49 protein-coding genes and 1 pseudogene (1 of these 50 cut by a window edge) are annotated in these 57,000 nt (G+C 60.6%); 28 read left to right on the top strand and 22 right to left on the bottom strand.

What is annotated here, in order from left to right; genetic code table 11:
- Both livH and KKQ10_RS14615 read right to left on the bottom strand, forming a co-directional pair.
- Window positions 1–444 carry the 5' portion of a high-affinity branched-chain amino acid ABC transporter permease LivH gene (gene livH, locus KKQ10_RS14610; RefSeq protein ID WP_127649660.1) on the bottom strand. The gene continues 480 nt to the left of window position 1, outside the view, so the window shows 444 of its 924 coding nt (coding positions 1–444); the start codon lies at window positions 442–444; its stop codon lies off the left edge, out of view.
- 230 nt (window positions 445–674) lie between these two features.
- On the bottom strand, window positions 675–1,802 hold the full coding sequence (locus KKQ10_RS14615) for a branched-chain amino acid ABC transporter substrate-binding protein (RefSeq protein ID WP_215501498.1): 1,128 nt from the start codon (window positions 1,800–1,802) through the stop codon (window positions 675–677).
- Window positions 1,803–2,154: 352 nt separating this feature from the next.
- Between KKQ10_RS14615 and KKQ10_RS14620 the strand changes: the two genes are divergently transcribed.
- Window positions 2,155–2,460: a DUF2288 domain-containing protein gene (locus tag KKQ10_RS14620; RefSeq protein ID WP_127649662.1), complete on the top strand. Its 306-nt coding sequence runs from the start codon at window positions 2,155–2,157 to the stop codon at window positions 2,458–2,460.
- Between the two features lie 293 nt (window positions 2,461–2,753).
- Here the strand turns inward: KKQ10_RS14620 and KKQ10_RS14625 are convergent, their stop codons facing one another.
- Window positions 2,754–4,952, bottom strand: a complete 2,199-nt coding sequence (locus KKQ10_RS14625) for a hypothetical protein (RefSeq protein WP_215501499.1) — start codon at window positions 4,950–4,952, stop codon at window positions 2,754–2,756.
- A 197-nt stretch (window positions 4,953–5,149) separates the two neighbouring features.
- On the opposite strand from KKQ10_RS14625, the gene KKQ10_RS14630 reads away from it, so the two are divergent.
- Complete coding sequence (locus KKQ10_RS14630) at window positions 5,150–6,046, top strand: NAD(P)-dependent oxidoreductase (RefSeq protein ID WP_215501500.1); 897 nt, start codon at window positions 5,150–5,152, stop codon at window positions 6,044–6,046.
- On the opposite strand, the gene KKQ10_RS14635 is transcribed toward KKQ10_RS14630, so the two are convergent.
- A complete protein-coding gene (locus KKQ10_RS14635; protein ID WP_215501501.1) occupies window positions 5,937–8,219 on the bottom strand; it encodes a putative bifunctional diguanylate cyclase/phosphodiesterase in 2,283 nt (760 codons plus the stop codon). The genes KKQ10_RS14630 and KKQ10_RS14635 overlap by 110 nt on opposite strands.
- 148 nt (window positions 8,220–8,367) lie before the next feature.
- A complete protein-coding gene (locus tag KKQ10_RS14640) occupies window positions 8,368–8,736 on the bottom strand; it encodes a YkgJ family cysteine cluster protein (protein WP_215501502.1) in 369 nt (122 codons plus the stop codon).
- A gap of 301 nt (window positions 8,737–9,037) precedes the next feature.
- On the opposite strand from KKQ10_RS14640, the gene KKQ10_RS14645 reads away from it, so the two are divergent.
- On the top strand, window positions 9,038–10,387 hold the full coding sequence (locus tag KKQ10_RS14645; protein WP_215501503.1) for a spinster family MFS transporter: 1,350 nt from the start codon (window positions 9,038–9,040) through the stop codon (window positions 10,385–10,387).
- A gap of 149 nt (window positions 10,388–10,536) precedes the next feature.
- On the opposite strand, the gene rapA is transcribed toward KKQ10_RS14645, so the two are convergent.
- Entirely contained in the window at window positions 10,537–13,383 is a 2,847-nt protein-coding gene (gene rapA / locus KKQ10_RS14650) for an RNA polymerase-associated protein RapA (RefSeq protein WP_127649668.1), read from the bottom strand.
- A gap of 241 nt (window positions 13,384–13,624) precedes the next feature.
- On the opposite strand from rapA, the gene KKQ10_RS14655 reads away from it, so the two are divergent.
- From KKQ10_RS14655 to ccoM, 3 genes are all read left to right on the top strand, one after another.
- On the top strand, window positions 13,625–13,966 hold the full coding sequence (locus KKQ10_RS14655) for a hypothetical protein (RefSeq protein WP_003222394.1): 342 nt from the start codon (window positions 13,625–13,627) through the stop codon (window positions 13,964–13,966).
- Between the two features lie 126 nt (window positions 13,967–14,092).
- The gene (locus tag KKQ10_RS14660; protein WP_164747860.1) at window positions 14,093–14,254 is read left to right on the top strand and encodes a hypothetical protein; all 162 of its coding nucleotides are present in this window, start codon (window positions 14,093–14,095) and stop codon (window positions 14,252–14,254) included.
- A 148-nt stretch (window positions 14,255–14,402) separates the two neighbouring features.
- Window positions 14,403–14,516, top strand: coding sequence for a cytochrome c oxidase subunit CcoM (gene ccoM, locus KKQ10_RS28565; protein WP_003222396.1), 114 nt, complete (start codon window positions 14,403–14,405; stop codon window positions 14,514–14,516).
- 2,066 nt (window positions 14,517–16,582) lie between these two features.
- On the opposite strand, the gene KKQ10_RS14665 is transcribed toward ccoM, so the two are convergent.
- Both KKQ10_RS14665 and KKQ10_RS14670 read right to left on the bottom strand, forming a co-directional pair.
- Window positions 16,583–18,058 carry an inorganic phosphate transporter gene (locus KKQ10_RS14665; RefSeq protein WP_127649669.1) on the bottom strand — a complete coding sequence of 492 codons (1,476 nt, stop codon included), beginning with the start codon at window positions 18,056–18,058 and terminating at the stop codon, window positions 16,583–16,585.
- A gap of 374 nt (window positions 18,059–18,432) precedes the next feature.
- The gene (locus KKQ10_RS14670) at window positions 18,433–18,633 is read right to left on the bottom strand and encodes a hypothetical protein (protein ID WP_003222398.1); all 201 of its coding nucleotides are present in this window, start codon (window positions 18,631–18,633) and stop codon (window positions 18,433–18,435) included.
- 647 nt (window positions 18,634–19,280) lie between these two features.
- On the opposite strand from KKQ10_RS14670, the gene pcaR reads away from it, so the two are divergent.
- The 11 genes from pcaR (at window position 19,281) to pcaC (ending at window position 30,354) form a co-directional block, all read left to right on the top strand.
- Complete coding sequence (gene pcaR / locus KKQ10_RS14675) at window positions 19,281–20,123, top strand: pca regulon transcriptional regulator PcaR (RefSeq protein ID WP_127649670.1); 843 nt, start codon at window positions 19,281–19,283, stop codon at window positions 20,121–20,123.
- 294 nt (window positions 20,124–20,417) lie between these two features.
- Window positions 20,418–21,764: a 4-hydroxybenzoate transporter PcaK gene (gene pcaK / locus KKQ10_RS14680; protein WP_215501504.1), complete on the top strand. Its 1,347-nt coding sequence runs from the start codon at window positions 20,418–20,420 to the stop codon at window positions 21,762–21,764.
- A 262-nt stretch (window positions 21,765–22,026) separates the two neighbouring features.
- Window positions 22,027–22,884: a CoA transferase subunit A gene (locus KKQ10_RS14685; protein WP_003222404.1), complete on the top strand. Its 858-nt coding sequence runs from the start codon at window positions 22,027–22,029 to the stop codon at window positions 22,882–22,884.
- Window positions 22,884–23,663, top strand: coding sequence for a CoA-transferase subunit beta (locus KKQ10_RS14690; protein WP_215501505.1), 780 nt, complete (start codon window positions 22,884–22,886; stop codon window positions 23,661–23,663). The genes KKQ10_RS14685 and KKQ10_RS14690 overlap by 1 nt, the downstream gene beginning before the upstream one ends.
- Entirely contained in the window at window positions 23,660–24,865 is a 1,206-nt protein-coding gene (gene pcaF, locus KKQ10_RS14695; protein WP_215501506.1) for a 3-oxoadipyl-CoA thiolase, read from the top strand. Before KKQ10_RS14690 ends, pcaF begins: the two co-directional genes overlap by 4 nt.
- 37 nt (window positions 24,866–24,902) lie before the next feature.
- Complete coding sequence (pcaH, locus tag KKQ10_RS14700; RefSeq protein ID WP_215501507.1) at window positions 24,903–25,607, top strand: protocatechuate 3,4-dioxygenase subunit beta; 705 nt, start codon at window positions 24,903–24,905, stop codon at window positions 25,605–25,607.
- A gap of 1 nt (window position 25,608) precedes the next feature.
- Entirely contained in the window at window positions 25,609–26,175 is a 567-nt protein-coding gene (pcaG, locus tag KKQ10_RS14705) for a protocatechuate 3,4-dioxygenase subunit alpha (RefSeq protein ID WP_215501508.1), read from the top strand.
- A 265-nt stretch (window positions 26,176–26,440) separates the two neighbouring features.
- Window positions 26,441–27,736, top strand: a complete 1,296-nt coding sequence (locus tag KKQ10_RS14710) for an MFS family transporter (protein ID WP_127649675.1) — start codon at window positions 26,441–26,443, stop codon at window positions 27,734–27,736.
- 46 nt (window positions 27,737–27,782) lie between these two features.
- Window positions 27,783–29,147 carry a 3-carboxy-cis,cis-muconate cycloisomerase gene (locus KKQ10_RS14715; protein ID WP_215501509.1) on the top strand — a complete coding sequence of 455 codons (1,365 nt, stop codon included), beginning with the start codon at window positions 27,783–27,785 and terminating at the stop codon, window positions 29,145–29,147.
- 12 nt (window positions 29,148–29,159) lie between these two features.
- Window positions 29,160–29,951, top strand: coding sequence for a 3-oxoadipate enol-lactonase (pcaD, locus tag KKQ10_RS14720; RefSeq protein ID WP_215501510.1), 792 nt, complete (start codon window positions 29,160–29,162; stop codon window positions 29,949–29,951).
- Between the two features lie 10 nt (window positions 29,952–29,961).
- On the top strand, window positions 29,962–30,354 hold the full coding sequence (pcaC, locus tag KKQ10_RS14725) for a 4-carboxymuconolactone decarboxylase (RefSeq protein ID WP_127649678.1): 393 nt from the start codon (window positions 29,962–29,964) through the stop codon (window positions 30,352–30,354).
- A gap of 104 nt (window positions 30,355–30,458) precedes the next feature.
- Here the strand turns inward: pcaC and KKQ10_RS14730 are convergent, their stop codons facing one another.
- From KKQ10_RS14730 to emhA, 7 genes are all read right to left on the bottom strand, one after another.
- Window positions 30,459–31,277, bottom strand: coding sequence for a methyltransferase domain-containing protein (locus tag KKQ10_RS14730; protein WP_215501511.1), 819 nt, complete (start codon window positions 31,275–31,277; stop codon window positions 30,459–30,461).
- A gap of 21 nt (window positions 31,278–31,298) precedes the next feature.
- The gene (locus KKQ10_RS14735; RefSeq protein WP_215501512.1) at window positions 31,299–31,676 is read right to left on the bottom strand and encodes a DUF1641 domain-containing protein; all 378 of its coding nucleotides are present in this window, start codon (window positions 31,674–31,676) and stop codon (window positions 31,299–31,301) included.
- Between the two features lie 26 nt (window positions 31,677–31,702).
- Window positions 31,703–32,893: an NAD(P)/FAD-dependent oxidoreductase gene (locus tag KKQ10_RS14740; protein ID WP_127649681.1), complete on the bottom strand. Its 1,191-nt coding sequence runs from the start codon at window positions 32,891–32,893 to the stop codon at window positions 31,703–31,705.
- A gap of 188 nt (window positions 32,894–33,081) precedes the next feature.
- Window positions 33,082–34,341, bottom strand: coding sequence for an OprD family porin (locus KKQ10_RS14745; protein WP_127649682.1), 1,260 nt, complete (start codon window positions 34,339–34,341; stop codon window positions 33,082–33,084).
- A 369-nt stretch (window positions 34,342–34,710) separates the two neighbouring features.
- On the bottom strand, window positions 34,711–36,171 hold the full coding sequence (gene emhC, locus KKQ10_RS14750) for an efflux RND transporter outer membrane subunit EmhC (protein ID WP_215501513.1): 1,461 nt from the start codon (window positions 36,169–36,171) through the stop codon (window positions 34,711–34,713).
- Window positions 36,168–39,332: an efflux RND transporter permease subunit EmhB gene (gene emhB / locus KKQ10_RS14755; RefSeq protein WP_127649684.1), complete on the bottom strand. Its 3,165-nt coding sequence runs from the start codon at window positions 39,330–39,332 to the stop codon at window positions 36,168–36,170. The genes emhC and emhB overlap by 4 nt, the downstream gene beginning before the upstream one ends.
- A gap of 3 nt (window positions 39,333–39,335) precedes the next feature.
- Window positions 39,336–40,493 carry an efflux RND transporter periplasmic adaptor subunit EmhA gene (gene emhA, locus KKQ10_RS14760; protein ID WP_215501514.1) on the bottom strand — a complete coding sequence of 386 codons (1,158 nt, stop codon included), beginning with the start codon at window positions 40,491–40,493 and terminating at the stop codon, window positions 39,336–39,338.
- 267 nt (window positions 40,494–40,760) lie between these two features.
- Here emhA and emhR point away from each other — a divergent pair, with 267 nt between their 5' ends.
- Both emhR and KKQ10_RS14770 read left to right on the top strand, forming a co-directional pair.
- Window positions 40,761–41,393 carry an efflux system transcriptional repressor EmhR gene (gene emhR / locus KKQ10_RS14765; protein WP_127649686.1) on the top strand — a complete coding sequence of 211 codons (633 nt, stop codon included), beginning with the start codon at window positions 40,761–40,763 and terminating at the stop codon, window positions 41,391–41,393.
- A 307-nt stretch (window positions 41,394–41,700) separates the two neighbouring features.
- A pseudogene (locus KKQ10_RS14770) lies at window positions 41,701–42,173 on the top strand (DMT family transporter); the annotation flags it as partial.
- A gap of 7 nt (window positions 42,174–42,180) precedes the next feature.
- On the opposite strand, the gene KKQ10_RS14775 reads toward KKQ10_RS14770, so the two are convergent.
- The 4 genes from KKQ10_RS14775 to KKQ10_RS14790 all read right to left on the bottom strand — a co-directional run bounded on the left by KKQ10_RS14775 (window position 42,181) and on the right by KKQ10_RS14790 (window position 45,360).
- On the bottom strand, window positions 42,181–42,630 hold the full coding sequence (locus tag KKQ10_RS14775) for a hypothetical protein (protein ID WP_215501515.1): 450 nt from the start codon (window positions 42,628–42,630) through the stop codon (window positions 42,181–42,183).
- A gap of 159 nt (window positions 42,631–42,789) precedes the next feature.
- Window positions 42,790–43,839 (bottom strand): alkene reductase, encoded by a 1,050-nt coding sequence (locus KKQ10_RS14780; protein WP_215501516.1) that lies wholly within the window; start codon window positions 43,837–43,839, stop codon window positions 42,790–42,792.
- Window positions 43,840–43,867: 28 nt separating this feature from the next.
- On the bottom strand, window positions 43,868–45,034 hold the full coding sequence (locus KKQ10_RS14785) for an MFS transporter (protein WP_215501517.1): 1,167 nt from the start codon (window positions 45,032–45,034) through the stop codon (window positions 43,868–43,870).
- 5 nt (window positions 45,035–45,039) lie between these two features.
- Complete coding sequence (locus KKQ10_RS14790; RefSeq protein WP_025110729.1) at window positions 45,040–45,360, bottom strand: ArsR/SmtB family transcription factor; 321 nt, start codon at window positions 45,358–45,360, stop codon at window positions 45,040–45,042.
- A gap of 169 nt (window positions 45,361–45,529) precedes the next feature.
- Here KKQ10_RS14790 and KKQ10_RS14795 point away from each other — a divergent pair, with 169 nt between their 5' ends.
- On the top strand, window positions 45,530–46,102 hold the full coding sequence (locus KKQ10_RS14795) for an acyl carrier protein phosphodiesterase (RefSeq protein ID WP_215501518.1): 573 nt from the start codon (window positions 45,530–45,532) through the stop codon (window positions 46,100–46,102).
- A gap of 82 nt (window positions 46,103–46,184) precedes the next feature.
- Here the strand turns inward: KKQ10_RS14795 and KKQ10_RS14800 are convergent, their stop codons facing one another.
- Window positions 46,185–46,979, bottom strand: coding sequence for a lysophospholipid acyltransferase family protein (locus tag KKQ10_RS14800; RefSeq protein ID WP_215501519.1), 795 nt, complete (start codon window positions 46,977–46,979; stop codon window positions 46,185–46,187).
- Entirely contained in the window at window positions 46,979–47,734 is a 756-nt protein-coding gene (gene olsB, locus KKQ10_RS14805) for an L-ornithine N(alpha)-acyltransferase (protein ID WP_127649691.1), read from the bottom strand. Before olsB ends, KKQ10_RS14800 begins: the two co-directional genes overlap by 1 nt.
- A 153-nt stretch (window positions 47,735–47,887) precedes the next feature.
- Between olsB and KKQ10_RS14810 the strand changes: the two genes are divergently transcribed.
- From KKQ10_RS14810 to KKQ10_RS14830, 5 genes are all read left to right on the top strand, one after another.
- On the top strand, window positions 47,888–48,769 hold the full coding sequence (locus KKQ10_RS14810; protein WP_215501520.1) for an acyl-CoA dehydrogenase family protein: 882 nt from the start codon (window positions 47,888–47,890) through the stop codon (window positions 48,767–48,769).
- Between the two features lie 137 nt (window positions 48,770–48,906).
- The gene (locus KKQ10_RS14815; protein ID WP_215501521.1) at window positions 48,907–49,986 is read left to right on the top strand and encodes a serine hydrolase domain-containing protein; all 1,080 of its coding nucleotides are present in this window, start codon (window positions 48,907–48,909) and stop codon (window positions 49,984–49,986) included.
- Window positions 49,983–50,288, top strand: coding sequence for an amidase (locus KKQ10_RS14820; RefSeq protein ID WP_215501522.1), 306 nt, complete (start codon window positions 49,983–49,985; stop codon window positions 50,286–50,288). The genes KKQ10_RS14815 and KKQ10_RS14820 overlap by 4 nt, the downstream gene beginning before the upstream one ends.
- Window positions 50,289–50,440: 152 nt before the next feature.
- Window positions 50,441–51,031, top strand: coding sequence for a YceI family protein (locus tag KKQ10_RS14825; RefSeq protein ID WP_127649695.1), 591 nt, complete (start codon window positions 50,441–50,443; stop codon window positions 51,029–51,031).
- Window position 51,032: 1 nt separating this feature from the next.
- On the top strand, window positions 51,033–52,190 hold the full coding sequence (locus tag KKQ10_RS14830) for a phospholipase D-like domain-containing protein (RefSeq protein WP_127649696.1): 1,158 nt from the start codon (window positions 51,033–51,035) through the stop codon (window positions 52,188–52,190).
- A 103-nt stretch (window positions 52,191–52,293) separates the two neighbouring features.
- Here KKQ10_RS14830 and bglX read toward each other — a convergent pair whose 3' ends face one another.
- Entirely contained in the window at window positions 52,294–54,585 is a 2,292-nt protein-coding gene (gene bglX / locus KKQ10_RS14835; RefSeq protein WP_215501523.1) for a beta-glucosidase BglX, read from the bottom strand.
- 258 nt (window positions 54,586–54,843) lie between these two features.
- Here bglX and KKQ10_RS14840 point away from each other — a divergent pair, with 258 nt between their 5' ends.
- From KKQ10_RS14840 to KKQ10_RS14850, 3 genes are all read left to right on the top strand, one after another.
- Window positions 54,844–55,452 (top strand): LemA family protein, encoded by a 609-nt coding sequence (locus KKQ10_RS14840; protein WP_127649698.1) that lies wholly within the window; start codon window positions 54,844–54,846, stop codon window positions 55,450–55,452.
- 115 nt (window positions 55,453–55,567) lie between these two features.
- Entirely contained in the window at window positions 55,568–56,326 is a 759-nt protein-coding gene (locus KKQ10_RS14845; protein ID WP_215501524.1) for a TPM domain-containing protein, read from the top strand.
- Between the two features lie 33 nt (window positions 56,327–56,359).
- Entirely contained in the window at window positions 56,360–56,977 is a 618-nt protein-coding gene (locus tag KKQ10_RS14850; RefSeq protein WP_127649700.1) for a TPM domain-containing protein, read from the top strand.
- The last annotated feature ends 23 nt before the right edge of the window (window positions 56,978–57,000 follow it).

The following is a 57,000-nucleotide window of genomic DNA, read 5'->3' on the forward strand; positions in this document are numbered from 1 at the left end:
ATGTGCGCCACCTGGCCCGATGGAAATGTTCCCAGGGATCAGGTTGGGGATGGATTTGTCCTTGGAGTCTTGCGCCAGCAGAACCGTGTTCTGCAGGAAGATCGACATACCGATGGCGGAGATCAGCGGGATCAGACGGTTGCTGCCGCGCAGGGGGCGGTAGGCGATCCGTTCGATGCTGTAACCGTACGAACTTGTCACGACGATGCTCGCGATGAAGGCAGCGGTCATCAACAGCGGGACGTTGTCGATTCCCATCATGGCCAGCCCGGCGATGGCGATGAACGCCACGTAGGAACCGATCATGTACACCTCGCCGTGGGCGAAGTTGATCATTCCAATGATGCCGTAAACCATCGTATAGCCGATGGCGATCAGGGCATACGTGCTGCCAATGGTCAGGCCATTAACCAGCTGTTGGAAGAAGTGATAGAGGTCAGGCATTACAACGCTCCTAAAAACCTGATACGCATTTCACTGGTGGAGTCATTTTCCCGCCCGGCCCCGTGGATCTTTATCCACTTCGAATCCGGGTTTTGCCAGCGAACCGCTGATGACGGTTTTGAGATTTTCAGGTGGGGAGACTGGCGGATCACGCCAGCGCGGCCCATACATTCGTAAAACAAAGCCCACGGCACGCCGTGGGCTTTATTGGCAGTCAGTCAGGGCGCGCCTTACTGAGGCGAAACTTCAGTTTTTGGTTTGCCGAAGTGCCACTCGTAAACCACAAATTTGAAGTCCTTCAGGTCGCCCTTGGCGTCGAAGCTCAGGTCGCCAGTCGGGGTCTTGAAGGTGCCGGCGTGAATGGCTTCAGCCACTTTGGCAGTGTCTTCGGATTTGGCCGCGGCAATACCGCCGGCAATCACTTCAACCGCCGAGTAGGAAGGGAACACGAACGGGCCGCTCGGGTCTTCTTTCTTCGCCTTGAATGCATCTGCCAGGGCAACGTTGGCCGGATCCTGGTCAAAGGATTTCGGCAGGGTCACCAGCAGGCCTTCGGAGGCGTCTTTGGCGATCTGCGAAATGGAGTCGTTACCCACGCCTTCCGGACCCATGAACTTGGCTTTCAGGCCTTTTTCCTGGGATTGACGCAGGATCAGACCCAGCTCCGGGTGGTAGCCGCCGTAGTAAACGAAGTCGACGTTGGCTTGCTTGAGTTTGGCGATCATCGAGGAGAAGTCCTTGTCGCCGGCGTTGACGCCTTCGAACACGGCGACTTTCACGCCTTTCTTCTCCAGGGTGGCTTTGACAGCGGTGGCGATGCCTTCACCGTATTGCTGTTTGTCGTGCAGCACAGCAACGATTTTCGGCTTCACGTGGTCGGCGATGTAGTTACCGGCGGCAGGGCCCTGGGCGCTGTCCAGACCGATGGTGCGGAAGACCATTTTGTAACCACGGGTGGTGATGTCCGGGCTGGTGGCAGCCGGGGTGATCATGATCACGCCTTCGTCTTCGTAGATGTCCGAAGCAGGCTGGGTGGAGCTGGAGCACAGGTGACCGACCACGAACTTGACGCCGTCGTTGACGACCTTGTTCGCGACCGCTACGGCTTGTTTCGGATCGCACGCGTCATCGTATTCAACGGCTTCGAGTTTCTTGCCGTCGACGCCGCCCTTGGCGTTGATTTGCTCGATGGCCATTTTCGCGCCACTGAACTGCATGTCGCCGTATTGGGCTACAGGACCGGTTTTAGGGCCGGCGATACCGATCTTGATGGTGTCAGCTGCGAACGAATGGCTGGCAACCCCGGCCAGAACCATAGCGGCAAACAGTTTGGAAATCTGCTTAGTAGCCTTAGTCATAGTGCTCCACTCTTACTGTTGTATTTTTTTTGAGTTCTGGCGCCGTAGCAGCAGAACCGGGTCAGATATCTTTGCGATACCCTCCGGAAATGCCCCCGGCAACTGTACCGGTACAGTGTAGAGCGCCGGTTGTTGGCCTGGGAAGCTGGCGCCAGGGGGCAAAACTTGTGGGTGTCGCATTTTTGAATGAAAAAGACAGAATTGCGGCGGGGCTTTCGTGGGGCTTATGCCCCAAACAGCAGCATTCCTTGGCGTTCCTGCTCTTTTCGTTCGGTGAAGCCATTTGCAACCGGGTTTTGCTGCCGGACCACCGACGTTATCATTCGCGTCGATTTCTTTTCCGGACAGTCCCATGAATCAAGAACCTAGCACCCTCTATGCCAAGCTGCTTGGTGAAACCGCATCTATTACCTGGAAAGAGCTGGAGCCGTTCTTCGCCAAGGGTGCCCTATTGTGGGTCGACCCGGCCCTGGATTTGATCGCCGCCGCCGAAGCCGTGGCCTCGGATGATGGCGAGAAAGTCGCCGCCTGGCTGGCCGAAGACAAGGTCGCCAAGCTGTCTGAAACGCGGGCGCTGGATATTTTCGAACGCGATCCCGCGCTGTGGGCGGTGGTGGTCAGTCCGTGGATTCTGATCCAGGAAAGGGCGCAGGTCTGAGCGGTTGCACCTTGATGGTGCGTGCTTCGTCTGTAGGAAAGTGTGTAGCCGAGTAGCGTGATGGCACGTTGCCGTAGAGAAACGCCACAAGCGTGGGTGGCATAACGGTGACGTAAACGTAACGGGCACAGTTTATTGAGCAGCCTAACGGCTGCTTAATTGTTTCTGAATGCTGGATTGGTGGGATTTGCGCGGCCTGAAAGGGCCAATCGCGAGCAGGCTCACTCCTACAATGGAAATGCGTTCCCCTGTAGGCGTGAGCCTGCTCGCGATTGCCGCGACTCGGTCTGTGATCAGACCGAGTAAGTCTTGCCGGTATGGTTATTGAGGGAAATAACCTTGGTCTTGCCGATGCGGTGACGGTAGATCTCGCGCAGGTACTTGATCGCCTTCTTCACGCAATCACGCGACAGGCGAATGTCGTTGATCGAGACGAACTTGTCCTTGTCGTTGATCAGCTCGCGGTATTTCTTCTCGTACATCGGCTTGATCGCGTACCAGTTGGTGTCGAGGATTTTCGCCGGGTTCTCGAATTCGTTGAGCAGGTCGTCGATGCGCTCTTCGTCGAAGTCTTCATGAATGATGAAGTCGAGAATCGAATTGTCCAGGGTCTCGTCGAAACGGTACGGAGTCTTCGCAAAGCAGCGCTTGATGAACGCCACGATCAACGTCAGGAAGTCGTCCGACAGGCACGGGCTCTTGGCGATCAGGGTGGTCAGCGACAGGTTGGCCGACGCACCGATCACCAGCGCATAACGCTTGAGCGTGGTGTTGGGGAACAGGCTGTTGAGGTGGGTCTTCAACCGGTTCAGGTCCATGTACGACAGCTTGTAGTCTTTGGGCAGCGAGACGATCGACACCACCGACGAGCAGTTCTTGAAGAAGTGCAGGTCGTGCAGGGCGGCAGCGTCATAGCCGGAGTTCTTGTACTGCTCCAGCGACGCGCGATAGCGCTTGGATTCGATCGGCAGCAGGCTGATGCCTTCGATCGCCTGGGTGACCTTGTTGAAGTGCGGCAGGTCGATCGAGCGGAAGAACAGGTCGTCGATGTTCAGGCGCTGTGGTTCTTTGTCGAACACCTTGAACTTGTCGCTGCTCGGCGGCGGGGTTTCCGGCACCACCGATTCGGCGTAGGCGATCGCCACCGGGCCGGCCAGGCTCATGAACAGGTCGTTGGCATCCAGGCGAATGGTTTCGCCGATGTCGATGCCGGCGCGGCGGAAGTAGTTCTGGTCGTAATCGGTGGTCACCGCCTGCGCGGTCAGGATGTTGAAGATCTGCTGCGAGATGTACTGGTTGGCGTGCTTCTCCATCGCATTGACATCAATGTTCTGGATGTTGCCGTCATCGCTTTCTTCGGCGTAGCGCATGATGTCGTTGGAGATCAGCATCATCGCGTTCCATGGGCGGATGCGGCCCATGACGCTGGCTTCACTGCTGTCTTCATTGGCGAAGTTGTAGGAGAAATCCCATTCTTCCGACAGGTATTTGCACAGCAGGCGTCCGGCGTTGATGTGCAGCGCCTCGGACATTTCACTGCGGTGGTCGGAAATGTTCGGCAGCACGCAGATGCCGCTGGTGAAGATCGGCTCGAACACGAACGAATGCCCGCTCTTGCCGTCATGCTCGTCCATCGGCTTGGTGTCGAACGTCTTGTTCATGTACGAGTGCTGCTGGGCCAGACCGAATTCCGAGGCCATGCCCGAACCGGTACCACCGCCGGCACTGAAGATCGAGAAGTACAGGCGCGACTGGTTGGCCTTGATGCCGCAGCTGTCGATCAGGTACGAGTGGATCATTTTCCAGTCGGGGCTGGAAAAACGCTGGGTGTCCTTGTTGAGGATGATCTTGGCCAGGTACTGGCCGAGGATCGGCGCGTTACCGGCGCCACCGGCGTGGACTTCGGACAAGTCCATGATCTTCATTTTGCTGTAGTCGCGCAGAAAGCCGCTTTTCTCGCCCTTGCGCGAAAAACGGATGCGCCCGGCGATGTCCTTGTCGAGGTCGCCGAGCATCACCAGCGGTTCCACCAGGAACACGGGTTTGCTCGATTTGTTCGGGCCGATGCGCAGGTTGTGCTTGATCCACTGCGCCGGGCTGTAGCCCTTGTCGGCCAGACGCCGGTCCGTCGCACGGTCTTCGTTGTTGAATTCGTTGAGGTAGAACTTGCGGGCGTTGTACACCAGCTCCGCGACGTCGAGGGCGATGTTCGAACCGCAGCGACCGAGGCCGATCAGGCACACCGACGGAAACTCCTGATCGTTGTGCTGCTCGTTGTCACCTTCCAGGTGCGGCGGGCGCGGGAACACCAGATCACGCAGGCCGTCAAGGTTGTCGAGGATGCGGTCAGTGTTGGTTTCGGTGTAGTACAGATATTGGTGAGTGCCCAGCGGGCGCGAAGGAGGCAATGGCTTCATCGGAGCCGGGCTGTTCGCCGCAGGGCTCAGGGGCAGATCGGATACCGCGGTGGCCGGATTGTTTTTAGAAGTCATTGTGCGCCATATACCTGGACAGGGTTGGCTCGGCGACCGTTGTCATCGAGCCTCACGGAAAGAGAATCTCGCGTCTTTGACTGCGCGTATTTGGCCCGGGCGTCAGGGGCTTGGCCTGATCGTCGCGCGGGGGAATCCTTTCCTGATCGTTCATGAATCGGCCATCATTCGGTGATCTTTAATCGAAAAGAGGCAAAATGATGTCAACGCTACCTTCGTTGGGATTTGCCGGAATCGGCTTGATGGGACTGCCGATTTGCCGCCGTCTGCTGGCGGCGGGATACCCGCTGACCGTGTGGAATCGCAACCCGGACAAGTGCGCGCCACTGGTCGAAGCTGGCGCCCGGCAAGTAGCGACCCCGGCCCAATTGTGCGAACACGCGGAGGTGGTGATGCTCTGCCTGGCCGACACGGCGGTGGTGCGCGAGGTAGTGTTTGGCGCCGGCGGTGTCGCTGAAGGTGCGAAAAAAGGCCAGTTGCTGGTGGATTTCTCCAGCCTGGAACCGACCGCTACACGTGAAATGGCCGCCGAGCTGGCGCAGAACACCGGCATGAGCTGGCTCGATTCACCGGTGTCCGGCGGCGTGGTCGGCGCCGAGGCGGGCAGCCTGGCAATCATGGTTGGCGGTGAAACGGCGGATCTGGACCGGGTGCGCCCGGTGCTGCTCAACCTCGGTCAGCGTGTCACCCACATGGGCGGCATCGGCGCCGGACAAGTGACCAAGGCTTGTAATCAGATGATCGTCGCCTGCAATGCGCTGGTGATTGCCGAAGTGGTGGCGCTGGCCGAACAGGCCGGGGTCGATGCCAGCCTGATCGCTGAAGCGCTGGCCGGTGGTTTTGCCGATTCGAAACCGTTGCAGATCCTCGCCCCGCAAATGGCCGAGAGCCGTTTCGAACCGGTGAAATGGCATGTGCGCACGTTGCTCAAGGATCTCGATACGGCGGTTAAATTCTCTCGCGAACAGGGCTCGGCCACGCCGATCAGCGGATTGGCCGCACAACTGATGCGCCTGCATGGGGCGCAGGGCTTTTTGCAGAAGGATCCAGCGACACTGATACAAATGTACCGCGCGCCAGACTCAACGGATTGACCGCGTGGACGTGTTTGCGTTGGTTGATTTCTTCCAGCACGGGGCGTAATTCGTCCAGCGGCACCGGGCGGCTGAGCAGGTAACCCTGAATGAAGTCGCAGCCCGAGCGCTCAAGAAACTCGTACTGCTCCAGGCTTTCCACGCCTTCGGTCACCACCTGCAGATGCAGGGTGTGGGCCATGACGATGATCGCCTGGACGATCTCCATGTCGGCGGTTGCCGTGGGAATGTCGAGGATGAACGAACGGTCGATTTTCAACGTGTTCAGCGGCAGGCGCTTGAGGTAGGCAAGCGACGAATAGCCGGTGCCGAAGTCGTCGATCGACAACGACACACCGAGGGCGCGGATTTGCCGCAACAACACCAGGGTGTTGGCGATGTTGCCCATCAATGCGTTTTCGGTGACCTCCAGTTCCAGCCGTTCCGGCGCGACCCCGGCGCTGCGCAGCGCGCTTTCGATCTCATCGGCCAGCTCTTCCCGGGCGAGGTTGAGTGGCGAGCAGTTCCAGGCGATTTTCAGTTCGTCGCAGCCATGGCGCGTCAGTTCGCCAAGGTCCGCGCAGGCCCGGCGCAGCACCCAATTGTCCAGCTCGGCGATCAGGCCGTTGGTTTCGGCAATCGCAATGAAACGGTCCGGGGCCAGCAGGCCGTGCACCGGGTGCTGCCAGCGGATCAACGCTTCGAGTTTGGTCACCCGGCCGGTTTTCAGTTCGAAAATCGGTTGGTAATACAGGGTCAGCCCGTGTTCTTCGCGCAGGGCCTGGCGCAGTTCTTCTTCCAGTTGCAGTTCCAGGCTGGCGCGGGTCTTCATGTTTGAACTGAAAAAATGCAGGCCGTTACGTCCGGCCCCCTTGGACTGATACAACGCCAGATCCGCGTGCTTGAGCAGTTCTTCGCAAGTGGTGCCGTCGTCGGGAAACAGGCTGATGCCGATGCTGGTGGTCATCACCATGCGCCGTCCGGCCAGCTCGATCGGCTCCTTCATTTTCAGCATGATCCTTTGCGCCATGTTGCGCGCTTCCTCGCGCTCATGCAGGCCGATCAGGATGCAAAACTCGTCGCCACCGAACCGTGCGACCACGTCATCATGGCTGCGCACCGAGCTTTTGATGTGATTGGCGATGACTTTGAGCAGGGCGTCGCCGGCGTCATGGCCGAGACTGTCGTTGATTCGCTTGAAGTGATCGATATCGAGAAACATCACCGCGAGCATACCGCCTTCGCTGGTTTTCTGGTTGAGTTTCTCGGCGAAGATCTGGTTGAAACCGCGACGGTTGATCAGGTTGGTCAGGGCGTCATAGTTGGCCACTTGTTGCAGTGACATCCGCGCCTGATCAAGCTGGCTGAGCAGGGCATTGACCCGGCGCAGGTCGTGCTCCTTGCTCTGCAGTTTCTTGTCGGCCAGCGCCGCACTGATTGCGCTACCCAGAATCAGCAGGATGATCAGCGCGACCGTCAGGCCCAGTTGCAGGTGATTGGTTTCGGCACTCAGGGTCGGCGCGGCGCCTTCGGGCAACACCAGGCGCATTGCGGCCATGCCGGTGAAATGCATGCTGATGATGCCGGCGCCGAGGATCATCGCAGCGGTGTATTTGAGCAATTGATGAAAACGCCCGCTGCCTTCACGCAAGTAACCGGCGACCCACAGTGCGGCGAAGCTGGCACCGACCGCAATCACGATCGACAGGCAAAACAACAGTGGCTGGTAGTAGGCATTGGCCACCGAGTGCATCGCCGCCATGCCGACATAGTGCATGCCGGCGATGCCCAGACCGATGATGATGGCGGTTTTCAGGTAGTGCACCAGGCTGGGCTGCGGCCCACTCAAGGTGTGCATCGCCAGCCACGAGGCGAGCAGGGCGATCAGCAGGGAAAACAGGGTGATCGCCAGGTCGTAGTGGATTTCGATCGGCGCCTGGAACGCCAGCATGGCGATGAAGTGCATGGCCCAGATGCCGCTGGCCAGGCAGGTGGCGCCGATCCAGCGCCACACCCGTCGCGAACCCGGATCTTCGGCGTGACCGACCCGCTCGGCCATGTCGAGGGTGGCAAAACTCGCGGCGCAGGCGACCAGATAGGCCACCAGCACCAGCAAGGGATTATGTGTGCAATCGAGAATGACCTGCCCGCTCTCCGGCAGCTCGGTAACAAACTGCAAACCAAGCCACTCCATAGCATGCCCCGTCTCTGAAGTCGTCCCTACTGCGTCATCAACGCAGGCGAATGAAAGCAGTATAGAGGCGGTTTTTGCCGTGCAAGCGATAGTGGCATATTGCAGTCAACGATTTCGGCATGAGCCTAATAGCGATTGGTGCTAAGCGTCAGGCGCTCTGGTCGTAATGGATCTGGTTCCATTCCGGGTCGAGAGGTGGCAAGCCGAAGCGCGCCCGGGCGGCGTCGCAGTCGACGTTCTGTTCACCGTTCTCCCACGACGCCTCGAACTCGCGGCAGGGGCTGGAGCGCTGCTCATAAATCGAGCACTGCACGTTGCTGCCCACTTCACCGACCAACGCTGTACAACGCGGTGATTTGCAGTCGGTGCCGTTCATCGCCACCCGACTGGGGGTGATCTGTGTCACCAGTTCATCGGGCACCGTACCCCCGGAGGATGAGCATTCACCCCAGAAAAAAGACACACGAAAATGGGAACAGCAGGCACCGCAATTCAGACACGGACTGACTTCGGACATTAGGGAGGGTATCAAAGGGGTTGATCGGCGAATCCGGACGGATCCGGCGGCTATTCTAGACTTCGCCATGAACTTGGGAAGGGGGGCGCGAAAGTATTTTTTTGTAGCCGGGTTTTGCCGTGAAAGCCCCGGTTTATGGGGGATTTCAGTGTTATCAAGGGCTTACGTTTCGTTACAGTGCCATGGCCCGTCATCAGGCTGACGAATGATCACAGACAGCCCCGTCAGGCGTGTCTAGATTGCAGGTTCCGGGCTCGGATGCGACGGCAGTGAAGCCCTATAACAATAAAGAGACGGACCCATGCAGAACTCGACCCAAGCGGCGAATGCCTGGCGCATTCTGTTCCTGTTGTTCCTGGCCAACCTGTTCAACTTCTTCGACCGCACCATTCCGGCGATCATCATCGAGCCGATCCGCATGGAATGGCACCTCAGCGACTTTCAACTGGGGATCGTCGGCACCGCGTTCACCCTGGTGTATGCGATTGCCGGTCTGCCGTTGGGGCGCATGGCCGACACCGGTTCGCGCAGCAAACTGATGGGCTGGGGTCTGGCGACCTGGAGTGCGCTGACGGCGGTCAACGGACTGGTCGGCAGCTTCTGGAGTTTCCTGCTGGTGCGCATGGGCATCGGCATTGGCGAAGCCAGTTACGCACCGGCGGCCAACTCATTGATCGGCGACCTGTTCCCGGCGCACCGCCGGGCTCGGGCCATGGGCATTTTCATGCTCGGTCTGCCGCTGGGGCTGCTGCTGGCGTTTTTCACCATCGGCGCGATGGTCAAGGCGTTCGACAGCTGGCGCGCGCCGTTCTTTATTGCGGCGGTGCCGGGGCTGATCCTCGCGGTGTTCATGTTCTTCATCAAGGAGCCCAAACGCGGCGCGGCAGAAACCGTGCAGGTGTCCCAGGAGAAAGTCGACAAGCCGATCCGCCGCGTGCTCGCCGTGCCGACGTTCCTGTGGCTGGTGATGGCAGGTTTGTGCTTCAACTTCGCCACCTACGCCTGTAACTCGTTTCTGGTGCCGATGCTGCAGCGATATTTCCTGATGCCGTTGCAGGAGGCGGCGGTGGCGACCGGGGTGATTGTCGGTATCACCGGGTTGATCGGCCTGACCCTCGGCGGCTGGATCGCCGACAAGATCCATCAACGGATCGCCAACGGCCGGCTGCTGTTTGCCGGCTTCAGCCTGATCATTTCGACCCTGTGCACCGCGTGGGCACTGCATGCCGGGCGCGTCGAGATCGGCGTGTTCGTCGCGGTGTTCAGCGTCGGCTGGCTGTTTGCCTATAACTTCTACACCTGCGTGTACACGGCGATTCAGGACGTGGTCGAGCCGCGCCTGCGGGCCACGGCGATGGCGCTGTTCTTTGCCGGGCTGTACCTGCTTGGCGGCGGACTGGGGCCGGTGGTGGTGGGCGCCTTGTCCGATCACTTTGCCCAATCGGCAATGCTTTCGGCGGGAGCGGAACAGATGACCGAGGCGTTCAAGGCCGTGGGACTGCATGACGCCATGTACCTGATACCGGTGGCGCTGTTCTTTACCATGGTGTTTCTGTTTCTCGCGGCGCGGTGTTTTGTGCGCGATGCGCAGCGGATGAAGGAGGGACTGGTGGCGGTGGTTGAGCCTGATGTTGCAGCGGCGACTGCTTAAGATCAAAAGATCGCAGCCTTCGGCAGCTCCTACATTGGAATGCGATCCTCTGTAGGAGCTGCCGAAGGCTGCGATCTTTGTTTTTTGCCCTGAACAAAAAGGCCCGCATCACTGCGGGCCTTTTCATTTATAGCGGTGGAGCAGAGGGCTTAACCCGCCACCAACACCCGGATCGCTTCCAGGCGCAGCGCCGCTTTGTCCAGCATCGCCAGACCCTGTTCACGCTGCTTGCGCAACGCATCCAGTTCGCTGTCACGCACGGTCGGGTTGACCGCTTGCAACGCGGTCAGGCGTGCCAGTTCTTCGTCGGTGTCGGCGGCCAGACGACGACGGGCCTCGGCCACGCGTTCGGCGTGACGCGGGGTGATCTTGTCTTCACCGGCGTTGATCCGTGGCGTCAGCTGATCGCGCTGGGCCTGGATGAACTTGTTGGCGCTGGCACGCGGCACGCTTTCGAGTTGATCGTTCAGGGTTTCGAACGAGACCCGTGGCGACAGGTCGTTGCCGTTGGCGTCGAGCAGGCAGCGCAGGGCGGCCGGCGGCAGGTAGCGGCCCAGTTGCAGCGAACGCGGCGCGACCACTTCGCTGACGTAGAGCAGTTCCAGCAGCACGGTGCCCGGTTTCAGCGCCTTGTTCTTGATCAGCGCGACGGCGGTGTTGCCCATCGAGCCGGACAGAACGAGGTCCATGCCGCCTTGCACCATCGGGTGTTCCCAGGTGATGAACTGCATGTCTTCGCGCGACAGCGCCTGGTTGCGGTCGTAGGTGATGGTCACGCCTTCGTCGTCGCCCAGTGGGAAGCTGGCGTCGAGCATCTTCTCGCTCGGCTTGAGGATCAGGGCGTTTTCCGAATGGTCCTCGCTGTCGATGCCGAACGCGTCGAACAGGGTTTCCATGTAGATCGGCAGGGCGAACTGGTCGTCCTGCTCAAGGATCGCTTCGACCAGCGCGTCACCTTCGCCAGCGCCGCCGGAGTTGAGTTCCAGCAGACGGTCACGACCGGTGTGCAGCTCTTGTTCCAGGCGCTCGCGCTCGGTGCGTGCTTCGTCGATCAGCGCTTGCCACTCGCCATCATCCGCTTCTTCGAGCAGCGGCAGCAGGCGTGGGCCGAACTGATGCTGCAAGGCGTTGCCGGTCGGGCAGGTGTTGAGGAACGCGTTCAGCGCTTCGTGGTACCACTGGAACAGGCGCTCTTGCGGGCTGGTTTCCAGATACGGCACATGCAGCTCGATGATGTGCTTCTGGCCGATCCGGTCGAGACGACCGATGCGCTGCTCGAGCAGGTCCGGGTGCGACGGCAGATCGAACAGCACCAGGTGATGAGCGAACTGGAAGTTGCGACCTTCACTGCCGATTTCCGAGCAGATCAGCACCTGCGCGCCGAACTCTTCGTCGGCGAAGTAGGCGGCGGCGCGGTCACGCTCGAGGATGTTCATGCCTTCATGGAACACCGTGGCCGGGATGCCGGAACGTACGCGCAGAGCGTCTTCCAGATCCATCGCGGTTTCGGCGTGGGCGCAGATCACCAGCACTTTGGTGCGCTTGAGCATTTTCAGCTGATCGATCAGCCACTCGACGCGCGGGTCGAATTTCCACCAGCGCTCTTCTTCGCTGGCGTCCGGCTGGGCCTGGAAGCTGACTTCCGGGTACAGCTCGGCGTGATCGCCCAGCGGCAGTTCGAGGTATTCGTCCGGGCACGGTAGCGGGTACGGGTGCAGTTTGCGTTCCGGGAAACCCTGCACTGCGGCGCGGGTGTTACGGAACAGCACGCGGCCGGTGCCGTGACGGTCGAGCAGCTCACGCACCAGACGGGCGCTGGCTTCGGTATCGCCATCGTTGACCGCCGTCAGCAGGGCTTCGCCTTCGTTGCCGAGGAAACCGTGGATGGTCTTGTGCGCTTCCGGCGACAGGCGCCCCTTGTCGAGCAGTTCCTGAACGGCTTCGGCCACCGGGCGATAGTTGTCGCTCTCGGCGCGGAACGCGGCCAGGTCATGGAAACGGTTCGGGTCGAGCAAGCGCAGGCGGGCGAAGTGGCTGTCCTGACCGAGTTGTTCCGGGGTGGCGGTGAGCAGCAGCACGCCGGGAATCACTTCAGCCAGTTGCTCGACCAGCGAATACTCGGGGCTGGCTTTTTCTTCGTGCCAGACCAAGTGGTGTGCTTCGTCGACCACCAACAGATCCCAACCGGCGGCGAACAGCGCGTCCTGAGCCTTCTCGTCTTCGACCAGCCACTCCAGCGCGACCAGCGCCAACTGGGTGTCTTCGAACGGGTTGGTGGCATCGCTTTCGATGAAGCGTTCTTCGTCGAACAACGCCACTTGCAGGTTGAAGCGGCGGCGCATTTCCACCAGCCACTGGTGCTGCAGGTTTTCCGGAACCAGGATCAGCACGCGATTGGCGCGGCCCGACAGCAGTTGGCGATGGATCACCAGACCGGCTTCGATGGTTTTACCCAGACCCACTTCGTCCGCCAGCAGAACGCGCGGCGCGATGCGGTCGGCGACTTCACGGGCAATGTGCAGCTGGTGCGCGATCGGTTGCGCACGCACGCCGCCCAGGCCCCAGAGCGAGGACTGCAACTGGCGGCTGGTGTGTTCCAGGGTGTTGTAGCGCAGGGAGAACCACGCCAGCGGATCGATCTGCCCGGCGAACAGACGGTCGCTGGCCAGACGGAACTGGATGAAGTTCGACAGCTGGGTTTCCGGCAGGGTGACCGCTTCGTTCTGCCCGTTGAGGCCGTGATAGACCATCAGCCCGTCGACGTCGTCGACTTCGCGCACGGTCATCTTCCAGCCTTCGAAGTGAGTAATGGTGTCACCCGGCGAGAACCGCACGCGGGTGAGGGGCGCATTCCGTAGCGCGTACTGGCGGGTTTCGCCAGTGGCCGGGTAAAGCACGGTCAACAAGCGGCCGTCCTGTGCCAGAACGGTGCCTAAACCAAGCTCTGCTTCGCTGTCACTGATCCAGCGTTGCCCCGGTTGATACTGCTGCGCCATGCTGCCTGACTCCCACCTTGAAAAAGCGGGCTATCTTAACGGAATGAGGGCCCGAGGCCAAAGGATTAGGAGCAGTTGCGAGCTTTTAGCTGCAAGCTGCAAGTCGAGGCAGGTGGCGGTCATGCGTCGGTTTTTCGAAGGCGTGCGGCACCTGTGAGTGCCAACCCGGTCACAAGTTTGCGACCAGCGGCTCAAGCCAGCTTCGCCCAAGCCGATAGCCTGCTGACAGGAGACCCTTTATATGCTGCCACCGATGCTCCCCTTGAGCGCTGTGCCGATCACTTCCCAGCAGGATCCGATTCGCCAGCGGCCGGACATCCCTCCGGTGGTGCCGGTGCAGGAAAGCTCCAACGAAAGCACGATCGACCTGCAAAAACGCGATCCGGAAGAGGATCGACTGCTGGCGCGCGAAGAACAACGCCGCCAGCAGGAGCGTGATCGCCGCCGACGCGAAGCCGACGAAGACCCGGAAGAACACCTCGCCGTGCCTGGCACCGAACTCAATGCCGACAACACGGTGCCGGTGGTGCCGCTGATGGAAGATCAGCCGCGTCAGGGCTTGTGGGTCGATATCGAGATCTGAATCGGTTCATTTACATGAATTGTTGTAGAGCGGTGGCTGGTCAGCGCTGACGTCAGGCGGCATGATTGGCGCAGTCCTGCCGGCGATGCGGCAGTTGTGATTTCTTCAAGCGATGCGCCCAACGCCATGAGCCAAGATGACAAACTGATCGACCTCAGCACTGAACGCGCCAAGCGTGTGCATGACCTCAACGAGAAACGCCTGAACGAAGTGCGCAAGGCCTTCGAACAGGCCATGCCGCTGGGAAAAACCCAGAAAAAGCCGAAAAAGAAACCGAAAAAGCGTTGATCTCCCTCCGCATCCGTTGATGCAGGTCAGTTATTTTCCCGCCTTTACCTTCTGTGTTGACCGGACTTGATCCTGGTCAATTTCTGCGCCTGCGTGATTGGTTAACTTAGTTCCATCGCAGCAAAGCAGGGGCCGGGAGGCCACAGTCATGTTTTTCGATAACGTGGTGTTTGCCGGGGTTCTGACCGTGGGGCTCATGGTTCTGTTTTTTGCAGGGTTTGGATTTTTTATCTGGAAGGATGCGAATAAGCGCAAGAAGTAGGTCTTTCTGGATTTGATGAGCACGCAAGGCATTTTGGGCAACTTCGGTTGCCCTTTTTTTTGTCTTCTTGGCGGCCTTTGGGCCGACCAGGCTCTTGGGGTTCTGGGTGAATATCCGTTTTTGTGGGTGTTGCTGATTACGGTTCCGCCCTTACGGCGGGTCACCTTTTTCAAACGCCAAAAAGGTAACCGAAAAGGCTTGCTCCTGCGTTCGGCCCTCGCAGGCTCGGGTTCCTTCGCTGCGGGATCAATCCGGGCGCAGCGGCTCCGGTTTGCTTCGCTGCACCTCCTTCCGCTGTGTACGACTGCGTCGTACGGTCGCTGCGCTCCCACGCCCGGATCAATCCCTCCACTCAGCCTTCCGACGTCGCCTTACAGATCAAGAGCTGCAGCCGAGCTTGCGCTCATCCTGTTGAGTGGTGAAGAGCTTGCGTTCGGCTTTTGATCTTCTGTAGGAGTGAGCCTGCTCGCGATGGCGGCCTACGAGCCGACCAATTTCTTGGCGCTGAAAAATCTCCTGTAGGAGCTGCCGAAGGCTGCGATCTTTGGGTTTTGATCTCATGCCCCTTCGGCACACCGTAGCTCGGGAACCCCGAGCCCCAGCGAGCGGGTCGTACGCTGGGGCTTAAGATCAAGAGCTGCAGCCGAGCTAACGCTCATCCTGTTGAGTGGTGAAGAGCTTGCATTCGGCTTTTGATCTTCTGTAGGAGTGAGCCTGCTCGCGATGGCGGCCTACGAGCCGACCAATCTCTTGGCGCAGATAAATCTCCTGTAGGAGCTGCCGAAGGCTGCGATCTTTGGCTTTTGATCTCATGCCACTTCGGCACACCGTAGCTCGGGAACCCCGAGCCCCAGCGAGCGGGCCGTACGCTGGGGCTTAAGATCAAGAGCTGCAGCCGAGCTAACGCTCATCCTGTTGAGTGGTGAAGAGCTTGCATTCGGCTTTTGATCTTCTGTAGGAGTGAGCCTGCTCGCGATGGCGGCCTACGAGCCGACCAATTTCTTGGCGCTGAAAAATCTCCTGTTGGAGCTGCCGAAGGCTGCGATCTTTGGCTTTGGTTTTTGACCTTCAGCCCCTTCGGCACACCGTAGCTCGGGAACCCCGAGCCCCAGCGAGCGGGCCGTACGCTGGGGCCTTAAGATCAAGAGCTGCAGCCGAGCTAACGCTCATCCTGTTGAGTGGTGAAGAGCTTGCGTTCGGTTTTTGATCTTCTGTAGGAGTGAGCCTGCTCGCGATGGCGGCCTACGGGCCGACCAATTTCTTGGCGCTGAAAAATCTCCTGTAGGAGCTGCCGAAGGCTGCGATCTTTGGCTTTTGATCTCATGCCCCTTCGACACACCGTAGCTCGGGAACCCCGAGCCCCAGCGAGCGGGCCGTACGCTGGGGCCTTAAGATCAAGAGCTGCAGCCGAGCTAACGCTCATCCTGTTGAGAGGGGCGGCTGCGCCGCATGGGCTTACACAAATCAAAACTGTAGGAGCCAGCCTGCTGGCGATGGCGGCCTGACAGCCGACCAATTTCTGGCAGGAATGCTCAATCTTTGTGGGAGCTGGCTTGCCAGCGATGGCGGTCTACGCTCCGACCAAGCTCTAACTGAGCGGCCTCATTCCAACTGTGGGAGCTTGCTCGCGAAGGCGTCCAATCTGCCAATTAATCTCTAACTGAATACGTCCAATCCCATGTAGGAGCTGCCGAAGGCTGCGATCTTTTGATCTGCTTTGGCTTTGGCTTTTGATGTGGCTTTTGATCTTCAGCCCCTTCGGCAGGCCGAGCGAAGGTGTTCATCAGGGGAGAGGCGCGCAGCCGCATACATCGAGAGCAGGTGCAGCGAAGCAAACCGTAGGCGATGCCCCCTGATGGACACCGTAGCGAGGTGCCGAACGCCGGGGCAAAGCCTTTTGGGTTATTTTTTCGCTGGGCCGGCATTCCGGCGTTTGGAAAAAGTGACTCGCTGTAAGAGCAAAACCGCCAGCGGCAACACCCACAGCAACGGATATGCTCATAAATCCAAACCCAAAAAAAAGCGCGATCCTTAAGAATCGCGCCTTTCTCATGTGCTGCGGTTTATCAACTACCCAACGCCTTCGACGCCAGCCAGAACAAACCAGCCGACAGCGCCACAGTCGCCGGCAGGGTCAACACCCAAGCCAGCAAAATGGTGCGCACGGTGCCACCTTGCAGACCGCTCTTGTTAGCAACCATGGTGCCCGCCACGCCCGAGGACAGGACGTGGGTGGTCGACACCGGCAAGCTGAAGATGTTGGCCAGGCCGATCATGCTCGCGGCGGTGATCTGGGCCGACATGCCTTGGGCATAGGTCATGCCTTGCTTGCCGATCTTCTCGCCGATGGTCAGTACCACGCGTTTCCAGCCGATCATGGTACCCAGGCCCAGGGCCAGGGCGACCGCCAGAATCACCCAGAACGGGGCGTATTCGGTGGTGGTGGTCAGGTCTTTGCGCAGTTTGTCCAGGTCAGCCTTTTCACGGGCTTCAAGGCCTGGCAGCTTGGCGACTTTCTTCGCGGTGTCGTCCAGGCACAGCAGGTAGCGACGGACTTCGATGCGGCTGTCGGCCGGCAGCGAGTGGTAGTCCGAGACACCTTTAAGCGTGTGCAGCAGGGCGGAAATGGTCGGTTCGGTCTGCTGCGGGTTGCAGCGGAATTTCTCCGGCAGGTCGCCTTCTACGCTTTTGCCCAAGGCCAGGAACTCGCCGAGGGTGGAGGCGTTGCGCTGGTAGAACTGGCTCAGGTGCAGGGTCGCATCGCGAGTGCGTTCGATCTGGTAAGTGGTGCTGTTCAAGTCGAGGACGAACTGCGCCGGCACGATGCCGATCAGTACCAGCATGATCAGGCCGATGCCTTTCTGACCATCGTTGGAACCGTGCACGAAGCTCATGGCCATCGCCGACATCACCAATACCAGGCGATTCCAGAACGGCGGGTGCTTCTTGTCGTCGATCTTGCGGCGCTGTTCCGGCGTCTTGTGCATCTTCGACAGCGGGCGCCACCATTTCAGGCCGATCAGCACCAGGGCCGCGACCAGAAAACCGGCCATTGGCGAGAACACCAGCGAGGCGCCGATGTCGATCGCTTTCTGCCAGTTCACGCCGTCGGCCAGCGGAATGTCGTTGATCAGGGCGTTGGCCAGGCCGACACCGAGGATCGAGCCGATCAGGGTGTGCGAACTCGACGCCGGGATACCGAAGTACCAGGTGCCCAGGTTCCAGGCGATGGCTGCGGCGAGCAACGAGAACACCATCGCCAGGCCATGGCCGGTGTTCACATTGATCAGCAGTTCCACCGGCAGCAGGTGAACAATGGCATACGCCACGCCAACGCCGCCCAGCAACACGCCGAGGAAATTGAACACACCGGAGAAGAACACCGCCAGGTGAGGCGGCATGGCTTTGGTGTAGATAACAGTGGCTACCGCGTTAGCGGTGTCATGAAATCCATTGATGAACTCGAAGGCGAGGACAAACGTCAGGGCGAGCAAGAGGCTCACAAGCACCCAAGCATCCAGTCCGCTGAATAAATCGATCATGAAGGTTTTCTGACCCGGTCATAAGGGGGCGCGATTATGCCAGAAAAGACTGGAAATCGATCCCCTACCTGCTCATCGGTTGCCTACTTCAACGAATTAAATTGTTGCAAGGTGCAATGGCCGAGTGTTTTGCAGGGTTTTGCAAGTGACTGATTAGCTTATAAAAACAGCGATCGACCGAGGGTTTTGCCGAGGCCGGAGACGGCTCAAACGCTTGTGTGAAATATCTCTGAAACCTGTACGACACGCTCCATTACCGTGCAGGACGGGGAATTGGCCGCTGCCCGCGGGTAGCGGGCGCGCAAGGCATCGTCGCGTCACCGCGCTTGTAACCGGTGCCGACGCAGACCCTCGAAAAACTCAGGATCGCCCGTTCATGGCTCTTCGGTTTTGAGTTCTTCTTCCATCTTTTTCAGTTCTTGCTGGAAAACCTGATCCTGAACAGTGGGGCGTTTGCGCCATGCCTTGCGTTCCGGTTCGGGTTGAGCGGCGTAGGTGGTGACTTCCCCGCCGTAAACTTCCTTGTAACGTTGTTCCTGGCGCTCAAGTTCCGCGCGCAGTTCGTCTTTCGTCACAGTGCTACCTGTTTGAGTTGAGATAAATGTCTGGTGAAACGCACTGCAACGAATCGATTGAGCGAGTCCACCGACAGGCAATACCCGGACAGGCATTGGTGTTATCGGCAGGGCGATCAAGACTTCCATGTTGCAGGCGGCTACGGCACCAGATTAAAACTGACGCAGCATCAGTTTCCTGTTTCAGCGAGTGCTGGATTTGCATGAATCATGCGCGTCAGCGCTGGCCGGGGCTGTCGGCGATTGGCATCGCGTCGGCGGGTGGCGGTCTCGGCGAATAAACCGGGCGCCACTGAGATGCATTATAGCGGTCGATTCGGGAATGACTATCTTTGCCAAGTTAAAAACGGTTCCGGATGTGTGATTGTTTTGTGACTGACGTTTTTTATCGGTAGTTGCAGTCGGGCCAAACCGTTATTGGCCCGGTGTTGTGTTTTTGGCGTCATTAAGTCGAACAACTAAGGATCGATTCAGCGGCTCGACAAAGTTGAGAAAATATTTCCTGGAGGCCGAGCGCGGTCGCAGCAGGCGATTGCGATAATCGGTCGGCGGTTCGATAATCGCCCAATCTTGGCGCTCCGGCCCTTGTGCATCTGCCGGTGAGCCGCTTGTATAGCCATTGATCCGTGCCGGAAAAAGGACAAGAAATGAACGATCAAATGCGCAACTCCTTCACCTCCGTGGCGCCGCCGATCGTCGCTTCACCGGCCAAGCGTATTCAGGCGCTGACGGGCGACCCGGATTTCATGACCTCGCTGGCCCGTGGCCTGGCGGTGGTGCAGGCGTTTCAGGAGCGCAAGCGGCACCTGACCATCGCACAGATCAGCCACCGCACGGAAATTCCCCGCGCTGCCGTGCGCCGTTGCCTGCATACGTTGATCAAACTGGGTTACGCCACCACCGATGGCCGCACGTACTCGCTGCTGCCCAAAGTGCTGACCCTCGGCCACGCGTATCTGTCCTCGACGCCGCTGGCGGTTTCCGCCCAGCCGTACCTCGACCGCATGAGCGAGCAACTGCACGAGGCCTGTAACATGGCGACGCTTGAAGGCGACGACATTCTTTATATCGCCCGTTCGGCGACCACCCAACGGTTGATCTCGGTGGACCTGTCGGTGGGCGGGCGTCTGCCGGCCTATTGCACGTCGATGGGCCGCATCTTGCTGGCGGCGCTGGACGACACCTCGCTGCGCGAATACCTCGACCATGCCGAACTGGTGGCCAAAACCAGTCGCACGCTGCACACCCCGCAATCCTTGCTCGAATGCCTGCAGGAAGTGCGGCAGCAGGGCTGGTGCATCGTCGATCAGGAACTGGAACAGGGCCTGCGTTCGATTGCGGTGCCGGTCTACGACGCGTCGGGCCAGGTGGTCGCGGCGCTCAACGTCAGCACCCACGCCGGTCGCGTCAGCCGCACCGAGCTGGAACAACGCTTCCTGCCGGGCCTGCTCAGTGCCAGTCGCGACCTCAGCGCGCAGTTGTTTGCCTGAGGAAGCTGTTCGATAAACGCACAGTGTTGCGTTTATCGAATTGACGCTAAAACCCTCGGATCATTAATGTCGCGGCAGCGTCATCCGGCGCTGATGCGAATGAGCCTGCCGGATTGTCGACTCCCATAATAATGACAAGAGGCAACTCACCATGCGCATGCTCCCCGACTGTCTCAGCCCCATTCTCTGTTGCCGGATTCACCGCAACGCCTGATCCAGACCTTCTATTCTTGTGACCGTGCCGCTCGTTGGCCGGCCGCTGTTCGACTGCGTTTTTTGCGTGGAATAAAAATAATGAACCAGCCTCAGTCCGCTGTAGGTAACTGCCTCGACGTGCAGACCTTCATCAATGCCCAACCGATCTCGCGCTATCAGTGGCGGGTGGTGATCCTGTGTTTCCTGATTGTGTTTCTCGATGGCCTCGACACCGCGGCGATGGGGTTCATCGCCCCGGCGTTGTCTCAGGACTGGGGCATCGACCGCGCCAGCCTCGGCCCGGTGATGAGCGCCGCGTTGATCGGCATGGTTTTCGGCGCACTGGGTTCCGGCCCTCTGGCTGACCGCTTCGGGCGCAAAGTCGTGCTGGTTGGTGCCGTCCTATTGTTTGGCGCCTTCAGCCTGGCCTCGGCGTACAGCACCAACGTCGAACAACTGCTGGTGCTGCGTTTTCTCACCGGCATCGGGCTGGGCGCCGGCATGCCCAACGCCACCACGCTGCTCTCGGAATACACCCCGGAGCGCAAGAAGTCGTTGCTGGTGACCAGCATGTTCTGCGGCTTCAACCTCGGGATGGCCGGTGGCGGCTTCATTTCGGCGAAGCTGATCCCGGCGTTCGGCTGGCACAGCCTGTTGCTGATCGGCGGGATCCTGCCGTTGATCCTCGCCGTGGTGTTGCTGTTCTGGTTGCCGGAATCGGCGCGCTACCTGGTGGTGCGCAATCGCGGCACTGACAAAGTACGCAAGACCTTGTCACCGATCGATCCGGTTGCCGTGGCGCAGGCGTCGAGTTTCAGCGTGCCGGAGCAGAAAACCGTCAAGGCGCGCAACGTGTTCGCGGTGATTTTCTCCGGCACCTACAGTGCCGGCACCTTGTTGTTGTGGCTGACCTACTTCATGGGCCTGGTCATCGTGTACCTGCTGACCAGCTGGCTGCCGACCCTGATGCGCGACAGTGGCGCGAGCATGGAGCAGGCGGCGTTCATTGGCGCGCTGTTCCAGTTCGGCGGGGTGTTGAGCGCGGTCGCGGTGGGCTGGGCGATGGACCGCTTCAATCCGCACAAGGTCATCGGCACGTTCTACCTGCTGGCCGGGGTGTTTGCCTACGCGGTGGGGCAGAGCCTGGGCAACATCACCTTGCTCGCAACCTTGGTGCTGGTGGCCGGGATGTGCGTCAACGGCGCGCAATCGGCAATGCCGTCGCTGGCGGCGCGGTTTTATCCGACCCAGGGTCGGGCGACCGGTGTGTCGTGGATGCTCGGGATTGGTCGCTTCGGCGCGATTCTCGGGGCGTGGATGGGCGCGACGTTGCTGGGCCTGGGCTGGAATTTCGAGCAGGTGCTGACGGCGCTGGTGATTCCAGCGGCTTTGGCGACGACGGCGGTGGTGATCAAGGGCATGGTCAGTCATGCGGATGCCACCTGATATCGCGGTGTAAGCCGAAAAGATCGCAGCCTTCGGCAGCTCCTGCAAGGGACGAATTCCAAATGTAGGAGCTGCCGCAGGCTGCGATCTTTTGCTGACGATACGAAACGATAGGGAAGCAACAATCTGTTCGATAAACGAACACTCAGTCGATTATCGGATTGTTTGGCGATTTTCAGCGGCTTAATCTGCAGTGACTCCGGCGCTGAACCTCGCGCCTTTTTATCACTGGCGATTCACTACAAAAACGGGAGCCTGCTCCATGGCTGAGATCCTTTCGCTGCACGACGCGGTGAAGCAATTCGTCAACGACGGCGACACCGTCGCGCTCGAAGGCTTCACTCACCTGATCCCTACGGCGGCAGGTCATGAAATCATTCGTCAGGGCAAGAAAGATCTGACCCTGGTGCGGATGACGCCTGACCTGATCTACGACCAACTGATCGGTGCCGGTTGTGCACGCAAGCTGATCTTTTCCTGGGGCGGCAACCCGGGTGTGGGTTCGCTGCACCGTCTGCGCGATGCGGTCGAGAAGCAATGGCCGCATGCGCTGGAAATCGAAGAGCACAGCCACGCCGACCTGGCCAATGCCTACGTCGCCGGCGCTTCCGGCCTGCCATTCGCTGTGCTGCGGGCCTACGCCGGCTCCGATCTGCCGAAGGTCAATCCGCTGATCAAGTCCGTGACCTGCCCGTTCACCGGTGAAGTGCTGGCGGCAGTGCCGTCGGTGCGTCCGGACGTCACCGTGATCCACGCGCAGAAAGCCGACCGCCAAGGCAACGTGTTGCTGTGGGGCATTCTCGGGGTGCAGAAAGAAGCCGCGCTGGCGGCCAAGCGCTGCATCGTCACCGTCGAGGAAATCGTCGACAACCTCAACGCGCCGATGAACGCCTGCGTGCTGCCGACCTGGGCCCTGAGCGCGGTCTGCCACGTACCCGGCGGCGCGCATCCGTCCTACGCCCACGGTTACACCGAGCGCGACAATCGTTTCTATCAGGCGTGGGACCCGATCGCTCGCGACCGTGAGACGTTTACCGCGTGGATCAACGAATACATCCATGGCTGCGCTGACTTCAGCGAGTTCCAGGCCAAGTTGGCTGCTGCTTCGGAGGCCAAGTAATGACTTACACCACCAATGAAATGATGACCGTCGCCGCGGCCCGTCGCCTGAAGAATGGCTCGGTGTGCTTCGTCGGCATCGGCTTGCCGTCGAAAGCGGCGAACCTGGCGCGTCTGACCTCATCGCCGGACGTGGTGCTGATCTACGAATCCGGCCCGATTGGTGCCAAGCCGAGCGTGCTGCCGCTGTCCATTGGTGACGGCGAACTGGCGGAAACCGCAGATACCGTGGTGCCGACCGGTGAGATTTTTCGCTACTGGCTGCAGGGCGGGCGCATCGATGTCGGTTTCCTCGGCGCGGCTCAGGTCGACCGTTTTGGCAACATCAACACCACCGTGGTCGGCGACTATCACGCGCCGAAAGTGCGTCTGCCGGGTGCCGGTGGCGCGCCGGAAATCGCCGGTTCGGCGAAGAGCGTGCTGATCATTCTTAAACAGTCGGCGCGTTCGTTCGTCGACAAGCTCGACTTCATTACCTCGGTCGGACACGGCGAGGGCGGCGATTCGCGCAAGCGTCTGGGCCTGCCGGGTGCCGGTCCGGTCGGGATCATCACCGACCTGTGCATCATGGAGCCGGAAGCGGGCACCCATGAGTTCGTGGTCACTGCATTGCACCCCGGCGTGACCCGCGAGCAAGTGATCGCGGCCACCGGTTGGGCGATCCGTTTTGCTGACAATGTAGTCACCACCGCCGAGCCGACCGAGGTCGAGTTGACCGCGCTGCGCGATCTGGAAGCGCGCACCGCCGCGGCCCACGGCCAGGCACCGGGAGAAGCATGATGCGTGACGTGTATATCTGCGATGCGATTCGTACCCCCATCGGCCGTTTCGGCGGTGGACTGTCCGCCGTACGCGCTGACGATCTGGCCGCCGTGCCGATCAAGGCGCTGATGGAACGCAATCCCTCGGTGGACTGGAACGCGATCGACGAAGTATTCCTCGGCTGTGCCAACCAGGCCGGCGAAGACAACCGCAACGTGGCGCGCATGGCGCTGCTGCTGGCCGGCCTGCCGGACAGCGTGCCGGGCGTGACCCTCAACCGTCTCTGCGCTTCGGGCATGGACGCGATTGGCACGGCATTCCGCGCGATTGCCAGCGGCGAGATGGAGCTGGCGATTGCCGGCGGCGTCGAGTCGATGTCCCGCGCACCGTTTGTGATGGGCAAGGCTGATGCGGCGTTCTCGCGCAACATGAAACTGGAAGACACCACCATCGGCTGGCGTTTCATCAATCCGTTGATGAAGGCGCAGTACGGTGTCGATGCGATGCCACAAACCGGCGACAACGTCGCCGACGACTATAAAGTGTCGCGCGCCGATCAGGACGCTTTCGCCCTGCGCAGCCAGCAACGCACTGCCGCCGCGCAGGCGGCGGGCTACTTCGCCGAGGAAATCGTCGAAGTGCGGATCGCCCACAAGAAAGGCGAAACCGTGGTCAGCCAGGACGAACATCCACGCGCAGACACGACGATTGAAGCGCTGAGCAAACTGAAACCGGTCAACGGCCCGGACAAGACCGTCACCGCTGGCAACGCCTCCGGGGTCAACGACGGTGCGGCCGCGCTGATTCTCGCTTCTGCCGACGCGGTGAAGAAACACGGCCTGACCGCCCGCGCCAAAGTGCTCGGTATGGCCAGCGCCGGCGTCGCGCCACGCGTCATGGGCATCGGCCCGGTGCCGGCGGTGCGCAAACTGATCGAGCGTCTCGGCGTGGCGGTCAGCGATTTCGATGTGATCGAACTCAACGAAGCCTTTGCCAGCCAGGGTTTGGCGGTGCTGCGCGAACTGGGGCTGGCCGACGATGCGGCACAGGTCAACCCGAACGGTGGCGCGATTGCCTTGGGTCACCCGTTGGGCATGAGCGGCGCGCGGCTGGTGCTGACCGCGTTGCATCAGCTGGAAAAGACTGGCGGCAAGAAAGGTCTGGCGACGATGTGCGTCGGAGTAGGGCAGGGTCTGGCCCTGGCGATCGAACGCGTCTGACGCAACGCGTCGACTGATAAGAACAGAGGAAAGCGAAATGACTGACAAGCCTGGCTACCGTCGTCCGCAGGAAGGCACCCAGCCCGAGTACCTGCACCCGACGTATCAATCCACCAACCTGCGCTCGCCGTCCAAGCCGTTGGTGTTTCTGCCGCATTCGTTGTCGGAGATCACCGGCCCGACCATCGGTGCCGAACGCGTCGCCGACAAGGACAACGACCTGACCGCGCAGCACGACGGCGAACCGTTGGGCGAGCGGATCATCATTCACGGCCGTGTGCTCGACGAAAACGGCCTGCCGGTGCCGGGGATTCTGGTGGAGATCTGGCAGGCCAACGCCGCCGGCCGCTACAACCACAAGCGTGACCTGCACGACGCACCGTTGGACCCGAACTTCACCGGCACCGGCCGCACCGTGACCGACGCCGACGGCTGGTATCAGTTCCAGACCATCAAGCCCGGCGCCTATCCGTGGGGCAACCACCACAACGCGTGGCGCCCGGCGCACATCCATTTCTCGCTGTTCGGGCCGAGCGTCCTCACGCGTCTGGTGACGCAGATGTATTTCCCCGGCGACCCGTTGCTGGCCTACGACCCGATCTACAACTGCGTGCCGGACACCTGCGCCAAGGAACGTCTGATCGCCGCTTTCGATCTGGAAAAAACCATTCCGTCCTACGCCCTCGGCTATCGCTGGGACATCGTCTTGCGCGGCCGCGATGCCACGCCGATGGAGAAATAAGATGACGCTGACTGCCACCACGTCCCACACCGTCGGGCCGTATTACCACATCGGCCTGACCTGGCTGAACCGCGAAAACCTTGCGGTCGAACAAACCCTCGGCGAGCGCGTGGCGATCACCGGCCAAGTCGTTGACGGCAATGGCGATGTGGTCAACGATGCGATGCTCGAAGTCTGGCAGGCCAACGCCGCCGGCAAGTACGCGCACCCGGAAGACGAGCAGGACAAACCGCTGGACCCGCATTTCGAAGGGTTCGGCCGGGTGCCGGTGGACGCTGAAGGGCGTTTCCGTTTCACCACGATCAAACCGGGCACGGTCGAAGGCCTGAAGGGCTCGACCCAGGCGCCGCATCTGGTGGTGCTGGTGTTTGCCCGTGGGTTGGTCAAGCACTTGCTCACGCGGATCTACTTTGAAGGCGACCCGGCCAACGTCAATGATCCGCTGCTCGAATGCGTGCCGGCTGAACGTCGCAGCACGTTGCTGGCCAAGCAGGACGCCTCGGGTGTTTACCAGTGGAATGTGGTTCTGCAGGGGACTGATGCAGAGACGGTGTTCTTCGATTACTGATTCAGCACAAAATCCTGGATCAGGAATCAACTTGTGGCGAGGGGGCTTGCCCCCGTCGGCTTGCGAAGCGAGCCTGAAACCTGCAAACGCATGTTGTCAGATGAATTGAGTGTGCTGGTTCGGCGACTGCTGCGCAGCCGTACGGGGGCAAGCCCCCTCGCCACAGGTCTGCGGTCTACAAGGGAACTGTGTTGGATGTATTCGTGGAACGGGAGTGTTGCGAAGTGTGTCTAGACTCTCACCTGTCCCCTCAGAGTAAAAAACAATGACAACTACCACCGCTCATTACACCGGCGAAGAGCGCAGCAAGCGCATCTTCGCCATTGTCGGTGCTTCGTCCGGCAACCTCGTCGAATGGTTCGACTTTTATGTCTACGCCTTCTGCGCGATCTATTTCGCCCCGGCGTTCTTCCCCTCCGATAACCCCACGGTGCAACTGGTCAACACGGCCGGGGTGTTCGCTGCCGGGTTCCTGATGCGCCCGATTGGGGGCTGGATCTTCGGTCGGCTGGCGGACAAGAAGGGCCGCAAGACCTCGATGATGATTTCGGTGCTGATGATGTGCTTCGGCTCGTTGCTCATCGCTTGCCTGCCGACCTATTCCAGCATCGGTGTCTGGGCGCCGCTGCTGTTGCTGTTCGCGCGGCTGCTGCAAGGTTTGTCGGTGGGCGGCGAGTACGGCACCACCGCGACCTACATGAGTGAAGTCGCGCTCAAGGGCCAGCGCGGGTTCTTCGCCTCGTTCCAGTACGTGACCCTGATCGGTGGACAACTGCTGGCGGTGTCGCTGGTGGTGATCCTGCAACAGTTCCTCAGCGAAGACGAACTGCGCGCCTACGGTTGGCGGATTCCGTTTGTGGTCGGTGCGGTGGCGGCGGTGATTTCGCTGTTCCTGCGGCGTTCGCTGAAAGAAACCACCAGCAAGGAAATGCGCGAGAACAAGGACGCCGGCAGCATCCGCGCGCTGTTTCGCGATCACAAGGCCGCGTTCATCACCGTGCTCGGTTACACCGCCGGTGGCTCGCTGATTTTCTACACCTTCACCACGTACATGCAGAAGTACCTGGTGAACACCGCCGGCATGCACGCCAAGACCGCCAGCTACATCATGACCGGCGCGCTCTTCCTGTATATGTGCATGCAGCCACTGTTCGGCATGCTCGCCGACAAGATCGGCCGACGGAATTCGATGCTCTGGTTCGGCGCGCTCGGCACGCTGTTCACCGTACCGATCCTGTTGAGCCTGAAAAGCGTCAGCAGCCCGATTCTGGCCTTTGTGCTGATCACCGTGGCGCTGGCGATCGTCAGTTTCTACACCTCGATCAGCGGCCTGGTGAAAGCCGAAATGTTCCCGCCGGAAGTTCGCGCCCTTGGCGTGGGTCTGGCCTACGCGGTGGCGAATGCGATCTTCGGCGGTTCGGCCGAATACGTGGCCCTGAGCCTGAAAGCCGGGGGCATGGAAAACGCCTTCTACTGGTACGTCACGGTGATGATGGCGGTGGCGTTCCTGTTCAGCCTGCGCTTGCCGAAACAGGCGGCGTACTTGCATCACGATCTCTAAAGCGATGTGCGCGGGCCGTGCAGGCCCGCGCCGGCAAGGACTGTTTATGACTCAGCGACCGGGCAATCAATTGTTCGATGCCTACTTCACTGCCCGCGATATGCGCGAAGTGTTCTGTGATCAGGGCCGGGTGCAGGCGATGCTCGACGTCGAAGCGGCGCTGGCCCGGGCCGAGGCGCGGGTCGGGGTGATTCCGGCGTCCGCCGTTGCACCGATTGCCGCTGCATGCAACGCCGGTCTGTATGACTTCGCCGCGCTCGGTGAAGCCATCGCCACGGCAGGCAATTCGGCGATTCCACTGGTCAAGGCGTTGGGCAAACAGATTGCCGCGACCGACGCTGAGGCCGAGCGTTATGTGCACCTGGGGGCCACCAGTCAGGACGTGATGGATTCCGGGCTGGTCCTGCAATTGCGTCAGGCGCTGGCGTTGATTGAGAGCGCTCTGGCAGCTCTGGCCGATTCGCTCGCCACTCAAGCCAAGCGTCATGCGGCGACGCCATTGGCCGGGCGCACCTGGCTGCAACACGCGACACCGGTGACCCTCGGGATGAAGATCGCCGGTTGGCTCGGTGCGGTGACCCGCAGTCGTCAGCGTCTGCGCGAACTCAAGCCACGTCTGCTGGTGCTGCAGTTTGGCGGTGCGTCCGGCACGCTCGCGGCGCTCGGCGAACAAGCATTGCCGATCGCCCAGGCTTTGGCCGAAGAGCTGCAACTGACGCTGCCCGAGCAACCGTGGCACACCCAGCGTGATCGCATCGTCGAGTTCGGCGCCGTCCTCGGTTTGATCGCCGGCAGCCTCGGCAAACTCGGTCGCGACGTCAGCCTGTTGATGCAGACCGAAGCGGCGGAAGTGTTCGAACCGTCGGCACCGGGCAAGGGCGGTTCGTCGACCATGCCGCACAAGCGCAACCCGGTGGGCGCGGCGGTATTGATCGGAGCGGCGACCCGGGTGCCGGGCCTGGTGTCGACGTTGTTCAGCGCCATGCCCCAGGAGCACGAACGCAGCCTCGGTCTGTGGCATGCCGAATGGGAAACCCTGCCGGAGATCTGCTGCCTGGTGTCCGGCGCATTGCAGCAGGCGCAATTGCTCGCCGATGGCCTGGAAGTCGACGCCACGCGCATGGCGCGCAATCTCGAATTGACCCAAGGGCTGGTGCTGGCCGAAGCGGTGAGCATCGTCCTGGCCCAGCGCGTCGGCCGCGACACCGCGCATCATTTGCTCGAACAATGCTGCAAACGTGCGGTGGCCGAACAACGCCATCTGCGCGCGGTGCTCGGCGACGAGCCGCAAGTGACTGCCGAATTGAGCAGCGCTGAACTGGATCATCTGCTCGACCCCGCGCATTACCTCGGCCAGGCACAAGCCTGGGTCGAGCGCGCAGTGGCCGAACACAACGCATTGTCTGTCTGAAAGGAGAGGGCTGTGGCTTTCGTTCAACTCGCCGATGGCGAACTGCATTACGTTATTGAAGGCCCGGTCGATGCGCCGGTGCTGGTGCTGTCCAACTCGCTGGGCACCGATCTGCACATGTGGGACGCGCAGATGCCGGCGTTCACCGAGCACTTTCGCGTGCTGCGTTTCGACACGCGCGGCCATGGCCAGTCGCTGGTGACACCGGGCCCTTACAGCATCGAGCAACTGGGCCGTGATGTACTCGGCTTGCTCGATGCGCTGCACATCGAGCGCGCGCATTTCTGCGGACTGTCGATGGGTGGCCTGATCGGCCAGTGGCTGGGGATCAATGCCGGTCATCGTCTGCACAAACTGATCGTGTGCAACACCGCAGCGAAGATCGGCGACCCGTCGGTGTGGAATCCGCGCATCGAAACCGTGCTGCGCGACGGCCCGGTGGCGATGGTCGCACTGCGAGATGCGTCGATTGCGCGTTGGTTCACCCCGGATTTTTCGGCGGCCAATCCGGGCGCGGCGAAGAAAATCACCGACATGCTCGCGGCCACCTCGCCTGAAGGTTATGCGGCCAATTGCGCGGCGGTGCGTGATGCCGATTTCCGTGAGCAATTGGCTTCGATCAACCTGCCGTTGCTGGTGATTGCCGGTACTGAAGATGCGGTGACGCCACCGTCTGGCGGGCGTTTCATTCAGGAGCATGTGCGCGGCGCCGAGTACGCCGAGTTCTATGCCGCGCACCTGTCCAACGTGCAGGCCGGTGCGGCTTTCAGTGACCGTGTGTTGGCGTTTCTGAACGCTCAGTGAGGGGAAGTCTGTGGACGAGAAACAACGTTACGACGAAGGCTTGCAAGTGCGCCGCGCGGTGTTGGGCGATGCTCACGTCGATCGCAGCCTGAATGCGCTGACCGAGTTCAACTCGGAATTCCAGGAGATGATCACCCGTCACGCCTGGGGCGACATCTGGACCCGCCCGGGCCTGCCACGGCACACCCGCAGCCTGATCACCATCGCCATGCTGATCGGGATGAACCGCGAGGCCGAGCTGAAACTGCATTTACGCGCAGCGGCGAACAATGGCGTGAGCCGCGGCGAGATCAAGGAAGTGATCATGCAGAGCGCGATTTATTGCGGGATCCCGGCGGCCAATGCGACGTTCCATCTGGCGGAGTCGGTGTGGGATGAGCTTGGGGTCGAATCCCGGGATTGATGATGCCTGAAGTGACGCCATCGCGAGCAGGCTCACTCCTACATTGGAACGCGTTCAACTGTAGGAGTGAGCCTGCTCGCGATGGCGATATTTGCGGTGACACATCACACTCTGGCGACTATGAAAATCCGCTTGAACGGAAACAACGTACGCCCGTTTTTTTCCTGCGGGTAATGCGCCTGCACCCGCATCAGGAAGTGGTAGATAAATCGCGCCTGTTCCTGTGACGTGAGTGCCTGCATCACCGGCCTCAGCGCCGAGACCTTCACCCAGTCATAGATCGGCGACTTGCCGTCGACCACCTGCAATTGCTCGGTTTCCCAGATGTCCAGCGACGTGGTCAGCGGCGCCAGCAAGCGGTAGTAATCCTCCAGCGCCAGCAACGACCGCGCTGCCATGCGCTGGCGCAGTTCAGGCGTGCCCAATGGCGTGCCTCCGTGCCCAGCGTTATCCAGCGTATTGAGCATCAGTCGATACCACAGCGCATCGCGCCAGTCGGGCATGTGCGCCGCCAGACAGCCGCCGGGACGCAGATGCCCGAGCAGGCGCGGCAGCAATTGTTGATGATCGCCAATGAAGTGCAACACCGCCGCCGCGAGCAGCAGATCGGCCGGTTGTTCGGGGTGCCAGTCGAGCAGGTCGCACTCTGTCCACTGGGCGCTGATTGGCAGGCATCGCGCTTGATCAAGCATCTGTCGCGAACTGTCGACCCCATGCAGTTGCGCACGCGGCCAACGCTCGGCCAGCAATTGCGTGGCGATGCCGGTGCCGCAACCCAGGTCATAAATGCGTTGGGGGTTGTCCAGGTCGACACGGTCGAGCAATTCATTGACCGGGCGTTGCCTGAGACGGGAAAACTGCTGGTACGCCTTGGCGTCCCAGTGGGTGCAGGCGTTCCCTGCCGTTTCGAGTCTTGCGCTCATGAGGAGGTCCTCTCTGGCGGATTACAGTTGTCGTCCAATGACGTTAAGGGTTTTGAGGGCAACGGCCACGCCTTTGCGTGTGTCCTCTTCATTCAACAGTTTGAGTAACGCCAAAAGGCCTGGCGCTGACGATTGTGCGGATACCTCGGCTTTGGCCACACGTACTGCATTGCTGACAGTCCAGATGGCGGCAGTGCCGTTCTCGAACAACTGCGCGAGTTTCTCCACCATGGCGGCGTCGAGCAAATCGACCGTGTCCGAGACCAGCGACAGCAGGTCGACCAGATTGTCCAGCCGACCGTTGTCGATCAGGGGCTGCAGTTTTTCCATCAAGTTGTTCAAACCCGGTGTGGCCGGTATCCCGTCCGCGCCGGCTGCGTTTCCATCAGGCGGGTTCATCGCTGTTCACTCCTCCCTGTGCAGGGTCAAAGCATGCCGCGGGCAACGGCCCAATACAGGCCGCGGTTGAAACCGTTTCTGAGCAGACCGCCGAGTTTGGTCGGGGGTGTCGGCAGAACGTCGTGCGCGTAGTCGTACCACAGCGGCATGCCGGCATTGAGCCCCATCTGCGCCACGGCTTGAACCCGTCCGTCATAAACGCTGACGGTCGATCCCAGACGAATTTCTCCGGCAATGTTGTTGGCAATGACCGGCGCCTGGTTATGGCAGGCGCCTCCCGCCTTGCTCACCGGCAGATCGACGGTGTCGCCAATCACGTAGACGTTCTCCAGGCCGTAAACCTGCAGGGTTTCGTGATGGGTCGGCAGCCAGCCTTCGTTGTTCGGCGCCTGTGAGGCACCCGATTGCAGTACCGCATCCACGGCACGGATCGGCGGGGTCGCCATCAGAATGTCGAAGGGCTGGGCATCGCCCTCGGCCGAATAGGCAATTTTCTGATCGGCATCGACATGGCTGAGGGTAAAGCCGCGTTGGTAGAGGATGTTCTTTTGTTCAAAGATGGCGGGGAGCACATTGCCGGTCGGGCGTTGCAGAAACAGGCAATTGCGCAGCAGTTGGGCGACGGTGGGGTAGGTATAGACGATCTCCACGTGGTCACGGACGCCGCGCCGGCGCAGGAAGTCATCGAGCATCAGCGTGGTTTCCACCGGAGCGATACCGCATTGATGCGGGACATTGGGGGTCTGTGGAAACGAGACGGTGATGAAGATCCGGCCTTTCTTGATCGTACTCAAGCGCTGCGCCAATTGCCGGGCCGGCTCATATTGATAGAAGTGGTCGCCGGCTTCCTGCAAGCCCTCGATGCGCTCCGGGGCCGGTACACAACCGGTGGCGATTACCAGGAAGTCGTAGCTGTAGCGCTTGCCGCTGCGGGTTTGCAAACTCTGAGCGGGGAACTCGAAGCGCGTGACGTCTTCGACGGCAAAGGTAATTTCCGGGCGCAGCAATGATCGCTCGGGGCGTTTGAGTTCCTCGGCAAAGAATTGATTGAACGCCACGTACATGAACGCGGGTTTGTAATAGTGATCGGGGGAGTTGGACAGCAATGTAATCGTGACGTCGCCGCGTAGAACTTCGGGATACAACTTGCCGACCAGTTGATTGGCCAGCATGGTTCCCCCTACACCGCCACCGACGATAACTATTCGCTTGCTCATACCTGACCTCCGTGGCCAAGGCAGCTTCGCGTACAGCATCCGGAGATAACGGAAGAAAACTAAGGGCTCCTACATCAGGCTGGAGAATTTACACACCCTTTTGACTGTATCTGCGCCTCGACAAATCGCCAGTGCTGGCCGACCAGTGGTTGCGCCGGCACTGCTCATGCAGCGCCGGCGTCCGGTTTTCAGAGCAGGCTGATCGGATAGCTGATGATCAGGCGGTTCTCGTCGAACTCGTTGTTGCTGAAGTCGCGGCGCAGGGTCGAGTTGCGCCAGCGCACGTTCAGGTTGCGCAGGGTGCCGCTTTGCACGGTGTAGCCCAGTTCCGATTCGCGGCCCCATTCCTTGCCGTCGGTGGTCGTCCCGGAATGTACGTTGTCGCCGCTGATGTAGCGGTTCATCAGGGTCAGGCCGGGGATGCCCAGAGCGGCGAAGTTGTAGTCGTGGCGCACCTGCCATGAGCGCTCTTGGGCGTTGTCGTAGCTGGCGTTGTAGCTGTCGTTGGCCAGGGTGCCGCCGCTGGTGCCGTTGACCCGCATCCAGGCGCTGTCGCCGGTGAGTTTTTGCAGGCCGACGTAGAAGGTGTTGCCGCCGTACCGGGCCGAAAACATCCCCGACCAGGTCTTGTTGTCCAGCTCACCGGCGCGGGCGCTGCCGTCGTCCTTGCCGTAGAAGAACCCGAGGTTGGCGCCCAGGGTCCAGTCGCCGAGCGGCTGGCTGTGGATCAGGTTGACGTATTGCTGGCTGTAGATGTCCTTGAGTTCGGCGTTCCACAGGCCGATCTGCGTGCGTTTTTCGTTGAAAACGTATTCACCGCCCTGGAAGTTGAAGCGATCGGAGGTGAACGCCGATTTACCGAACATCGACATGTCGCTCATGCTGCTGTCGTCGCGCGGGCTGTTGGCGCGGAACTGCCCGCCGTACAGGGTCAAACCATCGATCTCCTTCGAGGTGATCTGGCCGCCACGGAAGGTTTGCGGCAGCGAACGCCCGTCATCCGAACGCAGGATCGGCAGCACCGGCATCCATTCGCCGACCTTGATCTCGGTCTGCGACAGCTTGGCCTTGAATGCCACATTGGTGCGGCCGAAGTTGTCCGCCGGACGACCGTCATGGTCCAGCGGCAACAACTGGGTGCCGCCCGTGCCTTTGCCGCCATCAAGCTTTACAGAATACAGGCCGAGCACGTCCATACCGAAACCGACGGTGCCTTGGGTGAAACCGGATTTGGCGTCGAGGATGAAGCTCTGCGTCCACTCTTCAGCCTTGCCCTGTGCCTTGGTCGGGTTGGTGAAGTTGCGGTTGATATAGAAGTTGCGCAGGTTCAGGTTGGCGCTGGCGCCTTCGACAAAACCCGCTTCTTCGGCGAGGGCGGGCAGGGCGGCACCGGTCAGGGCCAGGGCGATCAGGCCGGGAATTGCGTACGGCGCAGGGGAGGTGCTCATGGGCTCGGGGCTCTCTTGTTTTTGTAAGGCAAACGGGTTCGCTGCCGCCGCTTTCGGGGCGCAGACAGGTGTTGAAATTCAGGGATTGAAGCGGTGGCGATCAGCCGGACGGGGCAAGGCGCAGGGGCATAGTGTCGAACCTGTTGTTATTGGTTTTGTGGATCTAATGGTGCGGGGCGCGGTGGGCGGGATTCAATCGGGGAAAGCGGGTTTTGGGCGATTATCGAACAGCAAAAGATCGCAGCCTTCGGCCGCTCCTACATTGGGATGCGTTCCCTGTAGGAGCTGCCGAAGGCTGCGATCTTTTGATTCAATGCCTGAAAACAAAAAGCCCACCAATGAGGTGGGCTTGATGTGTTCACCGGACGATCAGAACAGCTTCATCTTCGGTGCTTCTTCTTTCAGCGGTTCGTTCTGCGCGGTCTGCGCATTCCAGCCACCACCCAATGCCTTGTACAGGTTGACCGCACTGGTCAGCTGCGCGAGGCGGTCGGTGATCAGTGCCTGTTGCGCACTGAACAGCTGACGCTGGGCATCGAGGAAGGTCAGGTTGCTGTCGACACCGATGCGGTAACGACGCTCGGCCAGGCGGTAGTAATCCTGGTTGGCCTGCACGAAGTCACGCTGCGCTTGCAGCTGTTCGGTATAGGTCTGGCGCGCGGCCAGGCCGTCGGCAACTTCCTGGAAGCCGGTCTGAATCGCCTTCTCGTAGTTCGCCACGCCAATGTCCTTCTGGATCTTGGAGTAGTCGAGGCTGGCGCGCAGGCTGCCGGCGTTGAAAATCGGCAGGTTGATCTGCGGCTGGAACAGCCACGTCCCCGAACCACCCTTGAACAGGCCGGACAGGTCCGGGCTCAGGCTGCCCGCGTTGGCGGTCAGGCTGATGCTCGGGAAGAACGCTGCACGGGCGGCGCCGATGTTGGCGTTGGCGGCCTTCAGGTTGTACTCGGCCTGCAGGATGTCCGGACGACGTTGTAGCAGATCCGACGGCAGACCGGCCGGTACGTCGCTGAGCAGATCATCCGACAGCGGTCTGGCCGCTTGCAGGTTGGCCGGGATGCCGGTGCCGAGCAGCAGGGTCAGGCTGTTTTCGTCCTGCGCCACCTGGCGGGTGTAACGCGCCAGTTGGGCCCGGGCGTTTTCCACCGAGGTGCGCGACTGCGCCAGGTCCAGCGCCGAGGCCACACCGACTTCGTTGCTGCGGCTGGTCAGCTTGTAGCTTTCCTCGAAGGCACCGAGGGTGTCTTGCGTCAGCTTGAGCAGTTCCTTGTCGGCCTGCCAGGTCAGGTAGGCGTTAGCCACGCTGGCCACCAGGCTGATCTGGGTGCTGCGCCGCGCTTCTTCGGTGGCGAAGTATTGTTGCAGCGCTTGTTCGCTCAGGCTGCGAACGCGACCGAACAGGTCGAGTTCGTAGGCGCTGATGCCGACGGTGGCGGAGTAGGAGCTGGTGATGCTCGATTCACCGGTCTGCGACGCACGGGCCGGAACCCGCTGACGGCTGCCGCTGGCGTTGGCCGATACCGCCGGGAACAGATCGGCACGCTGAATGCGGTATTGAGCCGCGTAAGCGTCGATGTTCAGCGCCGCGACACGCAGGTCGCGGTTGTTTTCCAGGGACACCTGGATCAACTGCTGCAGGGCCGGGTCATGGAAAAACTGCTTCCAGCCCTGCTCGGCAGCCGCTTGCGCCGGGGCCTGGGCCGGCGAGTACGCCGGGCCCTGCGGGTATTGGCCCGCGACCGGTGCTTCAGGCTGCTGATAATCGGGTATCAGCGAGCAACCGCTCAGCACGAAGGCGGCGACTGCGATGGAGAGTAGCGACTTGCTCATTGGCCAGCCTCTTTAGGAGTTTCAGTCGTCTCGTCCTGGTCGGCGATTTTACGCTGGCCCATGGACGAAACCGTGACGAAGAACAGTGGGACCCAGAAGATCGCCAGGATCGTAGCCGTGAGCATACCGCCAATTACGCCGGTACCGATCGCGTGCTGACTGCCTGAACCGGCGCCGGTGGAGATCGCCAACGGTACTACACCGAGGACGAACGCCAGCGAGGTCATGATGATCGGTCGCAGACGCATGCGACACGCTTCGATCGCGGCATCGCGCAGACTGCGCCCTTGCTCGTGCAGCTCCTTGGCGAACTCGACGATCAGAATGGCGTTTTTAGCCGCAAGACCGATGGTCGTCAACAGACCTACCTGGAAGTACACGTCGTTGGACAGACCGCGCAGGCTGGTGGCCATCAATGCACCGATGATCCCCAGTGGCACCACGAGCATGACCGCGATCGGAATCGACCAGCTTTCATACAGCGCCGCCAGACACAGGAACACCATCAGCAGCGACAGGGCATACAGCGCCGGCGCTTGCGAGCCCGACAGACGCTCCTCGTAGGACAGACCGGTCCAGGAAATACCGACACCCGCCGGCAGCTTCTTGGCAATCGCTTCGACTTCGGCCATCGCTTCACCGGTGGAGTAACCCGGCGCCGGAGCACCCAATACCTCGACCGCTTCCACACCGTTGTAGCGCGCCAGTTTCGGCGAGCCGTAAATCCACTCGCCCTTGGCGAATGCGGAGAACGGAACCATGGTGCCTTGGGCGTTACGCACGTACCACTTCTTCAGGTCTTCCGGGCTCATGCGCGAATCCGGCTGGCCTTGCACGTACACCTTCTTCACACGACCACGGTCGATGAAGTCGTTGACGTAGCTACTGCCCAAGGCAATCGACAGGGTGTTGTTGATGTCGCTGATGGTAATGCCCAGGGCACTGGCCTTCTCGTCATCGATTTCCAGCTGGAACTGCGGCTCATCGTTCAGCCCGTTGGGACGCACTTGCGTCAGGACCTTGCTCTGCGCGGCCATGCCGAGGAACTGGTTGCGAGCTTGCATCAGTTTTTCGTGACCGATACCCGCACGGTCCTGCAGGAACACGTCGAAACCGGTGGCGTTACCCAGCTCCAGTACCGCTGGCGGGGCAAAGGCGAACACCATGGCATCACGGAAGCTGAAGAAGTGCTGCTGGGCACGGGCCGCCAGGTTGAACACGCTGTTGTCAGCGTTACGTTCGTCCCACGGCTTGAGCATGATGAACGCCATACCCGAACTCTGACCACGACCGGCGAAGTTGAAGCCGGTGACGGTGAACACCGAGGCCACCGCATCCGCTTCACCGCCGTCCTTGTTCGGACGCAGCAGGTATTCACGCATTTCATCCACGACCACTTGAGTACGCTGGGCACTGGAGCCGGCCGGGGTCTGTACCTGAGCGAACAGTACGCCCTGGTCTTCTTCCGGCAGGAACGCGGTCGGAATGCGGGTGAACAGCCAGATCATGCCGACGACGATCAGCAGGTAGGCCAGCAGGTAGGGTGCTTTGCGGGACAGCATGTTGCCGACGCCGCGCTCATAACTCTGCACACCACGGTCGAAATTGCGGTTGAACCAGCCGAAGAAGCCTTTTTTCGGCGTGCCGTGCTCGCCTTTCGGAATCGGCTTGAGCATGGTGGCGCACAGCGCCGGGGTGAAGATCAAGGCGACCATTACCGACAAGGCCATGGCCGAGACGATGGTGATCGAGAACTGCTTGTAGATCACCCCGGTGGAGCCGCTGAAGAACGCCATCGGCAGTAATACCGCGGAGAGTACGAGGGCGATACCCACCAGCGCACCCTGGATCTGGCCCATGGACTTTTTGGTCGCCTCCTTCGGTGACAAGCCTTCTTCGCTCATCACCCGCTCGACGTTTTCCACCACGACGATGGCGTCGTCCACTAGCAAGCCGATGGCCAGCACCATACCGAACATGGTCAGCGTGTTAATGCTGAAACCGGCGGCGGCGAGGATGCCGAACGTACCCAGCAATACCACCGGCACGGTCATGGTGGTGATGACGGTGGCGCGGAAGTTTTGCAGGAACAGGAACATCACCAGGAACACCAGCGCGATCGCTTCGACCAGGGTGTGAACCACACCTTTGATCGACTCGGTCACCACCGGAGTGGTGTCGTACGGGAATACGACTTCCATGCCTTGCGGGAAGAACGGCTTGAGGTCATCAATCGTCTTGCGCAGAGCCTTGGCGGTGTCGAGGGCGTTGGCGCCGTTGGCCAGTTTCACTGCCAGACCGGAAGCCGGGCTGCCGTTGAACTGGGCGCTGATGGCGTAGTTTTCGCCACCGAGGCCAACGTCGGCGACGTCTTTGAGGCGAACCTGCGAGCCGTCCTTGTTGACCTTGAGCAGGATTTCCTTGAACTGTTCGGCGGTTTGCAGACGGGTCTTGCCGATGATCGTGGCGTTCAGTTGCTGGCCCTGTACCGCAGGCAAACCACCGAGCTGACCGGACGACACCTGGACGTTCTGCGCCGCAATGGCGGTTTTCACGTCGACCGGGGTCAGGTTGAAGTTGTTCAACTTGGCCGGGTCGAGCCAGATGCGCATCGCGTACTGGGCACCGAAGACCTGGAAGTCACCGACACCGGCAGTCCGCGAGATCGGGTCCTGCATGTTCGACACGATGTAGTTGGACAAGTCGTCCTTGGACATGCTGCCGTCACGCGACACCACGCCGATCACCAAGAGGAAGTTCTTCACTGCCTTGGTCACGCGGATACCCTGTTGCTGCACTTCCTGCGGCAACAGCGGGGTGGCCAGGTTCAGCTTGTTCTGAACCTGAACCTGCGCGGTGTCGGAGTTGGTGCCTTGCTCGAAGGTCGCGGTGATGGTCATGCTGCCGTCGGAGTTACTTTCCGACGATACATAACGCAGGTTGTCGATACCGTTGAGCTGCTGCTCGATCACCTGGACCACGGTGTCCTGAACCGTTTGTGCCGAAGCACCCGGGTAGGTCACGGAGATCGCAATGGCCGGTGGCGCAATGCTCGGGTACTGGTTGATCGGCAATTTCAGGATCGATAGTGCCCCGACCAACATGATCACCAGGGCAATTACCCAGGCGAAAATCGGACGGTCGATGAAGAATTTTGACATGGGTTACTCCCCTTTGCCGCCGGCGGCTTTGTCAGCTGCCTGTGCGGGGGCCGGGTTCTTTGCGCCGACGTTGGTCGCCTCGCTTGGCTTGACTTCGATGCCCGGTTTGACGAATTGCAGACCTTCGGTGATCAGTCGATCGCCGGCCTTCAGGCCGTCTTCGATCAGCCACTGGCTGCCGACGGTGCGGCTGGCCTTGAGCTGACGCAACTCGACCTTGTTGTCCGGGCCAACGACCAGCGCGGTCGGCGTGCCTTTGAGGTCACGGGTCACGCCTTGTTGCGGGGCGAGGATCGCCGCGCTGTTCACACCCGCCTGCAACTGGGCATGGACGAACATGCCTGGCAGCAGCGTGTGATCGGGGTTCGGGAATACCGCGCGCAGGGTCACGGAACCGGTGGTCTGATCAACCGACACTTCGGAGAATTCCAGCTTGCCGTCAAGCTTGTACTGGCTGCCGTCTTCAAGGGTCAGCTTGACCGCTGCCGCATTGTCGCCGGCCTTTTGCAGACGACCGCTTTCCAGTTCGCGACGCAGTTCCAGCAATTCGACCGAAGACTGGGTCACGTCGACATAGATCGGGTCCAGTTGCTGGATCACCGCCATGGCGTCGGCCTGGCCATTGCTGACCAGTGCGCCTTCGGTCACCGAAGAGCGGCCGATACGGCCGGAGATCGGCGCGTAGACCTTGGTGTAACGCACGTTGATCTGCGCGCTCTGCAGCGATGCTTCTGATTGCAGGCGGTTGGAGACAGCGGTGTCGTATTCCTGACGGCTCACGGCCTGCTCATCGACCAGTTGCTTGTAGCGGTCGGAGATCGACTTGGTCGAACGCAGGCTGGCTTCGGCGCTTTTCAGGGTCGCTTCATAGACCGCCGGATCGATCTGATACAGCTGCTGGCCGGCTTTGACATCGCCGCCTTCCTTGAACAGACGCTTGAGAATGATGCCGTTGACCTGTGGTCGAACTTCAGCGATGCGGTACGCACTGGTGCGGCCCGGCAGTTCGGACGTGAGGGTGAACGCTTGTGGTTGCAGGGTGACGACGCCGACCTGAGGAGGCGGAGCGGCCGGGGCCGCTTCTTCCTTTTTACATCCGCTGAGCAGCGATGCCAGGGCGACGGCAGTGACCAGAGCGGTAACAGCTGGCTTGAATTGCATGAAGATCCTCGGGTCAGGCGCGCAAAATGCGCACAAGAAGTGTGGAAGGGTAAAAAAATCGGGTCGAGTGGATAAGTAGCTTGCTAAGGAATATACTTACGTTCATGGTTGTTTGTAAATACCTTGGCTTCGTACCTACCCTGTTACAAAATGCGTCGCAAGGTTTGAAATTGTAGGCCTGGGAGCCGATTCGTGAGAGATCGGCCCCTTCTTTATTCAGTGGATATTCAGCCATCCCTGAAACATCCTGTTTGAGGTTTTACTGCCATGGTCCGTCGTACCAAAGAGGAAGCTCAGGAAACGCGAAGCCAGATTCTCGAAGCGGCCGAGAAAGCGTTTTATGAAAGGGGCGTGGCCCGCACGACCCTGGCGGATATCGCGACGATGGCCGGCGTCACGCGCGGTGCCATCTATTGGCATTTCAGCAACAAGGCCGATCTGGTACAGGCCATGCTCGACTCTTTGCGTGAGCCACTGGATGAGCTGGCCCGGGCCAGTGAAAGTGAGGATGAGCTGGATCCGCTGGGCTGCATGCGCGAATTGCTGATTCATTTGTTTCATCAAGTTGCGCTGGACCCGAAGACCCGGCGTATCAACGAAATTCTGTTTCATAAGTGCGAGTTCACCGATGAAATGTGCGATCTGCGTCAGCAGCGCCGGGAAGTCAGTCTCGATTGCAACACGCGCATCGCTCTGACCCTGCGTAATGCGGTAAATCGCGGCCAGTTGCCGGAAGATCTCGACACTGCCCGGGCGGCCATCAGCATTCATGCGTATATCGATGGCCTCCTGTATGGATGGCTATTGGCGCCCGACAGCTTCCAACTGCATGCTGAAGCCGAGCGCTGGGTCGATACAGGACTGGATATGCTGCGCCTGAGCCCCAGCCTGCGCAAATGAAACAAAATGCGTAATTGGATCCGCTCGTGTCAAGGCTTGAAGCGAGGGAAATGTCCCTGCGTCGTTCGCCTTTCTGTAATGGGGTGCTTTTATATACGTACGTTTGCCAGGTTGATAGGTAGCGAGCTACGTATTTTGTAGGGGTTTTGTGTCGAGTGTGTGAATGAATGTTAACAACCCGGGCTACGAGGGCGCGAGCAGGCGATAAGTGTGTCGCGCTGATCTTCCTGGTGATTTTCGTGTCGCGCACTGGTTTTTAAGCGGTGGAACGCACCAACCGGCCCGGTTTGCAATTTCTGCGTGCGCTGTGCGGCCCGGCGGTGCGCTGTTCACCTCGGCGATCTTGTTGCCATTGTGCTCGGCATTATGGTTTGGCTTCTATCAATTGCTCACCCGCCTGCTCAGCGGGATCGACAGCCCGCCCACCAGCAACTTTCTCACCGGCATTCTCAACAGCCTGATCATGACTGCACGGTTGCCGTTCTTCTGGAGCACGCCGACGCTGTTGCATGGCCTGTTCATGATTGGCCTGGGCACTGCGACCTGCTCGGTCACCTGTTGCTGACCCAGGCTTTCCGCCATGCGGCACTGGCAATGCTGGCACCCTTCCGTTACGGGCAGATTCTGTTTGCCGGGATATACGGGTATTTGATTTTCGACCATACCCCGGACAGCTTTGGCGTGATTGGTGTCGCGGTGATTGGCCTCAGCGGTCTTACGGTCGCTTGGGATCAAGCAAGCGTCGTGGTTGATCCGACTGACTTCAGAACCTGCGGATAACCCTTCATCAGGCCGACGGCGTCATAAAAGCGATCATCTTATAGCTGTAAGGGTAAACCGGGTTTTCATTTTCCAGGGCCGCGCCGCAGGTGACGGGTTCGGCGCCAATAGAGAAAGCATTGGTTTCCCAGAAGAGTTCGACTGTTGGAATTCGGTGTCCCGCGATTTGTCTGTGACAATAACTGAGCGTGGTGTCGAACTGTACTTTTTGTTTGTAGTTGGTGTAGCAGATGTAAGTGGTGAATACCTCTTTTTTGATATCGTAATCAATATCGATGTCCTGCTTCAGATGAGGATCTCCTTCAAACACCATAAAGACGGTCTGGTAAGGGAGGATCTTGTCGATACGAGTCACGGGTGGGTGCGTTGGAGACGAATCGTCAAGCCAGAAAGTAGAATCCGTGGCATTGGTGATTTGCAGGATAAATGTAAGTTTGTTTGGGTCTATATCATTCATGTTTATATATCGTTATTTAATTAAGTTGGTTGATTGGCAACTAATTAGTTGCTGAATCAAGCTTAGGTTTATATTGTTTGTATGGCGACTTTTTAAATGTATGAAAATAAAAAAAGCCCTGGCTCTTTCGAGGCAGGGCTTCTTGTTTGTTGATGTTGTTTACAGCGCTGGATAATCGATATAGCCGATCGGGCCTTTGCCGTAGAACAGCTCAGGGCGCGGATCGTTCAGCGGGGCATCGGCTTTCAGGCGTGCCGGCAGGTCCGGGTTGGCAATGAACGGTACGCCGAACGCTACAGCGTCAGCCTTGCCTTCAGCCAGCCACGTATTGGCGCTGTCCTTGGTGAAGCGTTCGTTGGCGATGTACGCGCCGCCGAAGGCTTCTTTGAGTTGTGGGCCGAGGCTGTCGGCGCCTTCTTTCTCGCGGGAGCAGATGAAGGCGATGCCACGCTTGCCCAGTTCGCGAGCGACATAGGTGAAGGTCTCGGCGAGGTTGTCGTCGCCCATGTCGTGGGAGTCGGCGCGGGGGGCCAGGTGCACGCCGACACGGCCGGCGCCCCAGACGTCGATCGCGGCGTCAGTCACTTCCAGCAGCAGACGCGCGCGGTTTTCCAGAGAGCCACCGTAGTTGTCGGTGCGCTGGTTGGTGCTGCTTTGCAGGAACTGGTCGAGCAGGTAGCCGTTGGCGCCGTGGATTTCCACGCCGTCGAAACCGGCGGCCTTGGCGTTCTCGGCGCCGGTGCGGTAGGCGTCGACGATTTCGGCGATTTCAGCGGTTTCCAGAGCGCGCGGGGTCGGGTAGTCGGCCAGTGGGCGAACCAGGCTGACGTGACCTTTAGGCTGGATCGCGCTCGGGGCGACCGGTGTTTCACCGTTGAGGTACGAGGGGTGCGAGATCCGGCCGACGTGCCACAGTTGCAGGACGATCTTGCCGCCGGCAGCGTGTACGGCCTTGGTCACGTTGGTCCAGCCGCGGACCTGGTCGTTGGACCAGATGCCCGGGGTGTCAGGGTAACCGACGCCCAGCGGGGTCACCGACGTGGCTTCGCTGAGAATCAGGCCGGCGGAGGCACGTTGCACGTAGTACTCGGCCATCAGCGCGTTCGGCACGCGGCCTTCGTCGGCGCGGCAGCGGGTCAGCGGGGCCATGATGATGCGGTTGGACAGCTCGAGGTCGCCCAGTTTGATCGGATCGAAAATAGTTGCCATGTGTACAACCCTCGTCAGTGAAAGTTAATCAGTTAGTTGCCGGGGCCAGATCGGCATTGCCGTTCTGACGGAAAGTGATCAGGGTCACCAGCAGGGCGAGTACCGCCAGAGCGGCGGCGGCCAGCGGCACGCGGGTCAGGCCAAAACCGTGGGCGATGACGCTGCCGCCGACCCAGGCGCCGAGGGCGTTACCGACGTTGAACGCGCCGATGTTCAGGGTCGAAACCAGGTTCGGTGCCGCTTTGCCGAAAGTCACCACGTTGACTTGCAGCGCCGGTACGGCGGCGAAACACGCAGTGGCCCAGAGGAACAGGGTGATTTCAGTCGGGATCAGCGCAACGCTGGTCCAGGTCAGCACGGTGGAGACCACGGCCATGGCGATGAATACGCCGATCAGCGTGGCGGCCATGCCTTTGTCAGCCAGTTTGCCGCCGATGATGTTGCCGACGGTCAGGCCCAGGCCGATCAGCATCAGCGTCCAGGTCACACCACGCGGCGACACACCGGTGACTTCGCCGAGCAGGGGGGCGACGTAGGTGAACAGGGTGAATACGGAAGCGGCGAACAGCGCGGTCATGCTCAGCGACAGCCAGATACCGGCGCCTTTGAGGGCCGCGAGTTCGGCGCGCATGTCGAGTTTTTCCTCGTCACGCTTGGCCGGAAGAAAGCGGATCAGGCCAATCAGCGCGATCACACCGATCACGGTCACGGCCCAGAAGGTCGAACGCCAGCCAGCTTCCTGACCCAGCGCCGTACCCAGTGGCACGCCGAGCACGTTGGCCAGGGTCAGGCCGGTGAACATCAGCGCCACGGCCGAGGCCCGTTTGTTCGGCGCTACCAGCCCGGCGGCTACGACAGAACCGATACCGAAGAACGCACCGTGGCACAGCGCGGTGACGACACGGGCAAACATCAGCACGTTGTAGTCACTGGCGATGGCGCACAGCAGGTTACCGACGATGAAAATTCCCATCAGCGCTACCAGTGCCGCCTTGCGTGGCAGTCTGGCGGTGGCCAGTGCCATGAACGGTGCACCGATGGCCACGCCCAGGGCGTAACCGGTCACCAGCCAGCCGGCGCCCGGGATCGACACACCGAGGTCGGCCGCCACATCGGGCAGCAGGCCCATGATGACGAACTCGGTGGTGCCGATGGCGAAGGCGCTCAAGGCCAGGATGAGTAGCGAGAGGGGCATTTGAATCAATTCCTTGTGGGAGCGCTGAGCTCTTTGACGATGGCGTCGAGGAACGCCTGGATCACGTCCTCGTTGCGTTTGAAGAAGTGCCACTGGCCGGCTTTCTGGCTGCTGATCAGGCCTGCGCGTTGCAGGGTCGCCAGGTGGGCGGAGACGGTCGACTGCGACAGGCCGCAGCGTTGATCGATCTGCCCGGCGCAGATGCCGTACTCGTGGTTGTGCAACTGTTCCGGAAACTCGGCTTTGGGGTCTTTCAGCCAGATGAGGATGTCTCGCCGTACTGGGTGTGCCAGGGCTTTTATTATTTCGTCGAGGTCGAGGTTCATGGCTTTGTGCTCGTGATGTGTAGCGCTATATCGCGATGAAGCGAACTTTAAATCGGTATTTCGCGATATACCAATATGAATTTGATCTGACGACCGCATAAATCGGTATATCGGGTTATAACGATACGTGTGGTGTAACGATGAAAGCGCGCAGTGCTAAGCTGCGCCCATGAACTATCTCGCACATTTACACCTCGGAGGCCAGCGCCCCGAGCAATTACTCGGCAGTCTGTATGGCGATTTCGTCAAAGGACGGCTGCAGGGGCAGTTTGCTCCGCAGATTGAAGCGGCGATTCACTTGCACCGCCGAATTGATGTGTTCACCGATCGCCATCCTTTGGTGGACACCGCGCTCGGGCGCTTTTCGCAGACGCGTCGGCGCTACGCCGGGATCGTCCTCGATGTGTTTTTCGACCATTGCCTGGCGCGCGACTGGACGTTATACGCCGATCAGCCGCTGGAGCAGTTCACCACCGACGTTTACCGCGTGCTGTCGAGTGAAAGGCAACTGCCCGAACGCCTGGCGATGATCGCGCCGCACATGGTCGCCAATGACTGGCTGGGTTCATATCAGGAGTTCGAAGTGCTGGAGCAGGTGTTGCGCGGGATCTCCCGGCGCCTGACCCGGCCTGAGGAACTGGCGGGGGCGATGCAGGAGTTGCGGCGCTTGTATGAGCCGCTGAGTGAGGATTTCCGCTTGTTCTACCCGCAACTGCAGGACTTTGCGGCTTCACAGGGATAGGCAAGATCAAAAGATCGCAGCCTTCGGCAGCTCCTACAGGGGATCAGTGTAGGAGCTGCCGAAGGCTGCGATCTTTTGCTTTTCAGGCAGCGATCAGTTCGCCGGCACGCCGTGGCTCGGCCGGTTTGGCGATATCACCAAACAACGCCTTCTGTACCGCCTGCTGCGCTTCGAACGCCAGCGCCGCACGCTCGCGACCCTGGCAGGCGATTGGCTTGAGCAGATGCACTTCGACATCGCCGCAATCATTGCTGAACAGGCGCATCAGGTGCGACAGCAAGTCATCATCACCAATGAACGGCGCCAGCGTGTCGATTTCGCCATCACGCAGGTAACGGATCGCCACCGGTTGCAGCATCACCTCGGAATCGATTGCCGCCGACAGCAGGCGACCATGAAAGGTGCGCAGCGAGCGGCCATCGGTGGTGGTGCCTTCCGGGAACATCAGCAGCGGATGTCGGGTTTGCAAATGGCGGGTCATCTGTTTGCGGATCAACTGGCTGTCGCCCGAACCGCGACGGATGAACAGACTGCCAGCCTTGGCTGCCAGCCAACCGGCCACTGGCCAGGTGCGCACTTCGGCCTTGGACAGAAACGACAGCGGTGTGAGCATGCCCAGCAGCGGAATGTCGGTCCATGACACGTGGTTGCTGACCCACAGCATCGGCTGTTTCGGCAGCTCGCCATGCACGGTCACGCGAAAGGGCAGGGCATTGCTCAGGCGCGCCATGAAAAATCGCGACCAGCGCTGACGGCGTTGCATCGAATGCGCCAGGCCCAGACGCTCGAACACACCGAAGACGCTGGCCATGATCAGGCCCAGCGTCACCACCACCAACACCCGCGCGATTCGCGCGTACACGCGAAACCGGCTCATCACACGGCCGCCTTGAAGTGCTTGGCGTAGCGCGGGCAGAGTTCGTCGCGCTTGAGCAGGATGAACACGTCGGCGACCTGGAAGTCCTCGTCCCAGCACGGCTCGCCGCAGATCTTCGCGCCCAGGCGCATGTAAGCCTTGAGCAGCGGCGGCATTTCGGCGATCACGTTGGATGGAATATCCAGTGATGGCAGCGGATTCTTCGGTTCGGCGCGCAAGTGTTCGGTGCACAGGTAGCGTTCGCGCAAGCGCTGCATGATCGCGTGGGCCTGCACGCCGCCGTCCTGCATCGGAATGCTCGCGCAACCCATCAGGTAGCTGTAGCCGCCCTGATTGAGCACTTCAGCCAGTTCACCCCAGAGCACCGCAATAGTGCCGCCGTTGCGGTAGGCCGGGTCGACGCAGGTGCGGCCGATTTCGAGAATCGGGCCTTTCAGATGTGTCAGGCCATGCAGGCTGAATTCTTCTTCGCTGTAGAACTTGCCCAGGCTGCTGGCGGCGGTGTGATCAAGCAAACGGGTGGTGGCGACCAGACGCCCGGTGTTCAGGTCACGCACGCCGATGTGGCTGCAGTGAACATCATAGTCATCCATGTCCAGACCCAGTTCCGCGCCTTTCAGCTTGGCGTTGAACTCGCCGCTGAACACGTTGAAACGCAAGGCCTGGGCTTGCTGCAGGGCCTCGGCGCCGATCAGGCGTTCGGCTTGCAGGCGGCGTTCATTGCCGGTGTCGCTGATGCGGGCGATCTGAGTCATTTGAATCTCCGTACGGGCCTTGAACCCGTCGTGGGTTGCAGCCGATCGACTTTCTTTATGCAGCCATGTTGTGCAAAGTCAGGCTATGTAGCCCCGGTGTCATCGCCATGAACGTTTGGTGATGCTTGTATGACAGCCCACAAGGAGCCTCTTATGCCCTGGCCCAGCCTGCTCGAAAGCCGTGAACGCCTGCCCGCCGTTGCCGATCTTGCGGAGGGTTTCGCCGCGTTGCTGGATCAACTGGGCAACGTCACGCCGTTTGAACTGGCGGTGGCGGGAGGGCGGCGGATGGCGACACCGGGGCTGGCATTTCTGGTGGGTTATCAGGCGGCATTGCGCATGCTCTGGCCGAGCGCGCCGCCGAGCCTTGGCGCGTTGTGTGCGACCGAGCAGCGCAGCCTGCGCCCGGCGGACATGCAGACGCGCCTGAGCGATTTACGACTCAACGGGCAAAAGGATTTCGTCACGGCGGGGGATGCGGCGGACTGGCTGCTCGTCGCCGCACGCAGTGAAGAACCCGGCGAGGCACCGCGCCTGAGTCTGGCGGTGGTCTACCCCGGCGAGCCCGGCGTGCGGGTGGAAAAACTCCCGGCACTGCCGCTGATGCCGGACATCAGTCACGGTCGGCTGTACCTGGACGGCGCGCTGTGCGAGTTGCTCGCGGGGGACGGTTGGGATGCTTATGTGAAGCCGTTCCGCACCCTGGAAGATGTTTATGTATTGAGCGCGATGACCGCGTGGCTGTATGGCGTCGGTCAGGACAGTGGCTGGTCGCAGGCGCTGCAATTGCGCTTGCTGGCGCTGTTGGCCGGGTGCGCGGAGGCGAGCCGCCAGCCGCCGAACAATCCGGCCGGGCATGTGTTGCTGGGTGGGTTGTTTGCGCAGTTTGATGCGCTCAAACCTGAGATCGATCAGGCGTTGGCCGAGCGTAGTCCGGAGTGGGTACAGATGTGGCAGCGTGATCAGGCGGTAATGCAGTTGGCGACGGGCGCTCGAGCGAAGCGCTTGGCCAAAGCCCTGCACACTCCCCTGTAGGAGCTGCCGCAGGCTGCGATCTTTTGATCTTTAAAAGCACAATCAAAAGATCGCAGCCTGCGGCAGCTCCTACAGTGATTGGGAGATTGTCATTTTTCTGGGCCATGATCTTCGCACCCGTCGGTTGAGACTTTTCCATGTTCAAAGGCCTGTCCCTGTTTCTGCTGCTGATCAGCTTCACGGTCCAGGCCGAGCAATGGCCCGGCGAACAATGGCCGAGCGGCGCCAGACTCAGCGGCCCTGCCGTCAAGGCGCTGGAAACCTACGCCTTCCCATCCCGCGATGACCACACCCGCCAAGGCATCCGCACCGACGCCTTGCTGATCATCCGCGACGGCCAGTTGGTCTACGAACGCTACGCCGGCCCGACCCGTGCCGAGACGCCGCACCTGACCTGGTCGATCAGCAAAAGTCTGATGGCCACGGTGCTTGGGGTGGCGTATGGCGAAGGCCTGTTCAAACTCGAAGATCCGGCCGTGAGGTTTTACCCGACACTGGAAAAACACCCGGCCATAACAATCGCCGATCTGCTGCACTGGGCCTCGGGGCTGGACTGGCAGGAAGACTACGAATACGCGCCGCTGAAGTCGTCGGTGGTGGCGATGCTCTACACCCGTGGGCACCGCGACATGCCTGCGTTCACCGCCGATCACGATGCCTACGCGCCGCCGGGGCAGGCGTTCCGGTATTCCAGTGGCGACAGCAATCTGCTGGCGGCGGCGCTGAAGAACATGGTTGGCCAGCAACGTTACCCCGACTATCCGTGGACGGCGCTGTTCGAGCCGCTGGGCATTCGTCATGCCGTGTGGGAAACCGATGCCGGCGGCACGTTTGTCGCCTCGTCGTATACCTACCTCACCGCCCGGGATCTGGCCCGCGTCGGTTTGCTGATGGCCCGCGACGGGCGCTGGCATGATCGACAGTTGTTGCCCAGGGATTGGGTGGCCTTCAACCGCGAGCCGTTTGCCGGCTACAAGGCGCATCAGGACGAAGCGGTACCCGGCGCCCAGTGGTGGCTCAATCGCCCGGCCGATGGCGCCGCCGCGCCGTGGCCCGACGCGCCGCCCGACACCTTCGCCGCCCTCGGTCACTGGGGCCAGGCGCTGTATGTGATCCCCAGCGAGAAACTGGTGATCGTGCGTTACGCCGATGATCGCGACGGCAGCTACCGCCACACCGAACTGCTCAAGCGCGTGCTCAAGGCGGTGCAGCCATGAAACGGCTCAAGCGGATGTTGCTGCTGGTGTTGATCGTGTTGCTCGGCTGGATCTGGCTCGAGCGGGAAAACCTCTGGGCGTTCCCGGACATCATCAGTGCTTACACGGCGAAGGAATATTGTTCGTGTCGCTACGTGATGAACAACGAGGCCGAGTATTGCCGGAGCTATGTCAAACAGTGGCTGCCCACCAGTGGGTTCAGCGATGACAGCGCGAGCAAAACCATCACCGTCAGCGGCATGGGCCGCAGCAACCGCGCGCAGTGGCTGAGCGAACGGCAAGGCTGCCGTTTACAGCCTTAAAAGATCGCAGCCTGCGGTAGCTCCTACAGAGTGGATGTGTGAACCAGATCCTGTAGGAGCTGCCGCAGGCTGCGATCTTTTGATCTTGATGTTTGCAATAAACCTATGGCCGGTTAAGGTTCGTGCAGGTTTATCGCCCCCACGAGTATTCAATGTTCAACCGCCCCCTCTATAAAGCCTTCGCCAGTCTGCTGCTGGCCGCTGCCGCGTTGCCGGCGCAGGCCAACTGGTATCTGGACGGCGAGTCGTCGCGGCTGTCGTTTGTCAGCACGAAGAATGCCCACATTTGCGAAGTGCAGCGCTTTCTGGTGCTGCACGGCAAGGTCGATCCCGGCGGTCGCGCCGAGGTCGAAGTCGAGCTGGACTCGATCAACAGTGGCATCCCGCTGCGCGACGAGCGCATGCGCAAGGAACTGTTCCAGATCGAGCAGTTCCCGGAAGCGACCATCAGCGCCCAGATCGACCTGCGCCCGATCAACGATCTGGCCCCCGGCGCGCAGCTTGAATTACGGCTGCCGCTGACCGTCAATCTGCACGGCAAACAACACGAGTACCCGGCGGAGTTGCTGGCCACGCGTCTCGATGACCGCCGTTTTCAAGTGGTGACACTGGAGCCGCTGGTGATCAACGCCGAGGATTTCGATCTGGCGCCGGGGCTGGAAACCCTGCGCAACCTGGCCGGGTTGTCGGCCATCAGTCTGTCGGTGCCGGTGGGTGCGGTGCTGATCTTCACGGCGCGCTGACATGCGCGGCGCGGTGTTCCCGTGGCGTGACGGCAACCGTTTCGAACTGTTGATCGACGGCCCGCAATTCTTCCCGCGCATGCTGGTGGAAATTGCCCGCGCTGAAGAGCAGGTCGAACTGGAGTTGTATCTGGTCGAGGCCGGCGCCTGCGCCGAAGCCGTGGTTCAGGCGTTGGTACAGGCCGCCGAGCGCGGTGTGCGGGTGCGCTGCCTGTTCGATGACTACGGCAGCCTCGCGTTTACCCTGCACCTGCGTCAGCGCCTGACAAAGGCCGGGGTCGAATTGCGTTTCTACAATCGCCTGAACTGGCGGCGCTGGGTCGGCAATTTCTATCGCGATCACCGCAAATTGCTGCTGGTCGATCAGCGTCTGGCAGTGGTCGGCGGCACGGGTGTCACCGATGAGTTCTGGACGCCGGGGCAGGACAGCAGCGAATGGCACGAAGTGATGGTGGAAATCACCGGCCCGCTGGTGCTTGACTGGCAAGTGCTGTTCGACCGCCAATGGATCGCCAACCGTCATCGCCGGGCGTGGAAACCTTCGGCGCATGTCGGCCTGCCGCGCCTGCCCAAGGTCCCGGACATGGGCGAGGGCATGGGCCGCGTGGCCTACGCCGATGCGCGCCAGCATCGCGACATTCTGCAATCACTGTTTCGTGCCTTGAACAGCGGGCAGAAACGCATCTGGATGGCCACCCCGTATTTCCTGCCCACCTGGAAAATCCGCCGCTCGCTGCGCAAGGCCGCTGCGCATGGTGTCGACGTGCGGTTATTGCTGACCGGGCCGCGCACCGATCACCCGTCGGTGCGATACGCAGGCCATCGCTACTACCCGCGCCTGCTCAAGGCCGGGGTGCAGATTTTCGAATACCAGCCGTGCTTCCTGCACCTGAAAATGGTCCTGGTGGACGACTGGGTGAGCATCGGTTCGTGCAACTTCGATCACTGGAATCTGCGCTTCAATCTGGAAGCGAATCTGGAGGCACTGGATCCGTCGTTGACGGCAGCGGTGGTGAAGAGTTTCGAGAAAGACTTCGGACTGAGCCAGTTGGTCAGTCTGGAGGAGTGGCAGCGCCGGCCACTGTGGCGGCGGGTGAAGCAGCGGGTTTGGGGCTGGGTGGATCGGTTGGTGGTCAACATTCTCGACCGCCGCGGATAAGGCAGAAGCAAGATCAAAAGATCGCAGCCTGCGGCAGCTCCTACATTGGGATGGTGTATTCCCTGTAGGAGCTGCCGCAGGCTGCGATCTTTTGCTTTAACGGTTACAGCAACTCAAAGCTCTGCTGCGTCACGTCCTGTGAATCCAGGCCGATCTGCACGTTGAACTTGCCAGGCTCCGCTGCGTACTTGAGCTGGGCGTTGTAGAACTTCAGGTCGTCTTCGGTGATGGTGAAGTGCACGACTTTCTGTTCACCGGCCTTGAGCATGACTTTCTGGAAGTTCTTCAGTTCTTTCACCGGGCGGATCATCGAGCCGGTGACGTCCTGAATGTACAACTGCACCACGGTTTCGCCGTCACGTTTGCCGGTGTTTTTCAGCGTGACACTGGCGTCAAGCTTGCCGGTGGCGTTCAGCGTGGTCGACGACAGCGCCATGTCGCTGAGGCTGAAGTTCGTGTAGCTCAGGCCATAACCGAACGGGAACAGCGGCCCGGTGGTGTCATCGAAATACTGCGAGGTGTAGTTGCCCGGTTTGCCCGGTGTGAACGGCCGGCCAATGCTCAGGTGGTTGTAGTAGGTCGGGATCTGGCCCACGGAGCGCGGGAAGGTCACCGGCAGTTTGCCCGACGGGTTGTAGTCGCCGAACAGCACGTCAGCGATGGCGTTGCCGCCCTCGGTGCCACTGAACCAGGTTTCCAGAATCGCGTCAGCCGACTGGTTCTCTTCGAGAATGGTCAGCGGCCGGCCGTTCATCAGCACCAGCACCAATGGCTTGCCGGTGGCTTTCAGGGCACGGATCAGCGCGCGCTGGTTTTCCGGGATGTTCAGGTCGGTACGGCTGGAGGATTCGTGGGACATGCCACGGGACTCGCCGACGGCGGCGACGATCACGTCGGCGTCCTTGGCCGCTTTCACCGCCTCGTCGATCAGCACGTTGGCCGGGCGCGGGTCATCGACCACTTCCGGTGCGTCGAAGTTGAGGAAGTTCAGGTAGTCGAGCACCTTCTTGTCGCTGGTGATGTTGGCGCCACGGGCGTAGATCAGGTTCGACTTGTTGCCGATCACCGAACTCATGCCATCAAACAGGGTGACCGATTGCGCTGGTCTGCCGGCCGCAGCCCAACTGCCCATCATGTCGATCGGTGCCTTGGCCAGCGGGCCGACCAGCGCGACTTTCGCGGTTTTCTTCAGCGGCAGGGTGTCGTTCTGGTTCTTCAGCAGCACCAGGCTGCGACGGGCCACATCGCGGGCCTCGGCGCGGTGCAGACGGCTTTCGGCGTAGGTGTCGGCCGGATCATCCTCGGCCTTGCCGATGCGCAGGTATGGGTCCTTGAACAGGCCCATGTCGTATTTGGCGGCGAGCACTTCGCGCACCGCGTTGTCGATGTCTTTCTGTTCGATCTCGCCGGACTTGAGCAGCCCCGGCAGCTCTTTGCCGTACAGGGTGTCGTTCATGCTCATGTCGATACCGGCCTTGATCGCCAGCTTCGCTGCTTCGCGACCGTCGCGGGCGACACCGTGCTTGATCAGCTCGAAGATCGCGCCGTGATCGCTGACGGCCAGACCTTTGAAGCCCCAGTCCTTGCGCAGCAAATCGTTCATCAGCCAGGTGTTGGCCGTGGCCGGAATACCATTGATCGAGTTCAGCGCCACCATCACCCCGCCAGCGCCGGCATCGATCGCGGCGCGGTACGGCGGCAGGTAATCCTGGTACATCTTCACCGGGCTCATGTCGACGGTGTTGTAGTCGCGACCGCCCTCGACCGCGCCATACAGGGCGAAGTGCTTGACGCTGGCCATGATGCTGTCGGGCGCGCTCGGGGTCTCGCCCTGATAGGCCTTGACCATCACTTTGGCGATGCGTGAAGTCAGGTAGGTGTCTTCACCGAAACCTTCGGAGCTGCGGCCCCAGCGCGGGTCGCGGGAGATGTCGACCATTGGCGCGAAGGTGATGTCGAGGCTGTCGGCGGCGGCCTCTTTGGCGGCGATGCGCCCGGACTGGCCGATGGCGTCCATGTCCCAACTCGACGCCAGAGCCAGCGGAATCGGGAAAATCGTACGGTGACCGTGGATCACGTCGTACGCAAAAAACATCGGAATCTTCAGGCGGCTGCGCATCGCCGCGTCCTGCATCGGACGGTTTTCCGGGCGGGTGATCGAGTTGAACGTACCGCCGATGTTGCCGGCGGCGATCTCTTTGCGGATCAACTCGCGAGGCATTTCCGGGCCGATGCTGATCAGGCGCAACTGGCCGATCTTCTCGTCGAGGGTCATTTGCTTCATCAGATTGCTGATGAACGCGTCCTTGTTTTCCAGGGGTACCGGGGTCGTGGCGGCCAATACTTGATGACTGGCCAGGCTGACGAACAGACCCAGCAAACACAGCTTCTTCATGAATATTTTTCTCAAGGGCCCAAACGGCAATGCAATGCCGGCCAGCCAAAAGTTAGGGAGCGACTATTGTTGTTCGGGTGCAGGCTCAAAATGACCGAGCCAAAAACGCCCGCCGACCGTCGGCAGCGTTTGCGCAGGGCCTCTTTTTAGCCCATCGGCCCGTTGCAATCCAGTGGCGCGGCCGATTATGCCCCAACAGCCGACGCAGAAGGTTTCACGGTCGGTTTTTTATGAAATACGCCAGGGAGCATCACTCTGATGAATGTAAGTCCAACCAATCGCTCGCGCTTGCAGATCGCCACGTTGCTGGTGCTCGCCACGTTATTGACCGCGTGCGGCATCAACAATATCCCGACTCTCGACGAACAGGCCAAGGCGGCCTGGGGCCAGGTACAGAACCAGTACCAGCGCCGTGCCGACCTGATTCCCAATCTGGTGGAAACCGTCCGAGGCTACGCCAAGCATGAAGAGGCGACCCTGACCGCTGTGGTCGAAGCCCGGGCCAAGGCGACGTCGATCCAGGTCGATGCCAGCACCCTCGACAACCCGGAAAAACTCAAACAGTTCCAGCAGGCTCAGGATCAGTTGAGTGGTGCCTTGAGCCGTCTGATGGTGGTGTCCGAGCGTTATCCGGACCTCAAAGCCAACCAGAATTTCCTGGCCCTGCAATCGCAGCTCGAAGGCACGGAAAACCGGATTGCCGTGGCCCGGCGCGATTTCATTCTGGCGGTGCAGAAGTACAACACCGAGATCCGCACCTTTCCCGGTCGCCTCTGGCACAGCGTGATGTACAGCGATCTGCCGATTCGCGAAACCTTCGAAGCCACCACCCCCGGTGCGGAAAAGGCCCCGGAAGTGAAGTTCTGACAAAGCCTGTGTAGGAGCTGCCGCAGGCTGCGATCTTTTGACGTTGGTTTTTAAAAAACAAGATCAAAAGATCGCAGCCTGCGGCAGCTCCTACAGGGATTGGTGGGGGTAATAGATGCGTGTGTTGAAGATAGGTCTGGTGCTGGTGCTGATGCTGTGGCTGTTCGCCCTCAGCGCCCGGGCCGAGTTGACGTTCCCGGCGCTGAGCGGGCGGGTGGTGGACGAGGCGCAGATGCTCGAGCCCTCGGTGCGCGCCCAATTGAGCCAGCAATTGCAGGCACATGAGCAGGCGACCGGCGAGCAACTGGTGGTGGTGACGGTGCCTGATCTGCAGGGCACCACTATCGAGGATTACGGCGTACAACTGGGCCGGCACTGGGGCATCGGCCAGAAGGACAAGAACAACGGCGCGCTGCTGATCGTCGCCCGGGACGAGCGCAAGCTGCGCATCGAAGTCGGCTACGGTCTGGAGGATCGGCTGACCGATGCGCAGAGTTCGGTGATCATCCATCAAGTGATCACGCCCGCGTTCAAGGCTGGCAATTTCAGCAAGGGCATCAGCGACGGCGTGGCGGCGATGTTGGTGGTGCTGGGCGGCAATCCGCTGGACGAGCCCTCGACGGTGTATGAGTCGAGTGGCGATCCGCAAAACGATTTTGTCTCGCGCCATCCGCTGTTATTCGTTTTTCTGGTGATGTTGTTCATCCTGACGGTGTTTGTCTGCCAGATGCTCGGTATCCTTCCCGCCGGCCGTGGTGGCTCCGGTGGCGGGGGCGGTTTCGGTGGAGGTGGTTTTGGCGGCGGCGGTGGAGGCGGGGGCTTCAGCGGCGGCGGGGGCAGTTTCGGCGGCGGCGGTTCGTCCGGCGGCTGGTGAACACACAACAATAATGATCAGGCACTTTTCGACATGGCATTACTGACCGAACACGAACAACGCAAAGTCGCCGAGGCGATTGCCCGGGTCGAGCGCGATACCGACGCCGAACTGGTAACGGTGCTGGCGGCCCGTGCCGACGACTACGCGTACATCCCGTTGCTGTGGGCCAGCCTGCTGGCGCTGCTGGTGCCGGGCATCGTTCACTATCTGACCGGCTGGCTGACGATGCACACCCTGTTGCTGGTGCAATGGGGGCTGTTCATTGTCCTGTGCCTGGTGTTTCGTCTGCCGAAGGTCACCACCCACCTGATCCCGCGCCGCGTGCGGCACTGGCGGGCATCGAACCTGGCGCGGCGGCAGTTTCTCGAACAGAACCTGCACCACACCGTCGGCAGCACCGGGATGCTGATCTTTGTCTGCGAGGCCGAGCGCTATGTGGAGATTCTGGTGGACGAGGGGATTTCCCGGCGGCTGGACAACAAGAGCTGGGACTCGATAGTCGCGGCGTTCACCGAGCAGGTGCGGCAGGGGCGTACGCTGGAGGGGTTCGTCACCTGCATCGAGGCCTGCGGTGAGCTGCTCAAGGTGCATGTGCCGGTGACGCAGGTACGCAATGAATTGCCCAATCGGTTGATTGTGCTGGGGTAAAGCAAAGATCGCAGCCTGCGGCA

The sequence above is a fragment of the Pseudomonas sp. MG-9 genome (genome assembly GCF_018729515.1).
GTDB classification, from domain to species: Bacteria; Pseudomonadota; Gammaproteobacteria; order Pseudomonadales; family Pseudomonadaceae; genus Aquipseudomonas; species Aquipseudomonas serboccidentalis.

What these genes read in the sequence shown, in the direction of transcription:
- KKQ10_RS14785 (WP_215501517.1), bottom strand. Translation starts at nt 45,034, where the DNA reads ATGCCCCTCTCGCTACTCATCCTGGCCTTGAGCGCCTTCGCCATCGGC.
- pcaF (WP_215501506.1), top strand. Translation starts at nt 23,660, where the DNA reads ATGATGCGTGACGTGTATATCTGCGATGCGATTCGTACCCCCATCGGC.
- KKQ10_RS14635 (WP_215501501.1), bottom strand. Translation starts at nt 8,219, where the DNA reads ATGGAGTGGCTTGGTTTGCAGTTTGTTACCGAGCTGCCGGAGAGCGGG.
- KKQ10_RS14625 (WP_215501499.1), bottom strand. Translation starts at nt 4,952, where the DNA reads ATGACTTCTAAAAACAATCCGGCCACCGCGGTATCCGATCTGCCCCTG.
- KKQ10_RS14665 (WP_127649669.1), bottom strand. Translation starts at nt 18,058, where the DNA reads ATGATCGATTTATTCAGCGGACTGGATGCTTGGGTGCTTGTGAGCCTC.
- pcaK (WP_215501504.1), top strand. Translation starts at nt 20,418, where the DNA reads ATGAACCAGCCTCAGTCCGCTGTAGGTAACTGCCTCGACGTGCAGACC.
- KKQ10_RS14845 (WP_215501524.1), top strand. Translation starts at nt 55,568, where the DNA reads ATGCGTGTGTTGAAGATAGGTCTGGTGCTGGTGCTGATGCTGTGGCTG.
- KKQ10_RS14620 (WP_127649662.1), top strand. Translation starts at nt 2,155, where the DNA reads ATGAATCAAGAACCTAGCACCCTCTATGCCAAGCTGCTTGGTGAAACC.
- KKQ10_RS14800 (WP_215501519.1), bottom strand. Translation starts at nt 46,979, where the DNA reads ATGAGCCGGTTTCGCGTGTACGCGCGAATCGCGCGGGTGTTGGTGGTG.
- KKQ10_RS14710 (WP_127649675.1), top strand. Translation starts at nt 26,441, where the DNA reads ATGACAACTACCACCGCTCATTACACCGGCGAAGAGCGCAGCAAGCGC.
- KKQ10_RS14780 (WP_215501516.1), bottom strand. Translation starts at nt 43,839, where the DNA reads ATGGCAACTATTTTCGATCCGATCAAACTGGGCGACCTCGAGCTGTCC.
- KKQ10_RS14645 (WP_215501503.1), top strand. Translation starts at nt 9,038, where the DNA reads ATGCAGAACTCGACCCAAGCGGCGAATGCCTGGCGCATTCTGTTCCTG.
- KKQ10_RS14775 (WP_215501515.1), bottom strand. Translation starts at nt 42,630, where the DNA reads ATGAATGATATAGACCCAAACAAACTTACATTTATCCTGCAAATCACC.
- ccoM (WP_003222396.1), top strand. Translation starts at nt 14,403, where the DNA reads ATGTTTTTCGATAACGTGGTGTTTGCCGGGGTTCTGACCGTGGGGCTC.
- emhA (WP_215501514.1), bottom strand. Translation starts at nt 40,493, where the DNA reads ATGCAATTCAAGCCAGCTGTTACCGCTCTGGTCACTGCCGTCGCCCTG.
- KKQ10_RS14735 (WP_215501512.1), bottom strand. Translation starts at nt 31,676, where the DNA reads ATGAACCCGCCTGATGGAAACGCAGCCGGCGCGGACGGGATACCGGCC.
- pcaH (WP_215501507.1), top strand. Translation starts at nt 24,903, where the DNA reads ATGACTGACAAGCCTGGCTACCGTCGTCCGCAGGAAGGCACCCAGCCC.
- KKQ10_RS14690 (WP_215501505.1), top strand. Translation starts at nt 22,884, where the DNA reads ATGACTTACACCACCAATGAAATGATGACCGTCGCCGCGGCCCGTCGC.
- KKQ10_RS14630 (WP_215501500.1), top strand. Translation starts at nt 5,150, where the DNA reads ATGATGTCAACGCTACCTTCGTTGGGATTTGCCGGAATCGGCTTGATG.
- bglX (WP_215501523.1), bottom strand. Translation starts at nt 54,585, where the DNA reads ATGAAGAAGCTGTGTTTGCTGGGTCTGTTCGTCAGCCTGGCCAGTCAT.
- emhB (WP_127649684.1), bottom strand. Translation starts at nt 39,332, where the DNA reads ATGTCAAAATTCTTCATCGACCGTCCGATTTTCGCCTGGGTAATTGCC.
- KKQ10_RS14685 (WP_003222404.1), top strand. Translation starts at nt 22,027, where the DNA reads ATGGCTGAGATCCTTTCGCTGCACGACGCGGTGAAGCAATTCGTCAAC.
- KKQ10_RS14640 (WP_215501502.1), bottom strand. Translation starts at nt 8,736, where the DNA reads ATGTCCGAAGTCAGTCCGTGTCTGAATTGCGGTGCCTGCTGTTCCCAT.
- rapA (WP_127649668.1), bottom strand. Translation starts at nt 13,383, where the DNA reads ATGGCGCAGCAGTATCAACCGGGGCAACGCTGGATCAGTGACAGCGAA.
- KKQ10_RS14795 (WP_215501518.1), top strand. Translation starts at nt 45,530, where the DNA reads ATGAACTATCTCGCACATTTACACCTCGGAGGCCAGCGCCCCGAGCAA.
- KKQ10_RS14830 (WP_127649696.1), top strand. Translation starts at nt 51,033, where the DNA reads ATGCGCGGCGCGGTGTTCCCGTGGCGTGACGGCAACCGTTTCGAACTG.
- KKQ10_RS14810 (WP_215501520.1), top strand. Translation starts at nt 47,888, where the DNA reads ATGCCCTGGCCCAGCCTGCTCGAAAGCCGTGAACGCCTGCCCGCCGTT.
- KKQ10_RS14660 (WP_164747860.1), top strand. Translation starts at nt 14,093, where the DNA reads ATGAGCCAAGATGACAAACTGATCGACCTCAGCACTGAACGCGCCAAG.
- pcaR (WP_127649670.1), top strand. Translation starts at nt 19,281, where the DNA reads ATGAACGATCAAATGCGCAACTCCTTCACCTCCGTGGCGCCGCCGATC.
- KKQ10_RS14815 (WP_215501521.1), top strand. Translation starts at nt 48,907, where the DNA reads ATGTTCAAAGGCCTGTCCCTGTTTCTGCTGCTGATCAGCTTCACGGTC.
- emhR (WP_127649686.1), top strand. Translation starts at nt 40,761, where the DNA reads ATGGTCCGTCGTACCAAAGAGGAAGCTCAGGAAACGCGAAGCCAGATT.
- KKQ10_RS14820 (WP_215501522.1), top strand. Translation starts at nt 49,983, where the DNA reads ATGAAACGGCTCAAGCGGATGTTGCTGCTGGTGTTGATCGTGTTGCTC.
- KKQ10_RS14730 (WP_215501511.1), bottom strand. Translation starts at nt 31,277, where the DNA reads ATGAGCGCAAGACTCGAAACGGCAGGGAACGCCTGCACCCACTGGGAC.
- KKQ10_RS14740 (WP_127649681.1), bottom strand. Translation starts at nt 32,893, where the DNA reads ATGAGCAAGCGAATAGTTATCGTCGGTGGCGGTGTAGGGGGAACCATG.
- KKQ10_RS14615 (WP_215501498.1), bottom strand. Translation starts at nt 1,802, where the DNA reads ATGACTAAGGCTACTAAGCAGATTTCCAAACTGTTTGCCGCTATGGTT.
- KKQ10_RS14745 (WP_127649682.1), bottom strand. Translation starts at nt 34,341, where the DNA reads ATGAGCACCTCCCCTGCGCCGTACGCAATTCCCGGCCTGATCGCCCTG.
- emhC (WP_215501513.1), bottom strand. Translation starts at nt 36,171, where the DNA reads ATGAGCAAGTCGCTACTCTCCATCGCAGTCGCCGCCTTCGTGCTGAGC.
- pcaG (WP_215501508.1), top strand. Translation starts at nt 25,609, where the DNA reads ATGACGCTGACTGCCACCACGTCCCACACCGTCGGGCCGTATTACCAC.
- olsB (WP_127649691.1), bottom strand. Translation starts at nt 47,734, where the DNA reads ATGACTCAGATCGCCCGCATCAGCGACACCGGCAATGAACGCCGCCTG.
- KKQ10_RS14850 (WP_127649700.1), top strand. Translation starts at nt 56,360, where the DNA reads ATGGCATTACTGACCGAACACGAACAACGCAAAGTCGCCGAGGCGATT.
- KKQ10_RS14840 (WP_127649698.1), top strand. Translation starts at nt 54,844, where the DNA reads ATGAATGTAAGTCCAACCAATCGCTCGCGCTTGCAGATCGCCACGTTG.
- KKQ10_RS14825 (WP_127649695.1), top strand. Translation starts at nt 50,441, where the DNA reads ATGTTCAACCGCCCCCTCTATAAAGCCTTCGCCAGTCTGCTGCTGGCC.
- KKQ10_RS14655 (WP_003222394.1), top strand. Translation starts at nt 13,625, where the DNA reads ATGCTGCCACCGATGCTCCCCTTGAGCGCTGTGCCGATCACTTCCCAG.
- KKQ10_RS14790 (WP_025110729.1), bottom strand. Translation starts at nt 45,360, where the DNA reads ATGAACCTCGACCTCGACGAAATAATAAAAGCCCTGGCACACCCAGTA.
- KKQ10_RS14715 (WP_215501509.1), top strand. Translation starts at nt 27,783, where the DNA reads ATGACTCAGCGACCGGGCAATCAATTGTTCGATGCCTACTTCACTGCC.